We start from the raw sequence: 57,671 nt of genomic DNA, 5'->3' as shown, positions 1-57,671 counted from the left end.
CATGACAGATGGAATTCGTTCTCAGCAAGGGGCTGGAACAGGACCCGCGACGACCCATCCGACGCAGAACAGCATCAACGTGATGCTGGAGCGCAAAATCCGTCGTAGCCGGTGGGCGTTGTTCTTTGAACGGCTTTGGCCGCGTCTTTGGATGATTGCGGCTGTCGTAGCCGTGTTCATCATCGCTTCCCTGTTAGGTCTTTGGCCGCTTTTGGGGAGCACTGCTCATCTCATCGTATTGGCGCTGAGCGCGGTTGCGCTTGTTGCTGCGATAGGCTGGGCCGTCCGTACGCCATGGCCGACACGCGATGCCGCGATCCGGCGTTTGGATCTTGAATCCACGGTTCCCCACAGACCCGCCACGTCCTACGAAGATACGCTCACAGCGGGCGAAACAAATGCCACAACGCTCGCGATCTGGCAGGCGCACCGCAAGCGCTTGGCAAATGCGCTCGAAAAGTTGCGCGTTGCGCCGCCTCACCCCGATACCCCCCGGCAGGACCCTTGGGCGTTGCGCATTCTCTTGTTGTTTGGCGTCGTGGCTGCAACGGCGCTGGTGGGCAGCGAATTTTCAGACAGACTGCAAAGTGCGTTTCGCTTCCGCTCGGAAGCATCCGTGCTTCAGGCACGCGTAGACGCGTGGATCACGCCACCGGCCTACACGTCGAAGCCGCCCATTATGCTTGCCGATGGCGGAAAATCTCCGCAACAGCAAGCCGACGCGAACCGCCCCGGGCTTTTGGAAATTCCAGACAATAGTCAATTGATCGTCCGCGCCAGCGGCGTTGATCTCGGGGCGATAAGCCTGGAGATCCAGTCGGAAGATGAGCAGCCGATCCTCGTCAAGGCCGACAACGTCGAAGCGCCCGGCCGGACCATTGCCAACGTTGTGGAGCTGCGCCATGAGCTGACGCAACCCGCCCGCGTGCGCTTATTGATCGATGGCAGTGAAACTGCGGCATGGACCTTTGCAGTCATTGCCGATCAACCTCCCGAGATCGCATTGACCGAAGAGCCGAAAGCGACGCCGCGCGGCTCTATGAAGTTGGCCTATAAAATTTCCGATGACTACGGCGTGGCGTCTGCCCGGGCCAAGGTCGTGCGCGCCCCGCAGTCTGAAGAAGATCCCGCAACGGCGTGGGCTCGCCCGGAAACTTTGACCGGCCCACGTCTGCCTCTGCAGCGTCCGCCCGAACTTGATCTGCGTTTGCCGCGGGCGAATGCTAAGGAAGGCGAAGCGATCACGCATCTTGAGCTCGGATCACATCCTTGGGCCGGCCTGCGCGTGATCATGACGTTGCAGGCAACTGATGTTGCCGGGCAACTTGGCGAAGCCAAGCCCATCGAGATGGTGTTGCCGCAGCGCATTTTCCGCAACCCTTTGGCACGCGCTGTCATCGAGCAGCGTCGCAAATTGGTCGAAGATTCGCGGCATCGGGTGTCCGTAGAGCGTGCGCTCAGTGCGCTGACCTTGGAGCCCGAAGGCTTCATCGATGACGTTCAGGTCTATCTCGGATTGCGCACCGCGTATTATCGCCTGAAGCGCGACGACACACGCCCGGGACTGGACAGCGTGATTGATCAGCTCTGGGACGTCGCTCTGCGCATCGAAGATGGAGACCTGAGCGATGCGGAACGGCGCCTGCGCGAAGCGCAGGACAAGCTGTCTCAAGCGCTTCAGGATGGCAGTTCCGACGAGGAAATTCAGCAGGCAATGCAGGAGTTGCGTCAGGCACTCAACGAATATCTCCAGCAGCTTCAGAAAGATGCCCAAAACAATCCGACCCAACAGGGCACGGATCAGCAGAACCAGATGCTGACCCAGCAGGACCTCGAGCGCATGATGAAGCAGATCGAGGAAATGGCTAAGTCTGGTTCGCGCGATCAGGCTCAGCAGATGCTGAGTGAACTACGCGATTTGCTTGACCGCCTGCAGTCGGGTCAAAATTCGCAGGCTCAGGGCGAAGCCAACAAGCAAATGATGGAAATGATGAGCGAGCTGGGTGACATCGTCGGCCAGCAGCAACGGCTCATGGATGACACATTTGGCGAACAACGGCGCGAGGGCGAAAACGGGCAGCGCGGTCAACAGGGGCAAATGGGCCAAGGTGGCCGCCAACAAGGCCAGCGGCGCGGCCCTCAAGGCGAACAGGGCCAGATGGGACAAGGCCAGCCCGGTAAGCAGGGGCAACCAGGGCAGCTCGGCGACCGGCAGACCGAGCTTCGCAACCGATTAAGCCAGCTTCAGCGCGACATGCAGGAGCGTGGTATGGGCGGAACACCCAATCAATTCGACAGTGCGCGCGAAGCCATGGAGGCCGCAGAAGAATCCCTGAAGAATGGGGACTATGCCGGAGCTACTCAGGAGCAGGCGCGTGCGCTAGATCAGATGCGGCAGGGCGCGCAGGAGATGGCGCGGCAGATGATGCAGAATATGCCGCAGCGCTACGGCCAGAATGGCGATGCACCGCGTGACCCTCTGGGACGGCCGCAACGTTCGCAGGGTCCCGATCAGGGGACGTCTGTAAAAGTACCTGACGAGATCGACATGCAGCGGGCACGGCAAATTCTTGAAGAATTACGCCGCCGTTTGGGTGAAGCCCAACGCCCACCTTCTGAGCTCGATTATATCGAGCGATTGCTCCAGCGCTTCTGATCAAAGCAAGCATATTGATTCTCAGATCGCAGGCTGGTTCTGAAGCTCCTGTCAAGAGCTTCAAAACCGCCTGTGGCGATCGCGACATGCTTCACAATTCTTGAGCAGCAGTGAACGGATCGACGTTTGCCCATCCCAGCCATCACCATTAGAACCAAAAAAGGGGAGACCAGGACAATTGAGGTGCGGCGGCGCAGGGAGCGTCCGCCGATGGTGGTGCACGGGAGTGATGATTCTCATGACGTCGGTTATTGGCACGCGGCACGTGGCCGTCAGCCAATCGATGCGCAGCGATACCGCTGCGTTACAACGGGACTCGTTTTCGGGCACCGCGCCTGACCTTGGGGCATAGGTCGGCGGGGAAGGCTGATGGACATTCAGGATCTGCGCATCTTTACGCGCGTTGCGGCGATGCAGAATCTTTCTGCGGTGGGCACAGAGATGTCGCTCACGCCGGGCACAATCTCGAAGCGGCTACAGGCTCTCGAAGATGAACTCAGCGTTCGTCTTTTCGATCGCACGACACGCTCAATCCGGATCACAGAAGAAGGTGCTCTCTTTTTAGAGCATGTCGATCGCATCCTGGCGGAGCTTGAGCTGGCCCGTGCGAGCGTCGACGGCAACGTCAAAAGTCCGCGAGGAAAGCTGAAGATCAGCGCGCCCGTGCACATAGGCGGCCGCGAAGTCGGCGAAGGTATTTCGTCCTTCATGCGCCAGCACCCAGAAATAGAAATTCACGCTGAATTAACGGACCGCAACGTCAGCCTCCAGGAAGAGGGCTTCGACGTTGCGATCAAGACGGGAGTCCTTGCTGACAGCGCTTTGATCGCGAAACGTTTGGCGACCAACCCGCATGTTATCGCAGCCTCACAAGTTTACCTCGATAAGCATGGCGTGCCAAAGACACCCAACGAGCTGGAGCGCCACTGTTGTCTGGTTCACGGTGAAGACTGGGCATGGCCGTTCGCCCGGCGCAATGCACAGCGTAGTGTGCGTGTCACAGGAAGGTTGCGCACGAACGACGATCGCCTCCTGATGCGAGCTGCCCTCGATGGACATGGGCTGATCCGCGTATCGAGCGGGCGCGTTCGCTCGGCTCTCGCGGACGGTCGCCTCAGGACGGTGCTTGAGGATTACGATACGACCGGAGACAGTGCCGTTTGGGCAGTCTATCCGCGGAACCGTCACATGCTGCCGCGTTTACGTTCGTTCGTCGATTTCTTCGCGGCCTGGACGCGTGCCGCCGTCGATGAGGATCATCAGTGCAAGGACGTCCCCGTATCTGGCGACGGCGGGCGCATTCGGTCGGCAAAGGAAAACCAGCAGGCCGCTGCCCCTCAGCCGACCCGTTCCAAAACGCCAGCGCCCGCACGCAAGCGCGCCCCGCGTCCCCGGAAAAAGACTGCGAAGCGCGCGTAATATGTCATGAGTGACACCATTTAAGGGGTAGCTGCTGCGGCAGGCCGCACCGCGAACCGTACGCCGAGGCCACCGATGACCTGATGGCTGGCAAGCTCAGTTGTTAAGCGGCCCTGCGCCGGCTCTTCGCCTGAGAACCACCGCATGGCTTGCCGGTATAGATCTGCAAACAACCCGATCTTAGTGCCATCAAGCCCCGTCAGAGGCACGTCATAGCTCGCGAATGAGAACTTATACTCTAGAAAATAGCTCATCCTCGGCAGCCGGAATTCGAGTCCGACGAGTGCCTGAACCACGGGACCTGTGAACTGATATTCGTAGGTGCGACGCTTGTCTGACTGCAACTGAATTTCAGTGTGCGGCAGATTGATACCGGCGCCGAGGCCGACGTAGGGCGACAGACGCGGGTGCAAGTTCGCCAGCCGAAGCAGGCCATTCAGCGTCAACATGTTGTGGCCGTGGCTGAACTCCAGCCGCTTGAAGACGTCGTTCAATTTCGCGACTTCTGGTGCTTGGCTACCGTTCAGAAGCCCTTTGAATTTTGCATCGTTCTGGAGTTCCGCGATTGTCTTCGAGTGCGTGAAGTCCAGCATGGTGCCCGTCCGCCCTTCGCCGAACCAACGCAGCACGCGAACACCGTAGTAGATCGGGTCGATGAACGGTTCGCCGCGCCATGCGACAGGCTCGGCGCTGAAGTCGTGCTGGCCAGCTTTCTTGAGATTTACCTGACTGTCGTAGGTGTATGGCATCCCGCCATAGGCGGCGACCATGTATTCCGCTGTCGGTGCGGAGCTTTTGGACTTTGGCGTGGCAGCTTGCGGAGTATCGCTTGCGACGCGCTCAGGTTCGCCCGCATCTGATTGCCAGACACCCGCGCCGACCCATACCGCGAGAGCCAGGATCGCCAGAGCGCGTGACCCCGTCTCAAACCAGCCGCTTGCTGCGCTGGGGGCCGCAGGCCGAGACCACACCAACTCGGAAAGGCGGTAGGTATTCGGCAAAGCGTGTATCCCCCAAATCGAGCCCATCCGTCACGCCACGACGATGCCAGAGAAATGGCCGGCAGATGACGGTTGTCTTCTTCTAGTGCCCGTGGGCACAAAACCGTAACCACGCCGTTCGTCGCATTGATCTGCGTCAACTACAAAGACGCACTTGCTGCAGGCCCGGCCAGCCGGTCTAGCATGGCTCGAACAGCACGGATCTGGGCGGCATCCCGGGTCAGGTATTGACGACCGGTATAGCCCCACCAATCCCAACAGCCCTGGGGATTAAGCGCACCGGTACTGACTTCAGGAAACAGAACGATAAGCCGGTTGGACGCGGCCCAACGTGCAAGGCCGCTCTCCTTTATGAAGGCATCGCCGACAGCAGCTCTATTTTGCAGGCAGCCGTGAAAAGCGACGTGCAACCGGCATCCGGCCTCGTCGCGGCACGAGTCCGGAATGAACACGACACCGGATGGCCCCATACCATGATCATAAATATTCTCGGTAAAGGGGTCCTGATCGAATTCGAGGAACCGACCTGCAAGCTGCTCCTGCGGCGGGGCCAGCTGACCGAGAATCTGTTTGAGCATGACCCCGGCTTGGTCGTAGTCGCAATCCGTGATGTACGGAGAGCGCGACACCGAACATTCGCCGCCGGAATCGGTAGTGACGAACGCATGCCCCGCAGGCACATCACTGACATAAAGAATGTTCCCGTCAGGAACGCCAAGATTTCGATAGAAGGCCACCGCAGCCGCTACGATGGGCGGCTTCACCACAGTGTCCTCCTGGCCTGAAAAGAGGTAGAGGCGATCCGTTGTGACGTCTGCAATCGCGCCGATTTTGTTTTCGTTAGAGAAGGTGCGCGCCTTGCCGGCAAGAAGAGCCGGATCAGGGATGCCCCACATAGCGAGCGCATTGAGCATGCAGCCATTCACTGCGCGGGAAGCATTTAGAAAAACGGTTCCGCTATCGGGTACAACGCCTGCGAAGGCACTTTCAGCACAAGCATAGGGCCCGCCGGCTATAATGCCGGCCCCACTGACGATATCCGCGTGGGCGAGCTGAAACTGTCCCGCCATATAGGCGCCGGATGATATCCCGGACACGGTTGTACCATGAAGTTGCGCCGCTAAGGCAGGCAACGCTGCAGGTTTGCGACTTGGCGCATCCCAACCCATTGGCCCGGCCAGGAAGAGTAGGCCGAGAAGCATTATCCCGACCGCCATCATCCACCACCGAGCCCACAGATTTAAGAGTACGCTCATCGTTCCCCCGCCTGCTATTCCGCCTGCCCACGCATGAATTTTTTCTACGCGTCTATCGCGGGCGGGATTTATCGTGACAATAAGCCCGCTGACCAAGCAGTGCCACACCGAGCCGATCAGAGCGGCAGGCATGGCGTGGGGTAGGATTTAGGGTTTTACTGTAAGCGGACCGTGACACGATCGACACGACCCTCCGCGTCAATCACGGAAACCTTTGCGAAACCAGGACCATTAGGCTGCCACAGGACCTCGCGCCGGTGTGGCGAAGAATCCAGAGGGCGTCCATCCACAAGCCAGGTGAGCGGCAATTGGCCGCCCTCCGCTTTCAGAAGTAGAGGCTCAGCGGGCTGTTGACCTGCTCCGACTTCGAGTTCGGAGCGGTCGGGTGGAAACGCGATAACGACGGGCTGCTGCAGGAATCCCCCTGAGCTGGCTTCTGTCGCTTCGCGACCGAAACGCTTTAGGGGAGGCGGCAACTCGGCGCCCGAAACCCTGAGTACGCCGGCAGGTGCTGGAGCGAGCGGCACGCGCTGTTCTTCCAGACGTGAGAAGGCATCAAAAAGGATGGGTGCCGCGGCTGTGCGTCCGGTCAAGCCCGGCGTTGAGGTCGCATCAGGTCGTCCAACCCAGACCGCGATGACATAGCGGCCGTCATAGCCAATCGCCAACGCGTCACGGTAGCCATAAGACGTCCCCGTTTTATAGGCGATACGTCCGCCGCGCGTATTGGCCGGCGGCGGCGCATCTTTTAGGATGTCCCCCACATACCATGCCGCCACTGGCGACATGAGGCGGCGCTTTCCATCATCTGCGACGGCGCCGGTGAGGTGGCGCCGTTGTGCGTCTCCGCGCAAATGGGTGAGCGCGACGTAACGGCCACCGTTGGCCAACCCCGTATAAAGACCCGCCAGATCCTCAAGCGTCAGTCCGAGGCCGCCGAGGGCAATAGCGAGGCTTGGGTGCGCGTCATCAGGCAGAACCGGGGTGAGTCCGAACCTTTTAAGACGGCCGACGAGCCGATCAGGTCCCACAGCATCGAGCATCGCGACAGCCGGTACGTTGAGGGAGTGCCCTAGCGCTTCCCGAATCGTGACGGTGCCATGGTATGAATCGTCGAAGTTTTCTGGCCGGTAGGAACCGAACCGCGTGGGACGGTCCTCAATCAACGTCTCAGGATGCGCGAGTCCGGCCTCGAACCCGAGACCGTAAACGAGCGGCTTCAGTGTCGATCCTGGTGATCGGATAGCGCGCGTCATGTCGACCGCACCAAATCGCTCACCGTCGAAGTAACCCGCTGACCCGACCTGTGCGAGGATCTCACCCGTTGTGTGATCTACGGCAATCACGGCCGTTGAAAGTTTAGGGCCGAGCGCGCCTGCGTGCTGCGTGGCCAACGTCTGAAGAGCGGCCTGGACGTTTCGGTCAATGGTCAGATGATGAACGGTGCGATCCGGATGAGCGACCAGTTCGGCTTCAGCCAGATGCGGCGCCAGCATAGGAAACGAACGACGCAAGTGCGGCACCACATCGGCCATGGCGTATTCGGCTTCCGCACGCGAAATGACGCCAGCCGCGACGCCGCGTTGAAGCACCCGGTTTCGTGCAATGCGTGCCGCCTTCCAGTTCCGGTCAGGCCGTCGCGTCTCCGGCGATTGTGGAAGCGCCACGAGCAGCGCAGCTTGCGACAGCGACAGGCGATTTGGCTCACGTCCGAAATAGGCGAGGGAAGCCGCACGCACACCCTCGATGTTTCCGCCGAAGGGGGCCAACCTTAGATAGATGTCGAGGATTTGCCCTTTGCTGAGCTGACGCTCTAGCTGAACCGCGCGCAGGATTTGCGAGAACTTTCCCGCGGCGGTGCGTTCATGACGTCGGTCGAGAAGTCGCGCGACTTGCATGGTGAGTGTTGAAGCCCCGGACACAATCCGCTGATTTTGGATGAGCTGTAACGCAGCCCGCCCGGCGGCATACATATCGACACCGCCATGCGTCCAGAACCGACGGTCCTCGAAGGCGAACAGAAGTTTCAGATAACGCTGGTCCACCTGGGTATGTGTGATGGGGAGACGCCAGCGGTGATCTTCAGTGGTGAACGCGCGAAGCAGTCGATCTTCTCGGTCAAGCACCGTGACCGAGAGTTGATCGGCAACCTGAAGCGGCGGTGGATCGAGCCGAGCAATCGCGATCTCGAATGCCGCCACGGCGGAAAGTCCGGCAGGGATGATCGCGGCAGCTCCTGCTGCCGCGATCTTTAGGAAGGGTCGAGCCCGGCTCATAGGCGTATCCTCAGGCTCACTCAGTTCTTGCCGGTCACGGTCAAGGTGCCTGCTTCCGTCCGCGCATGCCGTTCAGGGACGTACATGTCCTCCACGGTTGCGGCCGGGTGCACGAACTCTCCCGGCGTCACAGCGCGGACGATATAGGCAACTGTAGCTGTCATCCCAGCAGCTTTCACATCGCTGCGGCTCTGTCCGAAGAGGTTAAAGGCGGCGACGACGCGGTCATCCCGGAACTCGGTGTGTTCTGGCGAGACGTCGCTTTTCAACCAGCTCAGGCTCGAAAGATCACCCGACGCGACAAGCCGGGGGTTCTCGACCTCGAAACCTGCTGGCAGGCGATCGACAACAAGAACTCGTCCGCCGGCATTGTCGGCCGTCATCTTCACCACCGTGACTAGACGCTCATTCTGAGCGATGGATGCTTTACCACCGTTGGCGCTGGCAAGATCGACTGCGGTTCCGTCAAGTTTGAAGTAGCTGCGTTCGATGGAGAACCCGTTGCTGACGGCCGGTTCCGCGTTGAGCGAAGCGCCGACGACTGAGATCACGGCATCAAGATCAGCGTCGCTCTCGTTTGTGACCTTGAAAGATCCCGTGTTGAGTTCTTCCGCCGTCAGCTTGCGTGCAAGAGGACCGCTGTGAGCAGTGCCCCCGATCGTCAGCGAAGCCGAAGCGGACTCGTCGCCGAGGGCTTTCACCGCAAGAAGCAACCAAGCCTGTTCTTGTGTCGAGGTATACCGCCTGTTGGTGTAGCCCGACGCGACGACGTCGATCAGGTGTGGGATACGCTCATTCTCCATACCTGTTTCCGCAGACAGCGCGACGAGTGCTGCCCCATCCCGCAACCGCGAGCCATAGTCATCGCGCAGTGAAATCACCTGCGCCTCCGACCCGGTTAGGTCTGCATACGCCGCTTTAAAGGCAATGCCGCTGCGTTCCTTGTCCCCCATCATCGCGAGGGCTGCGCCGAGCTGCGCTTTGGCGAGCGGTGTTGAGAACCGGTCGAGGCGCGTATCGACGTAGTAGCGCAGTTCACCGATGGGTGCGCGGGCGTTCCGGGCCAGCACGTAGAGTGCATAGGCACGATCTTCACCGCCTGATTCAAAGTCTTGCGCATAGGCGATGAAGTTTTGGAGACGATCGAGGGCCTGTGTGAAGCCAGGTTCGCGGACTTTGTGTCCGGCCTCCTTGGCGCGCGTCAGGAAGTCTGTGACGAAGCTCGTCAGCCACATGTTCGTGTTGCCCGGTCCCCATGCGCCGAACGCGCCTGAAGCGTCCTGCATTTCAAACACGCGATCGATAGCCTTCTGCACTCGGTCGGAAAGATCTGCTTCGATCTTCACGCCGCTGCGCTGGGCCACTGCACTGGCATAGACCAGCGGCAATGCGCGGCTCACCGTTTGCTCGGCGCACCCATAGGGATACCGGTCAAGCTGTGCCAAAAGGCCGGGGACGTCGAACCGGGCCGCGGGGCCAACCGAGAGGTTGATCTCGCTACGATCGGGAATGAGATCGTGTAGCAAGTCGGCCGATAGAGAAAGGCTTCCGCCGTTGGCCTTGATGCTGGCGATCGTAGTCCGTTTGATATCACCTGCAGGGGCCTTAACGTCGAACGTCAGAGTTCTGGCCACGTCGATACCGTCGGGCCCTGTGATGTTCACATGGTAGGTCTGGAGTCCCACGGACTTTGGCTCAAGCGACAACCTTTCGCTTCGCCGTTCCTCGGTCTTCAACGCCACATCGCGTTGAATAAGAGAAACCTGGGCACCGGCCGTCACCTCATGCGCAACGTTTACGACATAGGTGGCCTCCGGTCCCTCGACGTTGTGGACGTCCAGAGCGAGCTGGGCCTTGTCGCCGAGTGTCAAGAAACGCGGGCCTGCCACGGTCAGGGCCACTGGATCACGTACAATTACATCCATCGTCGCCGAACCGACACTGCTGTCACTCCACGCGACGGCCATGAGACGAACGCTGCCGTTGAACTCAGGAAGGTCGAATTCTACTTCCGCTGAACCATCGCTGGAGACTTCCACAATGCCGGAGAACTTTGCGACAGTGGCTTCAACCGGGGGACTGCCCTGCATCTGCATGCCGGCATCCGCATCGCCGCCCGAACGCAGCGTGCCACGCTCTGCCCGCATGCCGTCGATCAACCGCCCATAGTAGTCCCGGATGTCGTGGCCAAGCTGCGTTTGTGCATAGAACCACGTTTGCGGCTTAGGCGCTTTGTAGTTCGTGAGATTGAGGATGCCGACGTCGACAGCCGCCAAAGTCAGGCGCGCGGTCTCTCCCGCGGAAAATCCTGACACCTTAATGGGGACACGCAGTGTCGCGCCGGATTCAATCTTGTCCGGAGCGTTGAGCGCGATATTGAGCGTGCGCTTGGTCTGATCCAGAGCAAGCCACTGCAACCCAAGAGACCGCTGTGGCATGCGCTTGAGAGCTTCGTCCATCGGCCGGTAAAGAATGGCCGTGACGTAGGCGCCGGGCCCCCAGTTGTCGCCAACCGGTATGCTGACATCGCCGCCGCCTGTGGGCACATCAACTTCCTGCATCGCATAAAGACGGTTGCCGAGGACTGCGACCAAGGCCTTGCCGCCCTGCTTTGCCGCGATCCTGAGCTTTGCTGTATCGCCGGGTTGATAGGTTTCCTTGTCCAGTGCGATGTCGAGCTGTTCAGGACTGTCAGGCCGGTCGCTTCCGGAATACCAGCCGGCCGTGAAGGCGACGGAACTTACGACCTCGGCCGAACCGGCGGATTGAACTTCGAGGACATAGCGGCCGTACTTGACCGGCATCTCAAGCCGGCTCGGCTTTTCGGCAGCCACTTCAAGTTTTCCGTCCGCGACTTTGCGCGTCAATGTCACGGGTTCGAACGTCCAATAACCGCCGCGGCTATACCATTGCCAGTTCGTTTCCAGCTTATTGAGTTGCCATACGAGCCCCGAAGCAGCTTCAGGCTTGCCGTCGGTTCCAAGCATGAGCACGTCAAATTGCGCCGTTTCGCTTTCTCCGAGCCGGTCTCCGTTAAACAACGGCTTGATGCCGATGCGCTCCAATCCGAGATCGACCGGCAACGTAACCTGCCGTTCGATCGTGCGTCCGCCGGGTTCGGCAAGCCGCACGAGGACCTTGGCTTCCAGAGGTTTTGCCGTCTTCACGACCTTCGGCAGGGAAATGCTGAGGTCGGCTTCGCCCTTCTGCGAGGTCGTGGCAATTTCGTTCAGGGACTCGCGTACCGGCGTAATCTCTTCATCAGACTGGCCAAAGCGATATCCGGAATAGCCCGGCACGCCTGAGCTGGAGGTTCTGACAATGACATCGCCTTCCATTTTGAGACCCGCAGCAGGCGGCCCATAGAGGTACCGTCCGGTGACTGCAATCGTTGCCGGATCGTTGACGCCGATCGAAGCGGACTTTGGACTGAGCGTCATGTCCAGTCGTTCAGGGACGAAATCTTCGACCAGGAACGCGGCCTGCGCGATCGGGGCGGCCTTCGGGTCGACATGGACTTGCGCACGCCAAGTACCCGTCATCGCGCCGTGCGACAACGGAAGCAATGCAGCGCGACCGCCGGAACCTTCATCGACGAGCGTGAGCCTCTGATGTTCGACACCGTCCGGCCGCGTCACGATCAGCGTGACAGGAAGGTTGGAAGATTTGCCCTCGTCGTCTCGCACAAGCGCAGCGACGTGTACGTCTTCACCGGGGCGGTAGACACCACGTTCCGTATAGACGAATGCGTCGATGGGGCCGGATGGCTCCCGACCCTTGACGCCGCGATCGGAAAGATCAAATGCCGCCGTCGTCATATCGAGGAAGGCATAGTCGGACAGTCCATTCTGCGCGACCAGGATAGCCGGCTGCAGGCCGCCTTCTCCGCGTGCAAGCGCGCCGTCGAACTTCACATAGCCATTCGCATCGGTCTTGGCGGTGGCGAGCACCTCGTTGTTGCGCGCGATCAACCGGACTTCGACTTCTCTGACCGCGTGTGCCTCGCTCAGTGAGCGAACAAAGGCATGCACTCCATCGCGGCCTGAAAACGCCGTCAGTCCGAGGTCGGACACGATGAACCACTGCGTGGCGATAGTATTCTGATAGTCCGAGGTTGGCGTTGCCGCCTGTGCCGTCATGACATAGGCACCGGGCTTAAGCGTGCCGATGGCTTCATTGACCGGGAAGGCCGTTGTAACTTCCTTGTTGAGGTCGCGCTTGACGGTCAGATTCCCGGTGTAAACGCTTTCGCCCGATTGCGACTTGATCGTTTCGAGATCCCAGCTCGAAAGCTGCCTTTGCAGGTCGCCGTTGATCACAGCGCCAGCCAGAGCACGGTCGCCGAATCGGAAAACCTCCACCTGAACGGTGTCGGTGTTGACGGAGACAACGGGGATACCCTGCTGACCGCGCGCCGGGAGAACATAGGCACGTCCCGTGAAGCGCACAGTCGGTTTGCGATCCGGCAGATACGCTGCGATTTCGATCGTCTTTTCGAGCGTCTCTCCAATCTCTGAGGGAAGCCCCGCACGCAGCTGCACTTCGTAGCGCTGACCGTGTGCAAGCCCATCGATGCACAATTGGCTGCCTTCCGGCGTCACGGCCTGTGCGTCCTTGCCGTTGACAGAAATAAAGTCTGCGAACTCGACCGGACCACGCGCTAGGCTTTCGGAAAACTGCAGGCAGAGACGAGGCGAATTCGTTTCCGTCTGTGTCGAGTAGTCCGTCATGCGGAAGCCGTGCGCGCTGTGCAGCTTGTCATAGGTTGCGCGCACCTTTGGGTTGTCCGCAAGCGCGAGACTGACCTTCAAGGCCTCCAGTGCCGGCCGCCAGAATTCGCGGCGTTGCAAAGTGTCAGCAAGTACGCTCAGCGCTTCCGCCTTCTGCGCATTTCCGCTGGCATGTTGATAGGCGCGATATGCGGCGCCGGAGGCGTTGACCGGAATATCGTAGCGCTCCGAACCATTGAGCTGATTGGGATTGATGGCGATTAATGAACGCGCGAGTCCAAGCCAAGCTGCGCTGTTGCTTCGCGCGCTGCCGGCCGCTGCGGCAAACGAGCGAGATGCTGCGCGTGGATCCTTTCCGAGGTCCTGTCCGCCCTTCGCCAACAGTGTTTTGATATTCGCGTTTCTGTCCGCCCAGTTTTCTACGAGATAGGACTCGTAGCGCTTCGCATCCTCCTCCAACTGCTGATGAGCGAACTTCGCCTCCTGAGCGGCAGCTGGAAGAAAGGTGATTAGGAATGCGGCCGTAACCGTCGCTAGCAGCAACGCGGCCTCGACAAAACGCCTCGGCGAAAATGAGTGCATGGGGGGCAACCTCGAAATAAAGCCAGGGAGCACAATCACAATTTGCGATCCTGCACGACTAGATCACCAAGCCGTGCGAAGTTGAAGCCCATCAGACCCGCATGGCCGAAGCTTGACAGTAAACTGACTTATCCGGTGTTGCCGGGATTTGCGTGAATTTTCCAACCGGTGCCATTGTGATGCGCGACGTGGATCGATCGCAAGAACACGCGAGGAATATTGGCAAGATACCCCGACTACGCTGGCGTAAAAATGCGGCGCTGCCCTTCCGTGAGAAGGGAGGGCTTGTTTCTGGAAAATAGAGAGGCCGCCGGGCGGACGTGGGCTGGACGCAGATGCGCCAAAGACCTTGATCCGGCCTATTTAAACGCCAGGGTCCAACGGGACGTGCGCATCTGCGCAAGAAAGATCACGCCATGAATCGGCGCTCGGCGCCACGTGCGTGGTTCCATCCCTTCTCCGGCGGCCTCGCCACCGCAGCGTTGCGCTGCAGCGGCAATCCACTGTCTCACTAAGGTTAGTGGCGCGTAGCGGAGTTCAGCAGAACTTCCTTGACGCTTTGGCCGGGTACAGCAATGGCCTTAAGTGCGTCTGTCATCGCGGCGATACCAACGTTCGGCGTCGCGTCAAACTTTGCGGGTTGGCCGGCACGCCATAGGCTATTGAAGGCCTGCTGGCTCCACTTCGTCGAAACGGCGCAGTTCTCCGCGAAGCGTTCGAAGGCATCGGTTTTTGAAGGCTCGCGCCGCATGCAATCGCCGACCCATGTCGTAGCATCGTCGAGGATGAGCTGTTCGTGGGCATCATACAGTCGGGCATCATGCACGACGCGGGTACTTTCAGCGGTAAACGGAGCGCAAAGTTTAACAGTGCTGTCGCCGCCGAATTCGTTGCTGTCGATGGCCGTGATGACAGCGCGAACGTTAATGCGAAGTGCCGCGATCTCGTCGGCCAATGAGGCCAATACGCGTGCAGCCGGGCTCTCGAGGGAACGCGCAACGAGGCAGATAGAGCTGCAGTCGGCGCCACTCAGTCGGCGCGACTCTAGGCTGCGCAATACAAAGGCTCTTAGGACTGCGCACTTCTGATCTTTCTTGACGACCTGGCAACCCGATGGAGACTTGGCGCGCATAGAAGCTTTTCCTTTATTCAGTGCGATGTCCGGTCTGCCGGTTGATAGGGTTCGGCAGGCCCCGAAGTTCTGAAGCCCATTAATCGCTGAAGACGGTTAAGCAACCGTTGCGGATTGCATCGAATGAGGCACGCTTCGCGCATATCAAGCGTATTCAAAGCACTTCTCCCCCCGGAGCGGGCCGAAGTCGGCTGACGAGCGTGACAAGTCGGGCTTCATCATCGTCTTGAGTCTCAGTGTTTGCGTCCTCCACGACCTCTACATCCGTTACAATTTGTTGCGCGGATGAAGGCAGCGGAGGTGGGACGAGCGAAACAACCGTCTCTTCAGAGATTTCAGTTTCGACCGAATCGTGCGGAACGCGCTCGGCGGACATAATCGGCAAACGCGCTTCGGTTACGGGGATGCTGAACGTCGCCGTTTCACGCGTCATCGTAACGGTCGTCTCGCGCGCCTCCGACGGCATGACCTCACGGACTTTCTCCACGAGCGAAGTGGCGGCTTGTTTGATGGTGTCGTTGGACGCGGACGCCGGTGGTTTGAAAGGAAGAACATCGGCAGCGTTTCGCTTTTCCATGGCCTCGTCGTCAGCAGTGGTGCGGATGGTCTCGGTCTCTACCCTGACATCCTGTTTGTTCGAATGAGTTTCGGGTTGTTCGTCGAGGGTATTTTCCAGGTCCGCATAGAACGCGTCATTGTTGTTGAGTTCAAAGGCGGCGGTTGCGGCATAGCGGCCGAAGGCAGAACGCAAAGTGGCTTCGCGCTCTGCATCGGCGTTGATGCGCGCGCCGCTACGTGCGGCCCCGTTCGCAATCTTTGCCGCGTGGCCGTTCCCGTTTGCCGCCAGACCTGAACCGTTCGCGTATTCGGTGGCACTGCCATTTAGTTCGGCAGAGGCGACTGGAATACGGTGGCCGTTGAAATGGCCATTGGCCTTGCGCGTCTTACGTCGACCGGAAATAGCATACGCCTTCGCGCGTTCAGCGCCGCTATCGCGCAGATCCGGCGCCGGTATATCGAGATGCGGCCAGCGGTCCTTCCTGTCTTGCGGCTCACGTGTTCGGCCGTTTTCAGCTTTTTGCTCAGAGGTGCCCATCGCTAATTCCGGACCGCGCTGTACTGCGGCTTCGTCTTCCAATCTCTGTCTGCGACGCTTCTCCTCTTCCACGCGCCGCGCAGCGCCCATGACCGCCTGAAGGATCATGTCCGACCAGGCACCGTCCCGGAAACGATAGACGCGAAATGCATGACAACCGGCAAATTTGCTGCCTTGCCGCCAAAGCTTGCGCTGGATCGCACGGGTCGACAAAAACGGATTGTAGACGCGCGAGAAAATGCGCTGCTGCTCGAAACCGGAAAACAGGTTTGCCAGCAAGTGAGCTTCATGCTGGAGGTCCTGCGCATCGCTCGCACCGAAGCCGAACCCATTTGCGCCGTTGCGCTCATGTGGTTTGTAAGGTGCGTCAAGCGGCACGGCGACATAGTACGCGCCATACATATCAAACACGACATGCCGGAAGACCTCGAAGTTCTGCCGGATTTCTGGGTCGCGATGGATCTCATTGAAGCGCGACAAGATCTTGATCATGGGACCGCGCTCGGCCTCACGCATGATCGGTACCAGATTATTGAGCCGGTTCATCGGACGCCCCATGGAGACGAGCAAGAGGCAGAGGTCGACGAACGCAGCGATTGCGAGCGGAATGTAATCACGCGGCGAAAGGCCTGCCGAAATGCGAGCGCCAGGTGGGGCTTGCCCGTTGGTGCTCGCTTCCGAAACGGATTGCACCGCTTTCTTCTGCAACTCCCGTAGCTCTTCAGCGGAGGGCGGCAGGTCAAGAACGAGTGCGCCTTGAAGCGTTGCGGTCAGACGGCGAAACGCTTCGATGGTGGCCTCCGAACCTTCAACGGCCGCAATGCGCGGCTTGGTAAGTTGCGGCAACTGATCGATGGCACGAACCACACCACGCAATGCTGTCTGTAGCTGTGGATCGGGGCAAGTGAAGGTGCCTCCACTCGACGTTGGAAATATCGTCTTTCCGGCTCGGTCATCGAGATCAGCACGGATTTGGCGCAGCTGAGGATCGCCCCGGAACGCGTTGAAACCCGTCACGGTCATATCGAGCCTCCGGTTGAGGCCGTTTAGAAAATCATTGCGCGTTCCTGTCTCGGCATCGATCGTTGAGGGATCGCCTTTCACCACCTTCGCGAGATCGCCATCCAATGACGATAGCTCCGCTTTGACCGTCGCAATGCGGCCTTTGACGAATTCAGATGCAAAGAGGAAACGCTGCGCATCATCATCGCGCAGCTTACGGCGGGGGCCGTCGCCGGGGCGGCTATTGGGACACGTCGTGCCCTTCTCCCTCTCCTCGATCGCCTTCGCAGAGGAAAGTTCGGTCAATTGCACGAGCGTCGCGTTGAGTTGTTCCAGGCGCGTTGAGCCAGCGTGCAACGAGTTTTGAACTTGCGCGACCGCAGCTTCTGCCGATCGCGTCGACTCCTGACGACTTTCCAAAACTTTCCAGTAGAAGCCAAAGCCGAAGCCGATCGAGATAAGGCTCAAGAACAGGTAGCCGGCAATGTAGACGATCTTGGTTGAGGTATTGATTGGGCTGAAAATCTGGTCAAGCAGCCAGATGATCATCGTCATCAGCATAGCGACCGAAAAGCCAATGATAATGCGGTGCCCGATTGGCAGCGAACCGAGGTTCGACTCAATGAGTTCGAGCATGCCGACATACGTCGCCACCCACGACAACGCGCCGAGCCCGATAACCAGAATTACTTTCTTCCAATCACGTGGCGTATCGTCTGGGTCGACCCAGTCGCCGTCACTCGTACTGAAGCGGCCATGCTGCGGACGAGCCAAATCCTGCTGCCGCCGCGCGTCATCTGAAAACGCCATCGGATAGACCTGTCAAACTCTGTCGCGATAGGCACGTTCTCGTTTTTCGGAAACAGCGCCGGATTCCCGCCGCAGCCGTTCCGCGATGCCTTGTACGCGGCGTGTTGCCTCGAAATATCGTGTGCGCCCGGCCTTCCTGGCGTGCGTGATCGGTTACAAGGAGTACGGAGGGTTTTAGGCTTGAGCGCGGCGCGAATGTGACGTCAAAATGCAACTGTCAATAACGTGAACGCCAAGTGCCGAGTGCGGCTTGCACGTTAGTTCAGATTGAACACGCGCTGACGTTCGGCTTCGCTCATCGGTTGCGGAGCGTGGCTTGACAGTTTCGGCTCTGTGACCGGCCTTCTGTCGAGCGTCCGATTTGATGCCGGGAGCAAATGCGATTGTGGATGTTGGCGCGCGTGTGCTTCCAGGTCACCAAGTAATGTCGCGACCAATGGAGCAGCGATCTGGGAGGAATGAAGCGACCGTGCCCACGGCTCGGAGGCAGTCCCAGTTCCAACGAGTACGACGTAGGAGTACGCAGCGCCATTGTCGAACTGCAATCCGCCCGTTACCCAGCCATCAACCGTCGCGTTGGGGTCTTCCGAGACCTGCGTGCCGGTCTTCGCAAAATGCAAACGCAGGCCGTTGCGGCGGGAAGCGCACCATGCATTAAGGCTCTTGAGCGTTCCATGGGACGTCCTATTGGATTCATAGCAAAGCGGTGCTTCGAGGAGCGATTTGAGAAGGGGTCGGGCGTCACGCGCGATCACGTCGCGGGGGACGATAATGCCTTTAGGGCGGCTCGTTTCCGACTGGTCCTCTGCGATGTTGGTGTAGTCGTAATCTCTAATGAGAGACGGGGGCCGAACTCCAGCACGGTCTCGGCCTAAGAGCGAAGCCAGGACGACGCCGGACATCTGATGCACGCGCCGTGGCGACCCCGCAATCTGCCCTAGGACAACTGCGGTTGATGGAGGAGTCCCCGCCCCGCTCACATCAGTAGGCGGCATGTTGAAACCGAACGCGTCGATGAGTTTTTTAACCCGCGCCTGCCCAATCTGCGCCGTGCGGATCATAAGCGGCTCGTTGAGAGAACAGGCAAATACGACGCGCGCCTGCCGGCCACGTCTCAGATTTCCATGATGACTGCAGGTTTCTAGGCCACGAGCCGGAGCGTTCGTATCGAGGTACAACGAATCCGCCCCATCCTTGCCTTCGTTTGCGATTGCAATTGCGGCCAGAACCTTGCCGGTGGAGGCCAGCATGCGGCCTTCGCGGCTGGCGACGTAAGACCCGTTTTCCGTATCGCGCGCAAACGGTGATCCGAAATAGGCTGCTGTTTCCCCACTCTCGTAGTACCGCACGATATTCCCGGCAGCATCCGCGGCGACAACGGTAACGTCAGGGATCTTGAGATCGGGTCCGGTCTTTTGCGGGTCCAACGTGTAACCGGGGTTGAGCCGGTTGCCCCACTTGTGGTTTAGCCGCATGAGCGTCTGTTCGATTTTGCCGTGAAACGCCAGATTTTCAGCTGCATCAAACGTGGTCGTCACCCCTCGTACGTGGTTACGCCAGTCGAAGCCATAGATCTGTTTCATCTCTTCGCGAATACCGAACCGCGCTGATGGCATCAGCGTATTGGCGCGAATAACGGGGTTTGCCCGCGCCCGCGCGGCACGGTCGGGCGCGTTGAGTTCTAGTGCCGCCTCCAGCTTAGGTTTGACCTGCGGATCGGGCGGCCCACCCGCGAGGCCAACGAGATCGAAAACGACGCGCGCCTGCTCGGCCGGGTCGTCTATCAAGGCTTCTGCGCAGGTGCGGGCGCGGACTTCCGCGATATAGCGCCAGCGATCAAGCCGCACGGCGTTCAGTCGTTCGCTGCCTTCCAGCAGGATGATCGGCTTGTTGACTGCCGAAGCCAAAATGAACTGTTCAGCAACCGAAAGATCTTTCGCTTCCTTCCCGAAAACGATCTGGCTTGCAACCTCGACACCGTGGAGGGACTGGCCACCGGTGCGCTGGGCCAGCCAAAGATGATTGGCAGCCCATTGTTTCAGCGCGGTTTCATCGCCATCCCGCGTCAGTTCGAAGTAGATGACGGGCGCCAGCCACCATTCCGCGAGCTTTCGCCGGATCTTCTCACCGGTGCTTTCCTTCAGATGCGGTGGGGTTTTGTAGATCACGCGGGCCAGCTGCATCGGCAACGTCGAACCGCCTACGCCGAGGCTAAGGCGCTTGAGCGCGATGGAGCGTCGGATCGTCGAATAGGGGATCTTGAGCACACCCAGAAGGTCGATGCCGAAAGGATTGAGCGGCGTACCGATGTAGCGATCCTCGTGATAGGTGAGGCACTTCCAGTAGTTCTCTGGTACATCGCGGACCGGTATAGATTTGTGATCCGGATTGGCGACGTAGTGCCCGACCTCGATGGCTTGGCCCGTCCAGTTCACGTCTTGTCGGCTGTCGAGGCGGGGATCAAACGTGCCAACAAAATTGCCTTCCGCATCGTAGATCGCAGTCGCGAGCCAACGTTCGGCATCGTAGCGCAGCCTTTCGGACAGATACGCTTGGCCCGCATAGCCGCGGATCGGCGCGATGATGTAAACAAGGGTGAGCGCGAAAAAGAGATACGCAAACGCGGCCCATGCCACATAACGCAACGGACCAATCCGTGGATTGAAGAAGATCCAGTCCGTTGCGAAACGCACCATCCTCACCGGCAGCGCTACCGCCAGCTCGAGAAGCAGCATCAGCAATTTCGCGATAGTGATCATTGAAAAATGGCTCGCCAACGGGCGCGTGGCGAAATGAAAACGCCGCACGTCTCATTGCGCGTTTAGGCGCTCTTTGTGGCGACCGCACGACGTCTGAGCGTTTGAGAGAATGAGGTTGAGGCCTTACTCGGGCGCGCTGAAACGCGAAACGCAATCACCGGGAGGGAATGCCGTACTCGGAAAAAGGAATAAACTGAACCATGTCGCCGGGCTGAACGTGTGGCACGTCCTCTGCAACTTCGATGATGCCGTCGGCCGCCCGCAATCCCGAGATGAGCCCAGATCCGTCGCGCTTGAATTTACCTGCGCGAAGGCCAGTGTCGGATGGCACCATCATGCCCCGCCAGAATTCGCGGCGTCCGATTTTGCGTTTGGCAACCTCGAAGTCAGCGGGAAGACGTATACGGTGAGGCTCGAACCATTGAGCACCGCTCAGCTTCCGCAACAAAGGAAACACGTACATCAGGAAGCACACGAAAACGGCGACGGGATTGCCCGGGAGCCCGACGACAACCGTGTTTCCAATCTGGCCGAACATCATGGGACGGCCAGGCTTGACGTCGAGCTGCCAGAAATGTCGTGTGCCCAAACGCTCAAGTACGCGGGATATATGATCTTCCTCCCCGCGGCTGGCGCCACCGGTCGTGAGGATGACGTCGAAACGTTCGGCTGCTGCTTTCAGCCGCTGTTCGACCTCTTCGGGCTTGTCCGGCCAGATACCAAGGTATTCGGTCTCTGTACCCGCGAGACGCGTGAGTTCAGACAACATCGGCGAATTGGCATCATAAACTTCGCCATGGTCGAGCGCACGGCTCCCGACAGCAATAACCTCGTCACCCGTGGAAACAATCCCGAGGCGAAGGCGCTTAAAGCAGAGAGGGGCCGCAATGCCGGCTGAGGCGAGTGCGGCCAAATCTTGCGGTCTCAAAATGTGGCCGGCCTCGAACAGCGTCTCGCTGGTCTTTACATCTTCGCCAGCGCGGCGAACATTCGCTCCTGCTTTGAGACCGCCGGGGATTCGAACCCGTATGACATCAGCTTCGGTGCGTAAGACATCTTCCTGCATCGCAATTGTGTCGACGCCGCCGGGAAGCACAGCACCGGTCAAAATGCGCACCGCGGTACCGGATTTCACTGTGTCCTCAAACGGACGCCCTGCGGCGGCTCGACCTACCACGGGCAGATCGACGCCTTTCTCCGCGTCGTAATCGGAAAACGCGAAAGCATAGCCATCAACGGCTGCATTCGTGTGCGCGGGTATTTCGAAACTCGCGACGGCATTCCTCGCAAGCACGCGTCCGCCAGCAGTCGTGAGATTAACTTCCTCGGTGTCTACGACGGGCACAATGCGCTCTTTGAGAAGCGCAATGGCTTTGTCGTGCTTCATTCGAGGTTCAAGGGGGCGGAAGCAGTCGTCGATAGGCCGTTGTGACATGAGGGGTGTCACGCTCGCGTGTGTTTCAAGAAGGTTGAAGAAGGTTGGCGCAGCTACGTTCCAGATTGCCACGACTTGAATTCAAGCGCAGCGCCAACACGATGAACCAGATGGTCATACCATACAGTCATCGTACACGCCCCCACGTCGTGGGCAAGATCTAACGCACCGCTATGGCGTCAGATCAGACCTTCATTCGCATGACATATCGACAGGCGATAAGATTGCCACTTGCGTCCGAGGCTAACCCCGTTACAAAGTGTTTAACAGGACGAACAGTCCGATCCCGATCGCTGGTCCAGCTAAGGTGACAAGCACCACAACAAAAAAAGATTTGGCAGCCATCATAACAAACCCCGCTTACAAAACGCGCTAGCCAAAGCTTGCAGCGGACAGTCCGACCCCTCATCTGCCCTACGCATTACTTTGCACACCGCATAATCATGTTATCGCGGAAGCTTTATCTTGACACGAACTTTCTTGCCCATGCGACACATCGAGCTGTGCAACTGCACAACTTGGGGAAAAAAGCGTCACGGCTTAAAGTGTCACCGAAAACAGCAGATCCTAATCTACTTGCAAATCATGGGCTTGGTCTAGTGCTGCGGCGCAACAACTGACGCGCCATGGACTATCTTTGAGGCTGTGGGAAAACGAGGCAACTCAGCCGAAATTTTCACCAGCTTGGCAATTTTGTTGCAAATTTACATCGTTGCCTTCGCGCTTGCGAAAGCCCGAAACACAGATTTTTCTCCGTGATGAGCATTAGCAAGAACATGCGGGAGGCTGCATCGCCCCCCATCATGATGCGATCTGTGAAGGGTTTACTTCACGTCGAATAGACGCAGCTGCCCCTCGTCCAACCCCTTCGTTTCCCGCGACAGCTGTTCGATGCGGTCGAAGGGGACCTGTTCGGCGGTGATAAGCGATCGTTGAGCCTTCATCGGGCGTACAAGCCCTTCCTGAACGAGGTGGAATTCGCCCACCGTTTGACCAGGAAGAACGGCAGCGGGATCAAGCCCACTTTCGCTCTGGAAAGCGGCTTTGAGTTTGCGAAGGGCCGTATCTTCGCGAACGCGACCGATGAACCAACTCGTGATCTGATCGCGGCTCTTGTAGTCAAGGTCGCCCGGTGACTGAGTTGCGAGCATCAAGCCGAGACCGGCCGAACGGGCGCGTTTCAAAAGGCTCTGCAGTGGCTCGGCGGTCGCCGGCTTTGCGTTGGCAGGGATATACAGGTCGGCTTCGTCGAACATCACGACAGCCTGCAGTTCGTCGTTCGGGTTGCGCTGGCAAAAACGTAGCGCTTCCGACAAAAACTGCGAAACCCAGAACAGGATGTTCTCGTTGTCGCCCAGGAAGCCAGTATAGATGATCGACAGGCGCGTGCGGTTAGGCCGCGCGAACGCACCCAGACCAAGGAAGGACTCCATACTCATCGGCTCGCCGCCTCCGTCAAACAGCGAGGAGTTGCGATGGCGGAGGCTATCGAGCTGAGCTACGAGATCGCGGCGGATCTTGCCGGACGGATCCATACGCTGCGTCAGATCCGTTAATTCTGGATCTTCTTCTTCGAGCAGCGAAATGAGATCGCTTAGCGTCACTTCTTTAGCGGACCGGCTGCCGAGAATTTTAAGTGCAACCGAAAGCGTCCCGGACTGCTTCTGGTGAGTTGCCGAGTTCTTCAGGTGCAGCATCTCGCCAAGCGCCGCGGACGATAGGTTCGCGAGCAACTGTTGCTCATGTTCGGGAAGTTCGCTGATCCCGTTGGGGAGAAGCGTGATCGAGATCGGCCGGCCAGACGCACGCCCCGGTGTGTAAACCGCGACGTCAATCGCATCCGCAAGCTTTTCACGGTCCGATTGTCGTTCTGTGCATTCATCAACCAAAGAGCGCCAGACATCTGGGTTCGCATAAGAACAAAGGTCACCCTTCCGGTCGATCAATACAGCGGGGATGCCGCGTAGCAGAAGCTGCTCGATCAGCGTGAGTGCGAGAGTCGTTTTACCGGAGCCCGAACCGCCGAGCACCGCCGAGTGGCGCTTCATCACATTGAGATTAAGTGTAATCGGCCTGCCTTGTGCCGTAAGTTCGCGGCCTGAATAGATACTTCCTGTCTCAAAGCCGTTTTCGTCGAGAATCTGCGACATCGGCAGATCGTCATCATTGGCCGGGACTGGCGGCGCGTCGAGGCTCTCGGCCGGCCCCCAAGGTGCTTCGCTGCCACCGGCGAGCGCAAGAGCCTCAGGCTCGGTAACACTCTCATAGCCATCGATCAGTGCGGGCTCATTTGACGTCACCGCGCGCAGGTTAGGCTTGGTGCGTGCCTTCACGCCGCCAGTCGTAGCTGGCAACGGGCGACCGAGAAGGTCGAGACGCAAAAGCTGAATGACTGCGATCAGATTTGACAGGAGCTTCGCGTTTTCAAACCATTTCGTGAAGCCAGGATCTGCGCGATGGTGCGCATAAAACTCGCGGACCATGATCATGCGCTCCCATTCGGGGATGGGAACCAGAATCGATCGGCCGCCCGCATCCCGGAATTTGCGGAACGCCTGGGCAGTTTGGTTCTTCTTGTTCGGAGGGAAGTCCGAGGCGCGCAGCATGAAGCATGTCTTGGCGTGCATCGCGCCAAGCACCTTGTCGAGCTGTCGCTTCAGGCCGCCACCTTGCGTCGGCCGGTTGCACAAGAAGACTCGAGTTTCAGATTCCAATCCTGACGCATGCCGCAGCGAAAGATCAATGGCCGGGAGATCGTCAGCCACTTCGACACGCTCGACATTAAGCGTGATTGCGCCACCCCACTCTTCGCGTGCCAACTGAAGCGCCGCGACCATCGCATCCATCATCTCGCCATCGTCGGACGGAATCTCGGCTTCGGATTGGCTTTGGAAGCGCTCCCAGATCTCGCGATAGTCGATCTTCGAAAATGGGTGAGGTGCGCGCTCGGCCGGTCCGGAGCCAAAGCCGAGAGCTTCCGCAAGGGTGGAGATGAAGCTTGTGGTTTCACGCTCCTCCACTTCTTCCGCGGAGTCCCCGTCATTTGTCTGAGCGCTCAACCGATTCTGTGCATGCTCTAACAAACGTCGCGTCGAAAGCCCGGCGAACTCCTCGAAGAAAGAGGGGCCAAAAAATGCGCTCGCATCTGGAAACGAAAGGCCACCCCCCTGGGTTTCGGCTTGATGCTCGAGCCGCTTGGCGATGATGAGTCGCGCTTCTTCCGCCGAGCGGCTTTCATAAAGCGCGACAGGGCCAGACTTCTCGATACGATCCCTAAAGGATTGCGCCAACGGCTCACGCACGCGGTCATAGAAATCATCGAGACATGAAATGATGATGATGGCGCTGCCGACCCGGTTCGTGATCTGCATGAGATCGCCGATCGCCTTTTGGAAGCGCACTTCCGGATCCGGGAAGTTGATCAAATCTTCGACCTGATCGATGCAGAAGACGAGCGCCGCATCGTCGACGATCTTCATAAGCTGACCGAGCGCCGCGATAATCTCGAAGGCGCGCCCCTCTCCCTCGTTCGGGTCAAGGGCCGCGACCGCTTCGTGAGCAAGGGGCGTCAATTGCCGGCCGTACAGATATTGGCGAACGCGCTGATCGATGCGCGGGTCACGTCGCTGCAAATAAAGCAATGCGCGAACGATATTGACGTCCGGCTCTTCCGCACTGAACTCCGGTGAAGCAACGATTTCGTCAGAAAGTTTCAGGACGAGCCGTGCAAGGTCCGCGCTGTCCAGATCTTTTTCGCGCAGCGCTGTGAGGTCGGTTTGGGCCAACGACGTACATGTCGCCAGCAAGCGATCCGTCAGGCGTGTCAGTCCGCTATCGCTACTTTCATCCGGGTTATAGGACTTTTCCAGTGAATGAATCAGCCGGCGCAGAAAGTAGTCGGCGTAGTTGCTCACGTCCGGCGTCATCTGAGCGTAGCCGAAGTACGCCTTCTGTTGCCGGTGTGCGCTCGTACGTAGCGCGCGGATCAGGTGCGTTTTACCGGCGCCAGATTGTCCGTGAAACAAAAGGATACGCGCCTGCGCGGTGCCGTCCTTCGTGACAGCCTCGATGACGTCGGCGAACTTTTTGCGCGCTTTCGCGTGCACCTGTTCGACATCGACTGGGTCAGCCCGCCAGATATCGTCTTCCCAGGTGATCGAATGCTCGAAAGCCTCGGCCATCCGGTCCGGTGCGATAGCTTCTTGCGCCCGCTGCTGCATCAAACAATGATTCCTTGAATGGCCAATTTGCGTCGCTGTCACGAGTCCACGTCTTCGACGCGGACAAGATGCCAGACCGTATTTTTGTAGGTTACGGCAGAGGCATTGAGCTCGTCGGCATTGCGCTTGTCTTTAAGGTCCGCGCTGGCGAGAGCAAGGTGCCCCGCCCGATGGGCTTCCCCAAGCATGCATTTAAACTCGATTTCAGATAGCCCCCACTCGGGATGTTGTGCGGCTATTGCGTTCCAAACCCGCATGATGAGGGCCTTACGGTTCCCCGACCAGCCTTCTGCACATCCCTGCGCTGCGGTCTGAACGTGGCGCGCAAAGCTTGCCGGATCAGGGCGCCTGTTTGCGGGCATCGCCGCGCCAGGCAATCCGGCATCATTTGCCGCCTGTCGCAATACCGGCGCGGGCACGTCGGTGTCTACGCGTTCGCTCAGGGCAGACTGCGCGAGACGGCGTAAAATCGCGCCGCGCAGTGATTCTAAGTCGGTTTGGCGCGCGTCAACGGCCTCTGCCGCCAGCGCCGCGACGAGCTTGGCATCAGAGCCGAAGTCGCGGGGACGTATCGAAAGTTGACCGGCGAGCATGCGCCCCGCTTGCGCCGAAAAACCAGAGCCTGCGCCGAGCCCTGTCTTGATCTTGTTTCCGAAAGCGCGTTCCAGCGCCACGACCGCCAACTGAGCACGCAGTTTGCTTACGGTTTGAGAGCCATTGAGCGGCAAACCGAAAGCCTTCTGGATAATCAAGGCACGAAGGCCATCTGGTCGCTGCAACTCCTTGATGCGCTTGGGACCGAGGTCATTGAGCCCAAGCGCTTTGGCGACCAGCCGCCCGTCGCGAACGTCCTGCCACGAGCCCGATGTCGATCCTTTGCGCCCGAGGAAGGTGTCTGCGGCTTCGCGACCGATCGAGCTTACCGTCATTCGCCCGCGCGACTGCACGGCAAGACCTTGCGCGAGGAGTTCAGCATTTGCGTCTGTAACGAGTTGCCGCCATTCGCCAGGAGAAAGCTTGTGTGTGAAGATTGGCCCGAGGTCGCGCATAATTTCCGCGCGGGTTGCGCCACCGCTGCAGGCAATCCGCACGAGCATGAGTGCGCGCTTGAACGGCACCGCCGGTGCGTTCTTGTCGCTATTGCGAAATGTGCTGCTGGCAGCTGTCATTCGCGTGGATCCCCGTCGACTCCTCAAGCTTTTTTCGCGACTGCTTCGAGGGCAGTTCAGGCGCAATCGGATCGGGCCGGACGCGCGAATCACCGGACGATTCGCCTGCATTGTCGTCGATTGACGCGGCTGTTCCAACCCCCCTGGGTTGCATGCCCTGTTTATTGTTGAGCTGTGCATCTTTCCTGTAGGGCCAGATGGCTGGGGTACGGCACCGAAATAGGTTGATCCTATTTTATGCTCGGTACCCAGGAAGTTAACGCGAGTTATCACGGGTTCAGTGCTTAGCTTCGTCGGCCTTTTGCCCGCTCTTCGCCCAATTCGCGACAACTTGTTACGGGTAAATACGCTGCCGAGAGGGGATTTGATCGCACGTGTATTGAGCTGCTCGCCAAGGTGGAGCCGGTAACGGTGCGGGTAACGACAGTAAACGTTGCATAGAACCTGAATTAGATTCCCTTCTATTTGAAATTATTAGCGTTAACGCGGCGTTAACAGCTAGCTGCAATGGTTGGCGGGTGTCACCGCGCGTACCAATGCGGGAGTTAGATAGATGGTTCGAGTAGCAGTACTAATTCTTGTGAGCGTGCTGACCGCTAGCTGCGGCATCGGCCCTAGCGCCGTGTCTACGAGTTTCGCCGATACCGGCGACACTTCCTCCCTCACACCCATGTCGCCGTCCTTAGGCCTTGGCGGCAAATCAGCGACGGGCCGTCCCGCGCCGGGCACGCAGGTCGCCGCACACGATGACCGCATGCCGCCTGGTTCCTATGAAACGGCACCGAAAGGCGCTCTTGCTGACCGGGATTATTCCCACACGAGCCTGGATCCAGCAAAAGCGCTGGCGCTTATCAATCAGTATCGCGCTGACAAAGGCCTAAAGCCGCTGAAGCTCAACGCACAATTAACAGCAGCTGCTAAGGCTCATGCGCGCGATCTCGCGAAGTGGGACCGCATTTCGCATTTTGGTTCCGACGGTTCGAACCCCTGGGATCGCGTTAAGCGGGCAGGGTACAAGGCGAGCTTGGCGGCCGAGAATGTCGGCACGGGCCAGTCGACGTTTGACGAAGTTCTACGCGGCTGGAAGGAAAGCGCAGGCCACAATAAGAATCTTCTGCTGGCCGATGCGCGCCACGCAGGCGTGGCCCTCGTTCAAGATCCGCGCACGGAATTCAAGTCCTTCTGGACGTTGGTCATCGGCGCGTCCATGTGATTTCGGTCGGATAGGGCGCGCATCTGGCGCCCTGTGGGTCGGTCTGCCCAACACAAAAGCCAAACTCCACCTTTGAGAAAACGGCAACTTTACCAAGTTGCGGATTGGGGATTGGCTTTGTTTCCCAAGTCGTAGCCGCGTCGTGTGCGCTCGGCGTCCGGCCAATTCCGCTAACGCGTCCCCAGACGCCAGATGGCAATATCCAATCCAAGCCGTTTGCGGACGATCATGTATTGCAACACAGACAGAAGGACGAGCGAGGTAGACGTTCCGATGGCCGCGCCTATCAATCCATAGCGTGGCACCAGGATCAGATTGAGCCCGACACTGAACGCTGCGGTCACCACCATCGCAGCCGCACAACGCGTCTGCTCCCCCAGCATATTGAGAAGAAACTCCGCTGGTCCCAGGGCCGAGCGGAAGAGAAAGCCGACGACGAGGATAAGCATCACAGGAAAACCGCTCGTGAACTGCGGCCCGAACAGCCACAAGAGCGGGTGTCCAAGCGCCAGGATGACGCCAGCAGCGGCAAGTGAAGGCCAGAAGGTCCAATGCACGGCATCGCGGGCGCAAGCAACAAGCGCGGATCGATCACCGCGTGCATTAAGGGCTGAAAACTGGTTCGCGACCGCGCTGCCCACCGCGTAGTGAACGAACATGATCAAGCTCATGGTCTTGGCGGCGGCAAAATAAATTCCAACCTCCGTCGGGCTCAGATACGTCGAGACGATAAGTACGTCAGCGTTCTGAAGCATCAACTCGCAGGCTGCGATCACAAAAAGAGGCGCGGAGGTCTTTAGCCAGCGCCGGAAGTCATACGCTCTGGGAGGAGAATGGTCGGCCGGGATCTCAGCGGCAACGCGCCGCCCGATCAGCACGGTTTGAAGGATTGCGGAAAACCAGGTCGCGAGAATGGCAGCACCTGCCGCGGTCGCGGCAGACATCTCAAGCCCGATATCATGCGCTACGACCATTGCGATGAGCAGCATCAGCGGGCGGATGATGTAGGGCGGGACCAACGCTGAACTCATCCAGCCGCGGCCACGGCCAAGCCCATCCTGAAGATCGCCGAGCGCGTAAAGAGGCACGCAGATCAGGGCCAGATAGCCAGGAAGCAAATAGTAGCTGGCGACGAAATCCTGTAAGAGCCAGAGCCCGGCGATACCCACGAGGGCCACGGTACTTCCGACCGTGAGTACGAAAAGACTGCAGCCGTGCGTGAGGCCGCGTAGTCGCGCCAAATCACCGGTCTCGCGATATTCAGGCACCATTCGTATGACGACCATATTGAGTCCGAGCGGCGATAGTCCGCCAAGCACGAGAACCCACGTCCACACGAACACGTAGATGCCGTACTCGTACCCGCCCATCCAGCGGGCGAGCAGGATCTGTGTGATATAAAGCAGGCCCGCGCTGATGACACGGATCGCAAAAGCGGTCACAGCGTTGCGTTGAGAACGCGCACGCTCATCCGTACCAGAGGCAACGCTCGCAACGAATGATTTACCACGCGCCACGATAGCGGCGACCGGATGCCTGTGCGAGATCGTATTGGCCGTGCCAACAAGCTTGCCGTCAGGGGCGAGTGCCGCTGACTGTGTGTCACGTGAGGTCATACAAGGTGTCTCGAATTAGGACGCGAGCAGGGCCGTTGTTTGGATATCCTGCCCCGTACGTTCCCTCGCCCGACGCCGGACAAGGTTGGCGACTCCAGCCCATGCCAAAGCCCGAACGGCATTTCCTTGCCGATGGTGGAGGCTGGAGAAAAAGTCTGCGACTTCAGCGGCATAGATGCCGTGCTGGGCTTCAAGAGTGGCCGCCATGCATTCATGTTCGCATGCGGACTCGTCGGCAGCTTCGCCTGATTTCCAGTTGGTCTCCATCCTGTGCTTCTTTCTGTTTGCTGTTCTGAGCAACGAAAAAGCAAGTTCGGAGCCAAAGGATCGCGGCGTACCGTGAATTGAGCGTAGTACGCGCGATGACATATTTTGATGTGATGATTCAAAGAAGTGCCCGCCGCCTAACGAATGCGCGTTCACCTGTTTAGCGTGCTAAGATTACGATTGGATTGCTTTGCTGCGCAGACAGCGTTGGACGGCGCATGCAGTGAGCTTTACAACTTGACATGTAGAGCCGGGCGTACCCTCGTGAGGAGGCGCCGTATGGAGGGCGAAAGCGTGGCCAGTGTCTTGAACAGAGTAAGAGCAGGGCACGTCATTTGCGCGGTGGTTGCAGCCGTGCAGATCAGTATTGCGGCAAGTCCCGCTCTAGCGGCGGATGCAAAGGCGATAACACAGATCGTTACGGTTCAATCGGTCGACGTGCCGCCGTCCGCAAAGAAAGATGACCCTGCTCCATCCACAAAAGTCAGCCCCGATGCTGACAGCGGCTTAGCCGGCCCCAACGGTGGCAGTGAGGCAGGCCGCTCCGACCAGCCATGGGAGTTCCCGGCGCCCGGTTGTCCCTATGAGGAAGGCCCGTTGGATCTTATTGTCTGAAGAGCAAATCCCGTCTCTGTCTCGGCAACCAGTAAGTTCTTCTCAATTGGCGACGGATGCAGCTTTTGCGGGGGGAGGAACGGAGGCCTGCACGGGTTTAGCCCTCTGTGCCGCCCTGGCCTGCTTGACTTTGACCTTCGCAGCCCGAAGCTTCCTCGCCTGCGCACGGTTGCCACACGTCCAGGCCGTCACGGTGTGACGCACGCTGTGCACCCCCTCCGCGTCTGCGGCGATAGGCATATTGTCGATGCTTGTGGTGTTGAAAAGTTCTTTCCAGCCGTAGTGGCGAAAGCCGTGCTCCAGGAGACTGGCCGCGCGGATCGTGCGGTCCTTTCCAGAAGGCTCACCTAGAACAACGGCCATTAATTTGCGCCCGTCACGCGTCGCACTCGCCACGACATTGAAGCCGGAGTCGCAGATGAAGCCGGTCTTCAAGCCATCCGCGCCTTCAAAGGTGTTGAGCAGCCCGTTGTGCGACCCGAGCCGTTGCTTGCCGAGCTGAAAGGCCGACATCGACCAATAAGCCGAATATTCCGGGAACTCTGTGACAATGGCGCGCGAGAGCTTAGCTAAGTCCCGCGCCGTGGTGACCTGCGCATCATCAGGCAGTCCATTCGGATTGTTGAAATGCGTCCGCGTCATGCCGAGCCGCTTGGCCGTGGTGTTCATGCGATTGATGAATTGATCGTACGTAGGCCCGAGCTCTTCAGCGAGCATCACCGCAACGTCATTGGCGGATTTGACGATGAGAGATTTAAGCGCAGTGTCGATCGTTAGTTCAGCGCCAACGGGAAGACCAACCTTGCTGGGAGGCTCCTGATAAGCGCGCTCGGTACAGGTGATCTTAGTGTCGAGCTTGATTTTACCAGCCTTGAGATCCTCGAAGACGAGATAGGCCGTCATAATCTTCGTCAGTGATGCCGGATGCCACTGGTTATCCATGCTCTCGGAATAGAGAATTTTGCCGGTGCTGGCTTCAAACAGCAGAGCAGGGCCGGCCGCCGCCGTCTCGTTCATCAGCGCTGCACTGACGAACGGCACCAATGCCGCGATGAGATAGCGCATAATCGAAATCCCAGAGCTTGCCAGACGTCGCAAGAGTGTTCCCATAAAATCGGAAGTAACACAGGTTCCAAAGGCCGGGCAATGCGTGCGCGGCGAACACTTTTACCCTTGTGGACATGAAGCCGCACTTCAAAACGGACGCAAACCTTCCGTGCGGCCCCAAAACTCAGGCTTTTTCTGACGCTGTTGGCCGAGCTGAGGCGATTAACGACAAGAGATTATCGCTCAACAGCCGCGCCGTCCGGTGAAAGCCCCGAAGTTGTGCTTCAACGTCAGTCGAGAGGCGGGCGGCCTTCTCAGGTCCGAGAGCCTCATTAAGACTAGCTTTATATTCCGGAATTTGTTCCCAGTCGCTGACGGTGCTGCCGGTTATTTCCATGTGGTACTGAAAGCCGTAAGCCCATTTGCCCCATCGGATCGCTTGCGTCGGGCATGCTGCATTGGCGGCAAGGACTTCGCACCCCGCCGGCAACTTCGAGACCTCTGCGCTGTGCCATTGGAAGGTTTCAAGCTCAGGCGGAACGCCAGCCAGAGCAGGATCGGCACGCCCCGCCTCGGTAAGGGCGACTGTGGCAAGACCGACTTCGGATGCTTTCATCAACGAGACCTCACCGCCAAGTGCATCGGCGAGAAGCTGATGACCAAGACAGATGCCGAGGTAAGGGCGCCCCATATCACGGACCCAACGGCGGATTGCAGCCTTCTCAGGAACGAGCCAGGGATGGGCGTCTTCCTGCCAGACATCCATCGGGCCGCCCATGACGGTCAAGATATCGAAGTCTTCAAGCGCCGGGATCGTTTCTCCTTCGCCGAGTTCAACGACATGCTCCTCGTGTCCGGCTTGACGCCAGAAGTCACCGAGGACTCCCGTGTGCTCCACAGCGAGATGTTGAAACACCAAGATACGCATTTTCCCTCACTTACTCGTCTCCATCGCCGCAACATTGGCTCCAACCAAATGGCGGAAACTACCAAACGATCGCGGGTCTCGAGATCATCAGCCACAGGATTGTCAGCACCGCACCGAAGGCTGGAAACCCGAAAATGAACCATAGCCGAAACAGCGCGTGATAACGCGATGGCAATTCTTCACTACGCAAGGCCGCAGCACAGGCGAGGTCGCGCATCTCGATCTGCATCCAGACGACAGGCAGCCAGAAAGCACCCGTCACCACATACAGGAGCAAGGATACGACAATCCATCCTTCCAAGAGTGAGTACCCCGCCTGCCACGCGAGCGCAGCGCCGCTGATAGGCTGTGCAACGACAGCCGTTGCTGTGAACACAAAATCCGCGATGACGACGATACGCGCGACCGCAGCAATGGTCGCGGTGTTGCCGGTGCGATGTGCGGCGAGCATGAAGAACGCGATCCCCGCGCCCGTTCCGAGAAGTACGGCAGCACCGATGATGTGCAGGAACTTCAGGAGAAAGTAATCCATCAACGCTCCTCTAGGATCGCGAGCGCGACCCAGTGCAGCACGAAGATCGGCACGACTTTCACGAACGGCCCGAGCGGATCGCTCCATAAGTCCGGCAGTAGGACCGTTCCTGCTACGAGATAGACCGCAGCCAGTCCCATTGCCGCATAGAGCCCGCGTCGCGCCGTTGGACGATAGACAATGGCAAGTCCTACGCAGATATCGGCGAGAGCTCCCGCAATTGCACCGACCTCGGCGAGCGCTCCTGCACCGGCTCGGTACATCGTTTCCACGGAAGCAGCGAAACCCGTAGTCAGCGTTATGAGGCCTGTTGCAACCCAAAACATTGCCAACGCAACGAGTACAGCAACGCGTGGAAGATAGAGCCGTGCGAACCAGCGTTCCTGCACCGTCGACGGATACTTCGCGAGAGCGGCGGGGAGGGACGCTGGCTTGATGCCCGTCAGGTCACTCCACGCTTGCGCTTCACCCGCGACGCCGCGCGCCAACTCGCGCCGAGCGGTTGTGCGCAGGGGAGGCCGCCACCCAAGCCAACCGGCAAGATCGCCCAGCCAATAAAGCGGTGTCATCGTCCAGTCGGGTAACGCGATGGTTCGCGCCGGTGGCCATCCGAGCCATTTCCGATATAAGCCCACGACGTCTTCAAGCGATTGCCGCTCCGGACCAACAAGATCCAGTTCCACGCGAGACGGCGCAGAGGGATCGAGAAAGAATGATACGGTAGCGGCCACGTCTTCCAGTTGAACGGATTGTAGCGCGCCGGTTTGCGGCATCAGAGGTAGCAACGGCAAAGATGCGAGACCGCGCATCAGCGCGCTGGCGCCATACACTTGCCGCCCCAATACGACGGAGGGCCGCAAGACCACCCAGTCAAGGTCGCGATCCATCAACGCTCGGTCGCCGGTCATTTTACTTTCCGAGAAGGCCGACACTTGCTGGCGGTCGGCGCCGATCGCTGAAATCTGGATGACCTTGCGGAGTCCAAGTCTTTCGCACGCAGCGAACATCGCAATCGCACCGGTGACGTGAACATCGTGCGTGCTGTCGCGGATACTGTCTTGTAGGACGCCCGCGCAGTTGACGATGGCATCGATACCAGCCAGCGGCTCCAGCCAATCCTCCGGCGTGATCGCTTTTGCGACGTTCAACTCGCGATGCTGTTGGGCACTGGCCGGAACAATCTTGGTTCCCGGCCGGACAAGCGCGGTGACCTCGTGTCCGTCCGCTGCCAAGCGGGCACAAATTCCAGAACCGATCAGGCCCGCTGCACCGGTAACGAGAACCCTCATATGCCCCCCTGAGATATCGCGGCCCGTCGATAGAAGTCTAAGCGGCGATCTAAAACGTCAAACCTAATCGCTCGCTGTTCTATCCGGAAGAAATGCAACGCGATCACGAACAGGATTGCGGAGACGCATCGGTTGGCGGCCAACGCTCGGCGCAACGTGCCAATAAGCTGCATGAATTCCGTTATGATGAAAATGTGTGGGAGCAAAGCAACACTATACAGCATTCCGCCAATGCACGATTGCGGCGTCATAGGGGCACTGCATATCATGTCGAAAATTACATAAAAAATAAGGGTAGTGCGTACCATGCGTAAGTACGGCGTAACTGTCGCAACGCTCGCGGCTAATGTTTGTGTCCTGTCCCCGGCAGTTGCCCAAGAGCAATACGAACTCCCCGCGATCATAATCAGCAAGCCGACGGCCCCAGCGGCGGCGAGTTCTTCTGGCTCTTCTACCGCCGCTTCCGCCCAGCCCGACCAAGGTTCGTTCCCAGCCGCTCCCGCTCCCGCCACGGCAAGCAGCACAGAGCAAATCGGCCAAACGGGCTTTCGCCGCACGCAATCTGATCGAGTCGTCGAGCAGGTGACTACGGTCCAGGAAGTCACGGCTGAGGAAATCAAACGCTCCAATGCGCAGACTCTGGATCAGGCCATCGGCTTGGTCCCGGGCCTCTACGTCCGCAACGGTGGCGATGGTGTCCCCCGCATCGATGTGCGCGGTCTCCGCACGCGAAATGTTTTGTTGCTGATTGACGGCGTGCCGCTGAACTCAACCTTCGACGGTCAGTTCGACCCAAGGTCCATTCCCGTAGAAAACATCGCGCGCATCAAGATAACGCGCGGCGGCAGTTCAGTCTTATACGGTCCCGGCGGCAACGCGGCCGTTATCGACATCATCACAAAGAGCGCCGCGCCAGGCCTGCATGCCACGACCGACATCGGAGCGGGCTTCGGTCACGAGAAACATGCCCGCGCGACGTCGAGCTATGGGTCAGACTCCTTCCAGGCATTTATCTCAGCATCGGCCTATGACCAGAAGGCTTTTCATCTTTCTGACGACTTCGATTTCACGAGCCTGCAAACAACCGATCGCCGGGTGAACAGCGACCGCGAAGATCGCGCCCTTTACGGTAACTTTGTCTGGAAGCCATCGGATAACGTCCAATGGGGTGTCAGCCTCAACTACCGCGGCGGCGAATATGGCAAACCGCCAAACACGCAACTGCAGGGCAGTACGGGGCTGGGCCGTTTTGCGAATAGGACACGGTTCGAACGCGTCGACGACTACGATAATTTCAGCGCACAAACGTCTGGGCTCGTCAACCTCGGCAACGGGCTGACCATTCGCCCGACGGCCTACATCAACCAGCTCCGCGAACTCACCAACAACTACGACGATGCCGGGTTTAATACCCAGGCAAAGGCCAGAGCCTTCAGCGAAGACGCGACGACCACCATTGCAGGTGGCGGGGTTCAGACAGCGTATCGTTTTGGGGAAAACCTCCTCACTCTCGCGTTGGAGGCGCGCAATGAGTCTTGGCGTTCGACGGGCTTCTCCGTTGAATCTTCCGGCGGCGGAGGAGGAGGAGGAGGAGGTGGTGGCGGTGGTGGAGCCGGCGTCACCGTTAATCCCCTCGACGAAGATCACGACCTGCAGGTCTATTCAGCAGCCCTCGAGCAAGAGCTTGCGGTAACCGACAGGCTGTCCTTTGTCGTTGGCGGTGGTTACGCAGCGCAACAGCGCTCGGGTGAAACCGACGGCGACTACACGTATCTGCTTGGTACGCGCTACGCGTTGACCGAAACAACGGCTCTGCGTGGATCGATCGCCCGCAAGATCAGGTTTCCAACGCTGCGCGACCTCTATGACGTGGATCGCGGCAATGAGGATCTGCAAACCGAAATCACACAGAACTACGAAGCTGCGATTGAACAGCAAATTCCGTTCGCGAATGCGTTCCTGAGCTTCGGTGTGTTCCAGACAGATGCCGAGAACTTCATTGAGAACAACAACAATCGCTTTGAGAACATTGCCGAGCTTCGTTTCAGAGGCATTGAAGCGACTGCTCACTATGCAGGTATTCCGGGGCTCGAACTCGTCTCAGGCTACACGTACCTTGACTCAGAAAATCTTTCGCCCGGCGCCACGACAAAGGAACTTCAGAATCGACCTGAGCACAAATTGACGTTCTCGGCTCTCTATCGTTTCGATACGGGGCTCAGCCTTTCGGCGGACTACCTCTATATTGCCGGCAGCAAGGCTCTCACGCGCGATAGCATCGTTCCCGCGGACGTTCTCGAACTTGACAACTATCACGTCATCAATCTCGGCGTGGCTCAGGAAATCGCGGATGGCCGGTTCGAAATCTACGGCAAGGTGGAAAACCTTCTCGATGAGAACTACGAGCACTCCTTCGGCTACCCGGAACTGGGCCGTACATTCTATGTCGGCTTGAGAACGAAGCTCTAAGCAGCCCCTTAAAATGAAAAAGCCCTCTGCAGGAAGTTCAGCAGAGGGCTTTTTCTTTTGACCACAACGAGTGGGATCTAGCTGCCCCGTTGGTTATGACTGACGCGCGCCCATGCGAGCCACATCAAGACGGCGACCAAAGCTCCGGCAAATCCGAACATCAAGTGGGTCGAAATCGGATAGAGCACGCCGTGCCGCAAAGACCCGAAGTGCATACCGAGCCATTCCGCCCCCGCAAAGCGCATGAGCGGCTTTGTAGCAAACGCAAGGGCCACGAAAACTGGAAGAGCTAAGACCAGCCGATCCCGCAAAGCCGGAATTGCCATCACGACGAGGTCGACGAAAACACCCGGAGCAAGGTCTAAAATCGGCCCTGACCATCCGTCGTGACCGGATGATCCAAAGGCGAAAGCGGTGGTGGCAGCCGAGAAGGCGACAATCGTTGCAGACCATCTGTATGTGCAGATCAGCCGGCCAAACACCAACAGCCCCATCGCTTCGATGCCGTGCCGTCCAGGCAGGTTCAGAGGAAACCGAAAGGTTTCATGTAACACGACAATGAGCGCGCCGAGCAGCAGCAAGAACATCAGACGCGGCAACGTCAGCGGCCCGGAGGCCTCAATACTGTTTGATAATCTCTTTGGGGACGATTTTCCAATCGTGGTCGCCATGAGCTCCCTCCATTATTTTCTCGATTAGCAATACGGCCTTATCGTCCAGCAGGACCGGACGCGGCCAAGGATCAACGAGCACGCGCGCATCGGCCGCTAAGATTTCGTCGTCAGGCGTTCGGATGATGTCGATGCCGGTTGAACCGAGCAGATAGGCGACGGTAGCCACGCCCGTCAGTTCGCGAACTCCGGCGACCCAGACGAAGCGTCCATCATGCCCGCCTTTGCGCAGCCCAACGCAAGCGAGCGCCCCGATCACGCCGCCTTCATCACCCGTAACGCCTTCAAGGTGGATGTCTGTTCGCCGCGCGAGCTCACGGGCCATGTCTTGATTTAAGACGGTGTTTTTTGCGCTCTTTCCGTATGTCACCACATCGTCGGGAATTTCGTCGAAGGGCGCGATGCAGAATGCAGCGTCTGACCCTGGCGCCGATTCAGCGCGCAAAAACGAACGGCAAAGCTCTGCAAGCTCAGATAGGGGACGACCGCCCCACGTAAGGTCGAGACATAGCGCGCTGTTGTGTGAGGTGTAGCGAATATCAGGATGCACGAAGAGCTGATGGCGTGAGATGCCGCGGACTTGTGCAAGCCCTTCACCCGCGAGCCGTAGCCCGAGTTGGCGCGCTCGATAACCGGTCCCCCGGCTCTCGAGATTATCCGTGTCATCGATCCCCAACAAGACGCGCATGAGCCACCCCGATCCGATACGCATTCAGGGTAATTCTTATGCATGAGTTTCAGAAAGTCGATATTTTTCGTCTAGCAGGGAGGTGTACGAAGAGTTTGCCGCTCCCGTTTGTGTCAAATTTCGAGTTTCCACCACACGATAGGCGATGACCTCAGTCCGGGTTGAGCGAGGCTGATTTTTTCGCGCAAAGCCAACCCCGTCCACGAGTGGGGAGAACCGAGAAGGAAACGTGGTAGGGAAGCAATTTGCGTGGCGCTAGGTTATAGCGTCGCATGTTTTACGAAGGCGAGGCTCGCCCGATGGGTCGGAGCGCAGAGGCAATTTCTGTCGCCAAAAAAGGCGAGCAGATCATCGCTAAAAGATACGAAATTGCGGGCGCATTCGAACGCTACCCGCCGCGTGAGCGGCTCAATGAGCTGGACTGCCCTTAGCCCTGCATTGAAATAACCGAGCTACAAACGACAGACGCCCCCTCCACGCTTCGGAAGGGGGCGTCCGCAAGTTCTATATATTAGGCTGCCTTGGATTGAGCTGCCTTGAGCGCCTCAAGAATATTTTCCGGAGATGATGCGCCGTAGGGATCAGTCTCACAGTTGTCCGAGAAGCCCTCTTCTTCGAACCACTGCTCGATGACGCCATTGTTCACGACGGCTGCATAGCGCCAAGAGCGCATCCCGAAGCCGAGGTTATTCTTGGCAACGAGCATGCCCATCTTGCGCGTAAACTCACCCGAGCCGTCTGGGATGAGCTTAACGTTGTTGACGCCTTGCGCCTTGCCCCAAGCATTCATAACGAACGCATCGTTGACGGAGATGCAATAGATCTCATCGATGCCCAGCGACTTGAACTCCTCATACATCTTTTCAAAGTTCGGAAGCTGGTACGTGGAGCATGTCGGAGTGAAAGCACCCGGCAGAGAAAACAGAATCACGCGCTTGCCACCGAAATAGTCGGCCGTCGTCTTCTGTTCCCAGCGGAACGGGTTGGGTCCACCAACGGATTCGTCGCGGACGCGGGTTTGGAACGTAACGTCTGGAACTTTTTTCACGATCATCGGATGGTCCTTTTTTAATCTTGGCTACAGTCGTCCTTGGGCCAATCGACCATGGCTACTGCAGTAATTTTGCGAGCACACTTCACCCGTAAGTAGCTTTCGACGCGCACCATTTTGGACGTGGTGGGTCGCAGTGCAGTCAATGTAACGAGGGTTTACGAAGGTCGACGACCCGATGTCGTCCTTTGCGTATCGACAGTCAAAGCCGTCGGCGCCGAACGGTGATACGTCGGATCGTATTGCTAAGGCTCCCCGCCACAATAGTATGACGCAAGCCATTGTAATGAATGGCGAAAGAAACGCCAATGATCGCGATTGCGGCGTTATGATGCACGTGCGGGACACTGCGCCGAAGTTCTGCTGCCGGATTGCGCGAGATTTGCCCTAGAAAGCGATGTGACATTAGAAGGGGGCGTCTTGCTAAACATTCAGCAAGACTATGAGAGACCGTCGCGAGGGAAAGTCATGGTGCCCCTGGCCCGACTCGAACGGGCACGTCCTTGCGGACAACAGATTTTGAGTCTGTCGCGTCTACCAATTCCGCCACAGAGGCACACCGGCTATCGGGCCGGGAAGGCGCGCATAATACTCAGCGCGACCGGTCCGTCAACGAAACGATCGCGCTATGTGCAACTTCTTATCATGCCGCTTTCGCGACGCCCATCACAAGCTTGACGATATCGGCCATGATGTCGTTGAGCTGAAAGTCCTTCGGGGTATAGACAGCCGCAACGCCCATAGCCTTCAGTGCCTTTGCGTCTTCCGGAGGGATGATGCCGCCTACGACAACGGGAATGTCGTCCAGACCTTCTGCGCGCATACGATCCATGACTTCTTTGACAAGCGGCACATGCGATCCGGACAGGATCGACAAACCCACGACGTGAACACTCTCGTCGAGCGCCGCCCGAACGATCTGCGCCGGGGTAAGCCGGATGCCTTCGTAGACAACTTCCATGCCGCAGTCGCGCGCGCGAACCGCAATCTGTTCAGCGCCGTTAGAGTGGCCATCGAGACCGGGCTTCCCGACAAGGAACTTGAGCCGGCGGTCGAGCTTTTCCGATGCCATTTCAACTTGCGAGCGCACGTCTTCCAGACCCGAGCGTTCTCCCTGAGGCCCGGCTTGGGCAACGCCCGTTGGAGCACGGTATTCGCCGAAGATGGTGCGCAATAAACCACCCCACTCGCCCGTCGTGACACCCGCTTTAGCACAGGCGATGGAAGGTTCCATGACGTTGCGGCCTTCGCGTGCGGCAGCTTCAAGTTCAGCAAGTGCGGCTTTGACCGCTTTGCCGTCCCGGTTAGCACGCCAAGCCTTAAGACGCTCGACCTGCTGTGCTTCCACGGCAGGATCAATAACCTGAATGGCGCCTTCTCCGGCCGACAGTGGCGACGGTTCGGTTTCCGTCCAGCGATTGACGCCGACGACGATCTGTTCGCCCGTTTCGATGCCGCGCAGACGCTCAGTATTACTCTCAACCAGACGGCGCTTCATGTAGTCAATTGCGTCGACCGCGCCGCCCATCTTTTCGATCGTTTCCAGTTCGGCGCGGGCTTCGTCTTTCAGCTCGGCAACCTTGCGCGCGATCTCAGTCGATCCATCGAAGATGTCGCCGTATTCCAGCAGATCGGTCTCGTAAGCCAGGATCTGCTGCATTCTCAGCGACCACTGTTGATCCCAAGGGCGTGGCAGACCAAGCGCCTCGTTCCAGGCAGGGAGCTGAACGGCGCGTGCCCGTGCGTTTTTGGAGAGCGTCACGGCGAGCATTTCAATCAGGATGCGATAAACATTGTTTTCCGGCTGGGGCTCGGTAAGTCCGAGCGAATTGACCTGCACGCCGTAGCGGAAGCGCCGGAACTTCTCATCTTTGACGCCATAACGCTTCTCTGTGATTTCGTACCACAGTTCCGTGAACGCCCGCATCTTGCTGATCTCGGTGACGAAGCGCAGCCCAGCGTTCACAAAGAACGACACACGGCCAACAACGGTAGCGAAATCGTCTGCCGGAACCTCACCGGACGCTTTCACAGTATCGAGCACGGCGATGGCGGTGGCCAGTGCATACGCGAGTTCCTGGACCGGCGTCGCTCCCGCTTCTTGCAGATGGTAGGAACAGACGTTCGTGGGGTTCCACTTCGGAACCTGCGCGTAAGAGAAGACGATGGTGTCCTTGATCAGGCGCAGGGAAGGCTCCGGCGGGAATACATACGTGCCACGCGAGAGATATTCCTTGATGATGTCGTTCTGGATCGTGCCTGTCAGCGATGTGCGGGGCGCACCCTGCTCATCGGCGACCGCGACATAAAGTGACAGGAGCCAAGCGGCCGTCGCGTTGATCGTCATCGACGTATTCATCTGATCGAGCGGAATACCGTCGAGCAGAGATCGCATGTCACCGATGTGGCTGACGGGAACACCAACCTTGCCGACTTCGCCGCGGGCGAGTTCGTGGTCGCTGTCGTAGCCAGTCTGTGTCGGCAGGTCGAACGCGATCGAGAGGCCGGTCTGCCCCTTCGAAAGATTTTTACGATACAGCTCGTTAGACTTCGCGGCCGTCGAATGGCCGGCATACGTTCTGAAAATCCACGGCCGGTCGCGCGGAACCTTGCCCGTCGCAGCGTCACCGGACTGCTTGCCTGTGGTGTCCTTAAGCTTCTCGCCCATCCCATCGACTCTTCTAAGTTGATTGCATTTTCTATTGCCCGCTACACGATAATCGCTTTGTGCTGCAATGCGGAAGATGTCATTTCGCACATCGAGCATTGCGGGTTAATGGTGTTCAATATGCCAGATTTCAGCGACTAAAAAAACTGTGGGCTGAAGCTCTTTGCTCAATTAGGAAGGCTAAATCGTTGCTGAAAACGGAGGCACCCGGCTCTTGCCAGCCACGCTGAATTATGCGCCCATATGTTGCAACGCACATTAACAACAAGTGCAGCGGATGACAGCACAAGGAGAAAAGATCGACATGTCAGCTCAAGGCGCCGCAGAAAACAATAACAAGGGAACCAATACTGGGGCACCTGCGATCTTAGCGGCCAAGAAAGACCTTTATGAAGTTGGCGAGATCCCGCCGCTCGGTCATGTGCCGAAGGAGATGTATGCCTGGTGCATCCGCCGCGACCGCGAGGGTACGCCGGACGTTGCGATGCAGGTCGAAGTAGTTCCGACATGGGAACTTGATAGCCATGATGTGCTCATTCTCGTCATGGCCGCCGGCGTGAATTACAATGGTGTCTGGGCTTCGCTCGGCACGCCGGTCTCGATGTTCGATGTCCACAAGAACCCTTACCACATCGCCGGTTCCGATGCCTCGGGCATCGTGTGGGCCGTCGGCTCGAAGGTTACCCGCTGGAAAGTCGGCGACGAAGTCGTCATTCATTGCAACCAGGATGACGGTGACGACGAGGAGTGCAATGGCGGCGATCCGATGTTTTCGCCTTCCCAGCGCATTTGGGGTTACGAAACGCCGGATGGCTCGTTTGCTCAGTTCGCCCGCGTCCAGGATCGGCAGCTTTTGCCGCGTCCCAAGCATCTGACTTGGGAAGAAAGTGCCTGCTACACGCTGGTTCTCGCCACTGCCTATCGCATGCTCTTCGGCCACCGTCCGCATATCACGCGGCCAGGCGATAACGTTCTGATCTGGGGGGCCTCCGGCGGCCTGGGTTCGATGGCGGTTCAGCTCTGCGCGACCGCGGGGGCTAATGCCATTGGCATCGTCTCTGAGGACGACAAGCGTGATTTCGTTATGCAACACGGCGCCAAAGGTGTCATCAACCGCAAGAACTTCAACTGTTGGGGCCAGCTGCCAAAGGTCAACAGCCCCGAATATACTGAATGGTTCAAGGAAGTTCGCAACTTCGGTAAGGCCATCTGGGATATCACCGGCAAGGGCAATAACGTCGACACCGTCTTCGAGCACCCCGGCGAAGCGACCTTCCCGGTCTCCGTCTTCGTCGTAAAGCGCGGCGGCATGGTCGTCATCTGTGCCGGTACGACGGGCTATAACCTGACTATGGATGCCCGCTATTTGTGGATGCATCAAAAGCGCGTGCAGGGTTCGCACTTCGCAAACCTGAAACAGGCGTCGCAGGCGAACCGATTGGTGATTGAGCGTCGCGTCGACCCCAGCATGTCTGAGGTCTTCCCGTGGCTTCAGATTCCGAAGGCGCACATGCGCATGTACCGGAATGAGCATAAGCCAGGCAACATGGCGGTTCTCGTGTCGGCGCCGACAACGGGGCTGCGCACGCTCGAAGACGTCATCGAAGCCGGAAAATCGCGTTTCGGTTGACGAGTTGAAAGTAGCGGCCGGCTCTGGCCGCTACGCCACCGTGAAGGGCTGAGGATTTTAGCCCTTTGCGGTATAATTCATTAAACTATTTTAAGACGTGATCGTTTCGCCGTTCGCCGAGAGCTTCCTTAGCTCGATCAGCCCGCGGTTTAGCTCTGCGCCGAGAATAATGATGACTGCGGTGACCTGGAAAAAGATCATCGCCACCATCAATTGCGAGAGCCCGGCATAAAACCGGCTGTAGTCGCTGAACTCCAAATAATACGAGTACATCGCGCCGGCGCCGATCCAAAGCAGCGTCGATAACAAGATGCCGGGTAGGACATCGGCAAGACTGCGCTCTCCGGCAACAAGCCACAAATGCAGCGCCAACAATTGCGTCGCGATGACGATAGCCGCAAGCCCATAGCGAAAACCCACCGCCAACCAGGTCGAGTCGAGCAGCGATTTCACCCAAGACGGCTCGAACCGCGCAGCAACGGCAGGGCCTACGATAACGGCCCAGGTCAGAACAAGCATCGAAAGCGCCAGGATCAGCACGAAAAGCATGCTGCGCAGCAAGCACAGTGGATAGGTGAGAGTCTCGCGTACACGGTAGGCGCCGTTCAGAGCTGCACGTAGCGTTTCAATTGCGCTGGTGGCGAAGAACAGCGCGATACCGCCACCGACGGTGAGCAAGTCGATCCGGGTTGAGCTCATGATTGAAACCACCTGCGGAGCTAGGGCCTGGGCAACGTCTCGTGGCAGAACCTGAAAGAGTTGCGTGACGGCCTTGCCCGCGAGTTCCGGGCTGCCGATCAAACCGGCAAGCCCGGTTAAGAAGATGCAAAATGGAAACAGAGATACGACGAACGAAAACGCCACCGCGCCAGCCATCGAGAAGCCGGAGTGCTCGTAGAGCTCGTAGATTGCTTTGAGGAATGGCTGGTGCTGCTGCATCTCGTTTCTAACGTCTATCTCGTCATCAATTCGAACCGTCGAAGCTACCGAATTTCTCGCGGCAAACCATTCGGTGATGGTCGAAAAATGACCATCACGCAGCCGCCGGGCCTATACTGACGCAAATAAAGTAATGCAAAGGCCTGCGCCGTAGCATTGCCGTAATAGACGCTTAACTCTGTCAGTGTTTAAACTCAATGACGGAAGGCATTGGTGCCAAAGACTGATTATAGGTTGTGGTACATCTGCCGGACGAGTTTGACGCGTTTGTTCATCGTTCATGGAATGCCCGGTCGAAACGCCGCGTCGCCAGATCGTTCGATTGGGTAGGCCTTGGAGTTGAGTAACGATGTCTTCAGATCTTGCCCAAGCGCGCGGAGCGTTGGTGCGTGACCTTGCAAACCTTGAAGAGTTGTTGTCGGCCGATTCCGACTGGCAGGCTCTAAGGGATTTTGAAAAGCGTACCGGCCGCAACATGACGGCGAAACTGGATGGCGCCGCGGAAGCGGGTTTGCCGGAAGGTGTATGCAACGCACTCAAGGGCAACTCCTTATTCCTGGCACGTGCGCGCATTCTCGAAGCCTTAGATCTATTGCAGGCGGACACCGCCCGGGCTGATCGTTCTGCCGCCGACGAGCCTTTCCAGCCCAGCTTTGATCTTCCTGTGATCGAACCGGATGACCTCACGCGGATCCGCGGCATCACACCGAGCATTGCCACGCACCTGAGGGCTTTAGGGGCCACGGCCTATGAGAAGATCGCGGCCTGGAGCGCGGACGATGTCGCCACCGTCGCGGAGGCCCTCAATCTGGGCAACACGATCTCCCGCCAGAATTGGATCGAGCAGGCGGCGCTTCTGGCGATAAGGAATGGCCGTGCAATCGCCAAACCGCTTTCAAAAGCGCACCTCCATACAACCGCAGCCCCTCAGCCGGTTGATAGAATTGACGACGCTTTAGCGCGCTTGGTTTGCCAAGCGAAAGCGCTGCCGCTGCCCAATATTCCCTCTCCGGTCGAACTAACCAGCGCGGAGGAGGCAGAGACATTTCAACCAGACGCGCCCGTGCCGAGCGCACCTCCAGCGTTTCTGCCCATCGTTGACGAAACGGGCGATGACCTGCGCCACATTGCGTTCATTGACGATAAAGTGGCGACCAACCTGAATTCATTGGGAATACTCAAATTCTCGGACATTGCCCACTTCACGGTGGATCAGGTTGCGATGGTCAGCGTGCGCTTTGGCCTCGGCAATCGCATCTCGCGTGAACAGTGGATCGAACAGGCGGCCGTTTTGGCGACAGGCTGTGCTACAGCCTATGCCCGACGGGTGAAAGCGGGAGAAACCGCGTCCCTGCACCCTGCTCCGCCGCCTGTTCAGTTCCCGGCCAATGGCTCCGCTCAATCAACACCAGCGAATCCGGTGGTTTCCGAGGTAACGCCCCCACCCCTCCCTCAGCCACCGCCGCTCGCGTCTGCATCCACGGCGCATCTTCAACCGGCCGAAATCGAGCACATCCAGCCGCCGCCATTGCCTGAGTATTTCGCGGAATTGGCAGATCAATATCCGCGTCAAGACTATGAGGCATACGAGGAGGACACTGACGAGGGTGTCAGCATCATTTCGCGTGCGCAACCGGCCCCGCGTGTACGCAGAATGCCAACAGAACGACCCGCCAAACGATGGGCGCACGCCGATGGTCCGCTCCTGCGCAATCCATCAGATTGGGAACCGATAGAAGAGGCCGCGGTTGAGATCGTGCCGCGTTCGCCGCCGTTTCCAGGTGTAGGGCCCGTCCAGCATGCCGCTAGCCGATTGCAGTCAGCGGTAGACACGCCAGCGCCGGCACTATCCCGGCTTCTGCGGGTTTTGCAACGCCGCTGATCTGGCATGCCTTAAGACCACGGCACTCCTTGATCGTCTCCAGCTGCCACATGGGACAGTTCGACGCCCCCTGTATGCCAACCCGTATGGCAAAAGACGTTTGCCACGGAACGTGGGCTGCTTATGCTGCTATGCAGCGAAGCACGGCTTTATGCGTGTTCTCGCGCGGGCTCGCCACTCCTGAATGAGGAGCGGCGCGGAGCCAATTGCCAAATTTTAAAAATTCAAGAAGGGGATGATCGCCTATGACCACTGCAGAGCTCTCGCCTGTGTCCGACCTTTTGGCGGCCGACCCGGACACCCTGTTTGGGCGCGCGCGTGATGCAGTCGGCAAGGCCGAACACATCCTGACCCTCGCCAAAACAGGCGTCCGGGCTCGCGTTGAAGAGGTTGGCGGCGTCGACGCCGCCCAGCACGTCGCTCATGGCCTGGCGTGGCTCGCAACCACCGTCGAAGGGCTGCGCCAGATGACAGCCTGGGCGGAGCGGCTGAACGGCGAAGGCCGCTACGGCGAGATGGAGAAGCTGCTGCTGGTCGCGGCGCTGAGCGAATACTGCGCGCAAATCGCCGGCGGTATTCCCATGAGCCAGGTGGAGATCATCCGGCCGGAAGCCTTGGGCGTCGCGCGCGACGAAATCCGTGCCTTTGAAGATGCGGTTGCGGACCTCGTTGCTGTCGGCTCCAGCGAGCAGGTGAAATCCCGCCTCGCCACTTTGATCGCGGATCAGCAGGGCGCGACGACGTTCGGCGATTCCGGGCTCGATGAACTTCTTGTTGAGATGCACGAGCAGATGCGCCGCTTCTCGGAAGCCGAAGTCGTCCCACATGCGCACGAATGGCACCTCAACAACGAGTACATTCCGCTGGATCTCATCACGAAGCTGTCAGAATTGGGTGTCTTCGGCCTGACCATCCCTGAAGAGCTGGGCGGCTTGGGCCTCGGCAAGGAGGCCATGTGCGTGGTCTCTGAAGAACTGTCTCGTGGCTACATCGGCGTCGGCTCGCTCGGCACGCGCTCTGAGATTGCTGGTGAACTTATCCTGCACAATGGGACGGACGCTCAGAAGCAGGAATATCTGCCCAAGATCGCTTCCGGCGAAATCCTTCCGACCGCCGTGTTCACCGAGCCCAACACCGGCTCTGATCTCGCGTCCTTGAGAACGCGTGCAGTGAAAAACGGCGACACATACAAGGTCACCGGACAGAAGACGTGGATCACGCATCCGGTACGCGCAGACCTTATGACCCTTCTCGTCCGCACAAATCCCGATGAGAAAGGCTACAGGGGCCTCTCGATGCTTCTTGTGGAGAAGCCACGCGGATCGGACGACAATCCATTCCCTGCGGACGGCATGACCGGCGGTGAGATTGAGGTTCTCGGTTATCGCGGCATGAAGGAGTACGACATCTCCTTCGACGATTTCGCGGTACCGGAGAGCCAACTCCTGGGCGGCGTCGAAGGTCAGGGCTTCAAACAGCTCATGAACACTTTCGAAGGCGCACGCATTCAGACCGCAGCACGCGCAGTCGGCGTCGCTCAGTCGGCGATGGATCTCGGCCTTCGCTATGCGCTGGAACGCAATCAGTTCGGCAAGCCGATCTACTCATTCCCGCGCGTGGCCAATAAGATCGTCATGATGGCCGTTGAGGTCATGGTCGCGCGTCAGCTCACCTACTTCGCCGCGCGTGAGAAGGACCAGGGACACCGCTGCGATCTCGAGGCCGGCATGGCCAAGCTGCTCGGTGCACGTGTTGCGTGGGCTGCAGCCGATAACGCGCTGCAAATCCACGGGGGCAACGGTTTCGCGCTCGAGTATCCGATTTCTCGCGTCCTGTGTGATGCCCGCATCCTGAACATTTTCGAAGGCGCTGCCGAAATTCAGGCACAGGTCATTGCGCGCCGCCTCCTGGAAGGGGCAAACTAACAAAACTTCAAACGCACAGATCCGGTGCTGCAGTCTTGTGCGGCACCGATCGTCCGTTGAGACATGCGCACCGATCATCGGAGTGAGCGATGCACGATCATGAGCGGCCTCGCGTTGTTTCCCTGATCGCAAGCACGACCGAAATCGTACACGCGCTGGGCATGGGGCATTTGCATGTCGCGCGATCGCACGAGTGCGATTGGCCGCCCACCGTTCAAAACCTTCCCGCGGTGACACGGCCAAAATTTAAGGTCGAGGGCTCAAGCCGCCAAATCGATAACGCCGTTCGCAACCTCGTCGAGCAGGGTCTTGCCGTCTACGAGGTGGATGCCGACGCACTGCAAACTTTGGACCCCGATGTGATCCTCACCCAGGATCAGTGCGAAGTGTGTGCGGTGTCGTTGGCCGATGTTGAGCGCGCTGTATGTACCTGGATTGGCAGTAAACCCCAGATCTTGTCGCTCCGCCCGCATACGATGGCGGACATCTACGCGGACATTCGCAAAGTCGCGGCAGCACTCGGATGCGCAGACGTTGGCGCGACGTTGGTGGCCAGCATGATGCAACGCATCGCCGAGGTCTCATCCGTCGTCGCGAGACGCCAGCGTCCAACGCTCGCGTATATCGAATGGATTGATCCGCCGATGTCGGGTGGCCACTGGATGCCCGAACTGATCGAAGCAGCCGGAGGGATCAATCTCTTTGGCGAGCACGGTGCGAACTCGCCATGGATCGCGTGGTCCGATGCGGCCGATGCCGATCCCGACATAATTCTCGTTTCGCCCTGCGGTTACGACGTTCCAACGACCCTGCGTGAAATGGCTGTCCTTGAAGACAACGAGGTTTGGAAAGGATTGCGTGCCGTTCGCGAGGGGCGTGTTTTCGTGGCCGATGGCAATGCGTACTTCAACCGTCCCGGCCCCCGTCTTGTCGAAAGCACGGAGATAGTGGCCGAGATCCTTCATTCCGACATTTGCGCCTACGGACATCGGGATCGGTCGTTCGTGCGTCACAACGCAGAAGTCGCCTCAGCTCATGGCGTAAAGCAATAATGACGCAACGATCGATACTGATAACCGGCTGCTCTTCCGGCATTGGCTTGGCGAGCGCGCTGGTGCTCAAAGCGCGCGGTTGGCGCGTGCTCGCCACCGCGCGACAACGAGCCGATCTCGACCGCCTGAAACAGGACCACGGCTTGGAACCCATTCCCTTGGAACTTGGGGACGAGGGATCTGTTCAGACCTGCGCTAGACAGGCCATGGATATGACCGGGGGCGATCTGTATGCGCTTTTCAATAACGCCGCTTTTGGACAAGTAGGCGCCGTTGAAGATTTACCCGCCGCGCTGCTGCGTGAGCAGTTCGAGGTGAACCTGTTTGGAACTCACGAACTGACGCGCACCATCCTTCCTCACATGCGTGCACGTGGCCGTGGACGCATTGTGCAGTGTTCGTCGGTGCTAGGACTCGTCGCAGCGCCGTATCGCGGCGCCTACTGCGCATCAAAATTCGCATTGGAAGGGCTCACCGACGCGTTGCGTCTTGAGCTCAAAGATTCAGGTATTCATGTCTCGCTTATAGAGCCGGGCCCGATACGGACGCGCTTCGTCGAAACCGCACTGCGCCGTTTTAAGGCCTCGATCGATATCGATCGGTCTCCCTACGCGGAGGATTACAGGCGTCGCCTAGAAGAAATGGAGGCTGGCGGGAAGCAGACCTTCAAGCTTGAGCCCGAGGCCGTTGCGGCGAAGCTCGTGCATGCGGTCGAGGCGTCACGTCCCAAGGCGAGATACTTTGTGACCACGCCGACATACATCGCAAACGTCTTGCGTCGCGCCTTGCCGACCATTTTGCTGGATCGCGTCCTGCGCAACAACTGACGAAACAATGTTATTCGCGGTGATAGGGGTGTCCGGCGACAATGCTCGCGGCGCGATAAAGCTGTTCTGTAAGTACGATGCGTGCCAGTCCGTGCGGAAGCGTCAATGTCGACAGAGATAAGCGTCGATGTGCGGCAGCTTTGGCTTCGTCACCGTGGCCATCAGCCCCGCCAATCAGGAATGCAATCGATTTAACGCCCCCGTCGCGATCTTCCCGAATCGATTGTGCAAGCTGCAGGCTCGATATCGCTTTCCCGCGTTCATCGAGCAGTACGATCACATCGGCCGCTCCCGCGGCTTTCAGAAGGCGTTGCGCTTCGTCAGAAGTTCGCTTGGCAACATCGCCGCCCCGCGCCTCGGGAAGCTCTGTAACTGTCAACGGACCTATGCCGCAACCGCGGCCAAGACCGTCGAGGAGCGTGGCATAGCGCGCCATGAGTTGACGTTCGGGCCCGTCCTTGAGGCGGCCGATGGCAACAATCGACAGGCGCATGAGAAGCCTTGGGTCGGAGAATGCGATGACGCGCAGCCAACATGTCGGCAGCTTTTAAATCAGTCTAGCAAAAGTGGTTCGGCGGATAACAGAACCCACACCGCCATCCCGCGGATGGCGGCTAGCAATGCGTGAGAACGCGCCAGGGACCTGAAGCGATCAGTGGGAGATCGCTTCGCCCGGACGTTCGACAGACCACATTTTCTCGAGGTTGTAGAAATCACGAACCTCAGGACGGAAAACGTGGACGATGATATCACCCGTGTCGATCAGGACCCAGTCACAGGTCTCTAACCCCTCGACACGCACACGGCCTTCGCCGGCTGATTTCATCTTTTCCTGGAGCATGTCGGCGATGGCACCAGCGTGTCGGTCGGTACCGCCGGACGCGATCACCATGTAGTCCCCGATGGACGTCTTGCCAGCGAGATCGATGGTGACGATGTCCTCTGCCTTTGCTTCGTCCAGCCAGTGGACGATCTGCTTCAGCAGTGAAGCCGAGGTGTGCCGTTCGGGCGGAACCTCGGAAGGAAGCTTGCCATTGTTGGCCGCTTCATGCGCAGTTCGCATCTTGTAGTGGTCGTCCTCTCGTCATCGAACCAATTGGGTTCGTTCCAAGCAATGGATCCGGCATCGCCGGCATTTGTCCATCGCTCAATTGCGTCGAAGTAGAACAAGTGCCGTTGCACTCATCAAGAATAGACTTGACCTGCGATACGGATCAACACCTATGCGCGATTTATATTGCTGCTATTTTTACAGTTTCAATGTCTGGTCGAGGCTTTTCTGCAACAATTGCGAGTCTACGAGACCGTAATTCGGTCGAAGACAGGGGGCTGAGCCGCGTGGTTAAGAAAGTCCAGGCCGGAGGCTGGCACAGCGGCAGTTCCGAAGCATGGGCCTCATCGATACGGTATTTTTCGAGAATGCGTGCCGCTGGGGAGGCTAATGCGCGAAGGCGCCATCCCGGTCGATCGACCACTGCAAACGGCATGGCCGTCGCAACGTCGCGCCATCTCTGCCAACGGTGAAACGTGGCGAGATTATCCGCCCCCATGATCCAAACGAAGCGCGCGCTCGCGTAGCGTAGTTTGAGAAACGCCAGCGTCGCTGCTGTGTAGGGCGTAGCTAATTGATCCTCGAAGCTCGTGAGCACCATCCGCGGATCGGATGTCATGGCACGGATTGCTGACATTCGTGCGTTAAGCGGCGCAAGATCATCGTGCGTCTTGAGCGGATTGCCTGGCGTCACAAGCCACCAGAGCCAATCGAGCTGGAGCCGCTTCAATGCTGTTCGCGCAACAATGAGATGACCTTCATGCGGAGGATTGAACGATCCGCCCATGACGCCGATGCGCTGGCCTGGTACGACCAGAGGTGTTCGGACCCCGATCGATCCAAAGCTGTGCGGCTGAGATTTATGCGCCACGTTACTTCGGTCTCGTTTGGCCGCTGCCGCGCACAACGTACTTGAACGTCGTGAGCTGCTCGACGCCGACCGGCCCGCGCGCATGCATGCGCCCGGTGGCGATACCGATCTCCGCGCCCATGCCGAACTCGCCGCCATCCGCGAACTGCGTCGAGGCGTTGTGCATAACGATCGCGGAATCAACGCGTTTCAAGAAACGTTCCGCCGTTCCGTGACACTCTGTGATGATGCTATCTGTGTGTTGCGAGCTATAGCGAGCAATGTGTGCAATCGCGCCATCCACCCCATCAACGGTTTTGACTGCGATGATGGAATCGAGAAACTCCTGCCCCCAATCCTCGTCCGTCGCCGCCACGACGCGTTCGTCCGCCGCTTGCGCGGCAGCATCACCGCGAACCTCGCACCCGGCGTCCAACAGTGCTTTCACGAGAGGCGATAAGTAATCGTCATCGGCGTTCCGATCGACAAGAAGTGTTTCGGTGGCGCCGCACACGCCCGTACGCCGCAGCTTGGCATTGAGGATGATCTCAACGGCCATGTCGATGTCTGCTCCGCGATCGACGTAGGTGTGGCAGATCCCTTCCAAATGCGCGAAAACCGGAACACGCGCCTCTTCTTGGACGCGCGCGACGAGGCTCTTACCGCCGCGCGGAACGATCAGGTCAAGCGTTCCGCCAAGCCCTTTCAACATATGTCCAACGGCTTCACGATCCGTGGTCGGCACGAGCTGGATAGCATCGGCCGGCAAGCCTGCACTACGCAGACCATGCGTAAGACAGGTGAGGATCGCTACGCTTGAATGATGGCTATCTGACCCGCCGCGTAAAATGGCGGCATTGCCGGATTTCAGACTCAGCGCACCGGCGTCGGCGGTAACGTTTGGGCGGCTTTCGTAGATAATGCCGATAACGCCGATTGGCGTGCGCACGCGCGAGATATCCAGCCCATTCGGGCGCTGCCATTCTGCGATTGTTTTTCCGACAGGATCTTCAAGCGCGGCAATGGTCTCAAGACCAGATGCGATGGCTTCTATACGGTCAGGATCGAGCATAAGCCGATCAAGATAGGCACCGCTCTTGCCGGCTTCTTCAGCGGCTTCAAGGTCGCGGCGGTTGGCTTCGATGATCCCGCTTGTATGGTGACGCAGCTCCTGAGCGGCAACGCGCAACGCTTGGTCCTTCTGCCCCGGCTCGGCAACGGCAAGCTCGGCCGCCGCGCGCCGCGCAGCTTGACCGATCTCCAACATCGCGGCTTCGATCTTGTTGTCGTTGATTAGGGCATGAACGGCTGCCGTCATCGCATTGTTTCCGTTGTTGTCGCATCCAGCGAGATGAGGCTGAGCGGGAAGCTTATTAAGTTCTCTTGGCCGTATAAAGTTTCTGAGCCGACATTCCCAATATTTTGGTCAAGACTTTTTGAAGCCGTGGACGGGGCTGTCGGGTGAGTGCGGCAGCAAAAGCCTAACATGGGCAGGCCCGCTGCGCTCACAATGGGTTGGAGCCGGATGGTTTTGTTGCGGAGCGATGTAACGACATGTCGTCGCGATGCAAAAGTTCGTCACGACCGAGATAGCCTAAGATCGCCGTGATTTCACTTGTCTTCTTGCCAATGATGCGCTCGGCATCCCCGCGGGCGTAAGCGATGAGGCCCCGGCCCAGTTCGTGGCCATCCTCAGAGCGGATAATGACGCAGTCGCCGCGGTCAAAATCTCCGACGACCCTTACAACACCAGCTGGCAGTAGGCTCTTGCCCTTCATCAACGCGCGTTCCGCACCCGCGTCGATCACGACTTCGCCTCTGGCTTCGAGTTGCCCGGATATCCAACGCTTCTTTGCCGTCACCGGGTCGGAAGGAGCCAGGAACCACGTGCACGGACCTCCCTCGCTCAGTTGCCGCAATGGATGATCCTCTTTGCCAGAGGCGATGACCAGGTGACAGCCGGCTGCGCGTGCGATCTTCGCGGCCTCAATTTTGGTCTTCATCCCACCCTTGGAAAGTTCGGTCCCGGCGTCGCCTGCCATGGCTTCAATCTCGCGTGTGATCTCCGTGACGATGTCGAGCCGACGCGCTTCGGAACTCGAGCCGGGTGGCGCAGTGTACAATCCGTCGACATCCGACAACAGAACCAGGCAATCTGCTGAGACCATCGAGGCGACACGCGCGGAAAGACGATCGTTGTCACCGTATCGAATCTCGTTGGTGGCGACAGTGTCATTCTCGTTGACGACCGGCACAGCGCCGAGCTGCAATAACGTCTGCAGCGTATTGCGCGCATTGAGATAGCGTCGTCGTTCTTCCGTATCTCCGAGCGTCAATAAGATCTGCGCCGCGGTCAGACCGTGACTGTTGGCGAGCTCCTGGTAGGCATGCGCGAGTGAGATCTGCCCAACGGCCGCCGCCGCTTGGCTCTCTTCAAGCTCCAGAGAGCCTTTAGGCAGTTTCAATGCGTGCCGTCCCAACGCAATGGCGCCGGAGGAGACAAGGACAACATCGCGCCCTTCGCCTCTGAGCGCGGCAATGTCCTCGATCAGAGAAGCGAGCCACTCGGCCTTGAGCCGGCCGGTCTGCTGATTGGTCAACAACGCCGAGCCGATCTTGACCACGATGCGTCGGGCGTCACGCCATTCTTGGCGTGCTTTTACGGCAGGGAGTTCAGCTTCGCTGGGCAGGGACATCGTCTATTTCTTATCGTTGGTGCAGGCACCGCCCATAGCAGAGTTTCATCATTTTGGGCAGAGCGCTGAAGGAAACACGTGAGCAGAGGGACGCAACCCGCCTGCGATCTATGGAACATAATGCCATGTCTAGTGGTTATGGAGCAAAGGTTAGATGTGCGTCTGAGGAGAAAAATTATGCCAACACCTTCTGGGCATACCATTGCAATAAAGTCTTCGCGTGTTGTTGGGACTAATGTCTACAATACAGGTGGAGAAAAGATTGGGATTATTGAGGATATTGTCCTGGATAAACTATCCCCACGCATCATGTTCGCCGTGATTAGCTTCGGCGGATTTCTTGGTATCGGTGAGAAATATCACGCTGTTCCGTGGGCGCTGCTGGATTTCCAGGAAGACAAGGGGGGCTATGTCGTGCCGCTAACGCGCGAGGTTTTGGAAAAAGCGCCGGTCTACGACATGGAAGACTTGATCGCGGATGACGGTATGCAAGCCCGTAAAGAGGCTTACGATTATTACCGCGTGAAAACCGATTGGCACTAACGCCGTTCGTTGAGAGCATGAGCCAAAAATAAGAAAGAGAAAGCAAATGCGCAGCGTTATCCTTTATCTGCTCGGGGTCCCGATCTCGATAATCATTCTGCTGAACCTCTTCGGCTGGCTCGGATAGAGCCAGCCGCTCTCTATCGGATTGCTAAATCTATGGGCGCCACGGCTCTGCCGGCACGTTGGAATTTTCATCTCGAGATCGTTCGATCACGCGAGCGAGCGCGAACAGTGCTTCTTTAACACCGCTCCCAGACACGGCAGAAAGCAAGAGTGGTGGCTTTCCGCAAGCCGCCTCCAAGGCGTGCGATCGTTCCTTCAGCTCATCGTCCCCAATCGCATCGATTTTCGTCAGTGCGATGATTTCTTCTTTTTCATCTAGGTCCGCACCGTACGCTTCGAGTTCGCCGCGCACCGTTTCGTATGCGGTCGCGACATCTTCCTGCGTCGCATCGATGAGATGCAATATGACGCTCGTGCGTTCGACATGGCCGAGAAAACGCGTTCCCAATCCGGCACCTTCACTTGCGCCTTCAATCAGCCCTGGAATATCAGCAAGCACAAAATCGAAGTCACCTGCGCGCACGACGCCGAGGTTAGGATGAAGCGTTGTAAACGGGTAGGCACCGATCTTGGGCTTGGCTGCGGAGACAGCTGCTAGAAACGTTGACTTTCCTGCATTGGGAAGGCCCACGAGCCCCGCATCCGCAATAAGCTTCATGCGCAGCCAGATTGTCATTTCCTGTCCCGGCTGGCCTGGATTGGCGTGGCGGGGAGCTTGGTTGGTCGGGCTCTTGAAGTGAGCATTACCGAAACCGCCATTGCCGCCTCGCGCGATCAGCGCGCGCTGGCCTGGCGTTTGAAGGTCAGCGATAAGCGTCTCTTGGTCCTCGCTGAGAACCTCGGTACCGGGCGGAACCTTGATGACGCAGTCATCTCCCGCAGGACCGGAACGGTTCCGGCCCATACCGGGTGTACCGTTGCGAGCCTTGAAGTGCTGCTGATACCGATAGTCGATAAGCGTGTTGAGGTTTTCGACGCACTCAACCCACACATCGCCTCCGCGTCCGCCGTCGCCGCCATCCGGGCCGCCGTATTCGATAAATTTTTCACGGCGAAACGAGATGCTCCCGTCGCCGCCCTTACCGGATTGAATATAGATTTTTGCCTGATCGAGGAATTTCATGGTCGAGTCTTTGAAAATTAGAGCTTCGGGGAATCGCGAAGAAGGGGAGGCGTCCAGCGCCGCCGTCAGCTAATGCGATCCATCCTGACGAGTTAGGCACCGTGTAGTACGGCCGTGTCATCATTGGCCAATTCTGGCAACGACCGACGTTCACGCGGCGCGCGATGGTCCTTGGAAACGCAGCCACGCCGTCTGTGGCCGCTTGAGTTCATAGCGCAAAGCGTCGACTTCTGCATTCCGCGCCTCGCACCAGCACCTGTTGCGGCCGATCGGCGTGAAGCCCAGTTTGGCGATCACCCGTTCAGATGCTGGATTGTCTATATAGTGTCCACACGTAACATGCGAAAAGCGTTCGCGGCGAAAGCAATAAGCAATCAAAGCCGCAGCTGCTTCCGTCGCATAGCCCTGGCCCCAGTAGGATTTGCCGAGCCAGTACCCAATTTCAGCGCTCTGTCCGTCTTCGTCCGGTAGGTATCCGGTTACTCCGATG

The 57,671-nt window shown here is 58.5% G+C and carries 39 protein-coding genes and 1 tRNA gene (1 of these 40 cut by a window edge); 11 read left to right on the top strand and 29 right to left on the bottom strand.

Annotation, left to right across the window (positions count from 1 at the left end):
* Position 1 precedes the first annotated feature (1 nt).
* Positions 2-2,656, top strand: coding sequence for a TIGR02302 family protein (locus tag K5845_RS02325; RefSeq protein ID WP_287958296.1), 2,655 nt, complete (start codon positions 2-4; stop codon positions 2,654-2,656).
* A 369-nt stretch (positions 2,657-3,025) separates the two neighbouring features.
* A complete protein-coding gene (locus K5845_RS02320) occupies positions 3,026-4,075 on the top strand; it encodes a LysR family transcriptional regulator (RefSeq protein WP_052743743.1) in 1,050 nt (349 codons plus the stop codon).
* Between the two features lie 20 nt (positions 4,076-4,095).
* On the opposite strand, the gene K5845_RS02315 is transcribed toward K5845_RS02320, so the two are convergent.
* The 10 genes from K5845_RS02315 to K5845_RS02270 form a co-directional block, all read right to left on the bottom strand.
* The gene (locus K5845_RS02315; protein ID WP_287958293.1) at positions 4,096-5,076 is read right to left on the bottom strand and encodes a hypothetical protein; all 981 of its coding nucleotides are present in this window, start codon (positions 5,074-5,076) and stop codon (positions 4,096-4,098) included.
* 140 nt (positions 5,077-5,216) lie between these two features.
* A complete protein-coding gene (locus K5845_RS02310) occupies positions 5,217-6,332 on the bottom strand; it encodes an extracellular catalytic domain type 2 short-chain-length polyhydroxyalkanoate depolymerase (RefSeq protein WP_287958292.1) in 1,116 nt (371 codons plus the stop codon).
* 155 nt (positions 6,333-6,487) lie between these two features.
* On the bottom strand, positions 6,488-8,608 hold the full coding sequence (gene pbpC / locus K5845_RS02305) for a penicillin-binding protein 1C (protein WP_287958290.1): 2,121 nt from the start codon (positions 8,606-8,608) through the stop codon (positions 6,488-6,490).
* 20 nt (positions 8,609-8,628) lie between these two features.
* On the bottom strand, positions 8,629-13,920 hold the full coding sequence (locus K5845_RS02300; RefSeq protein WP_287958288.1) for an alpha-2-macroglobulin family protein: 5,292 nt from the start codon (positions 13,918-13,920) through the stop codon (positions 8,629-8,631).
* Positions 13,921-14,437: 517 nt separating this feature from the next.
* Positions 14,438-15,052, bottom strand: coding sequence for a hypothetical protein (locus K5845_RS02295; protein ID WP_046477395.1), 615 nt, complete (start codon positions 15,050-15,052; stop codon positions 14,438-14,440).
* Between the two features lie 154 nt (positions 15,053-15,206).
* The gene (locus K5845_RS02290) at positions 15,207-17,960 is read right to left on the bottom strand and encodes a DMT family transporter (RefSeq protein WP_287958287.1); all 2,754 of its coding nucleotides are present in this window, start codon (positions 17,958-17,960) and stop codon (positions 15,207-15,209) included.
* A 257-nt stretch (positions 17,961-18,217) separates the two neighbouring features.
* A complete protein-coding gene (locus tag K5845_RS02285) occupies positions 18,218-20,719 on the bottom strand; it encodes a transglycosylase domain-containing protein (RefSeq protein ID WP_090226772.1) in 2,502 nt (833 codons plus the stop codon).
* Between the two features lie 154 nt (positions 20,720-20,873).
* Positions 20,874-22,226 (bottom strand): molybdopterin molybdotransferase MoeA, encoded by a 1,353-nt coding sequence (locus K5845_RS02280; protein WP_287958285.1) that lies wholly within the window; start codon positions 22,224-22,226, stop codon positions 20,874-20,876.
* Positions 22,227-22,978: 752 nt separating this feature from the next.
* Positions 22,979-26,374, bottom strand: a complete 3,396-nt coding sequence (locus K5845_RS02275; protein ID WP_287958283.1) for a helicase HerA-like domain-containing protein — start codon at positions 26,372-26,374, stop codon at positions 22,979-22,981.
* A gap of 38 nt (positions 26,375-26,412) precedes the next feature.
* Positions 26,413-27,543, bottom strand: coding sequence for a hypothetical protein (locus K5845_RS02270; RefSeq protein ID WP_287958282.1), 1,131 nt, complete (start codon positions 27,541-27,543; stop codon positions 26,413-26,415).
* Between the two features lie 553 nt (positions 27,544-28,096).
* On the opposite strand from K5845_RS02270, the gene K5845_RS02265 reads away from it, so the two are divergent.
* Positions 28,097-28,756, top strand: a complete 660-nt coding sequence (locus tag K5845_RS02265; protein WP_287958280.1) for a CAP domain-containing protein — start codon at positions 28,097-28,099, stop codon at positions 28,754-28,756.
* A 170-nt stretch (positions 28,757-28,926) separates the two neighbouring features.
* Here the strand turns inward: K5845_RS02265 and K5845_RS02260 are convergent, their stop codons facing one another.
* Positions 28,927-30,372 (bottom strand): lipopolysaccharide biosynthesis protein, encoded by a 1,446-nt coding sequence (locus K5845_RS02260; protein ID WP_287958279.1) that lies wholly within the window; start codon positions 30,370-30,372, stop codon positions 28,927-28,929.
* A 15-nt stretch (positions 30,373-30,387) separates the two neighbouring features.
* Positions 30,388-30,639, bottom strand: coding sequence for a hypothetical protein (locus tag K5845_RS02255; RefSeq protein ID WP_287958277.1), 252 nt, complete (start codon positions 30,637-30,639; stop codon positions 30,388-30,390).
* A 279-nt stretch (positions 30,640-30,918) separates the two neighbouring features.
* Between K5845_RS02255 and K5845_RS02250 the strand changes: the two genes are divergently transcribed.
* Positions 30,919-31,254 carry a hypothetical protein gene (locus K5845_RS02250; RefSeq protein ID WP_090226763.1) on the top strand — a complete coding sequence of 112 codons (336 nt, stop codon included), beginning with the start codon at positions 30,919-30,921 and terminating at the stop codon, positions 31,252-31,254.
* 42 nt (positions 31,255-31,296) lie between these two features.
* On the opposite strand, the gene K5845_RS02245 is transcribed toward K5845_RS02250, so the two are convergent.
* The 4 genes from K5845_RS02245 to K5845_RS02230 all read right to left on the bottom strand — a co-directional run bounded on the left by K5845_RS02245 (position 31,297) and on the right by K5845_RS02230 (position 35,050).
* Positions 31,297-32,319: a D-alanyl-D-alanine carboxypeptidase family protein gene (locus tag K5845_RS02245; protein WP_046480060.1), complete on the bottom strand. Its 1,023-nt coding sequence runs from the start codon at positions 32,317-32,319 to the stop codon at positions 31,297-31,299.
* Positions 32,320-32,485: 166 nt separating this feature from the next.
* The gene (locus K5845_RS02240; RefSeq protein ID WP_287958276.1) at positions 32,486-33,229 is read right to left on the bottom strand and encodes a type 1 glutamine amidotransferase; all 744 of its coding nucleotides are present in this window, start codon (positions 33,227-33,229) and stop codon (positions 32,486-32,488) included.
* Between the two features lie 58 nt (positions 33,230-33,287).
* Positions 33,288-33,761 carry a DUF2269 family protein gene (locus tag K5845_RS02235; RefSeq protein ID WP_287958275.1) on the bottom strand — a complete coding sequence of 158 codons (474 nt, stop codon included), beginning with the start codon at positions 33,759-33,761 and terminating at the stop codon, positions 33,288-33,290.
* Positions 33,761-35,050: an SDR family oxidoreductase gene (locus K5845_RS02230; RefSeq protein WP_090226758.1), complete on the bottom strand. Its 1,290-nt coding sequence runs from the start codon at positions 35,048-35,050 to the stop codon at positions 33,761-33,763. Before K5845_RS02230 ends, K5845_RS02235 begins: the two co-directional genes overlap by 1 nt.
* 306 nt (positions 35,051-35,356) lie before the next feature.
* On the opposite strand from K5845_RS02230, the gene K5845_RS02225 reads away from it, so the two are divergent.
* Entirely contained in the window at positions 35,357-37,519 is a 2,163-nt protein-coding gene (locus K5845_RS02225; RefSeq protein WP_287958273.1) for a TonB-dependent receptor plug domain-containing protein, read from the top strand.
* Between the two features lie 77 nt (positions 37,520-37,596).
* Here K5845_RS02225 and K5845_RS02220 read toward each other — a convergent pair whose 3' ends face one another.
* The 5 genes from K5845_RS02220 to K5845_RS02200 all read right to left on the bottom strand — a co-directional run bounded on the left by K5845_RS02220 (position 37,597) and on the right by K5845_RS02200 (position 42,597).
* Complete coding sequence (locus K5845_RS02220) at positions 37,597-38,190, bottom strand: hypothetical protein (protein WP_287958272.1); 594 nt, start codon at positions 38,188-38,190, stop codon at positions 37,597-37,599.
* Positions 38,138-38,902, bottom strand: coding sequence for a hypothetical protein (locus K5845_RS02215; RefSeq protein ID WP_287958270.1), 765 nt, complete (start codon positions 38,900-38,902; stop codon positions 38,138-38,140). The genes K5845_RS02220 and K5845_RS02215 overlap by 53 nt, the downstream gene beginning before the upstream one ends.
* A 487-nt stretch (positions 38,903-39,389) precedes the next feature.
* Entirely contained in the window at positions 39,390-39,932 is a 543-nt protein-coding gene (locus tag K5845_RS02210; protein ID WP_046477410.1) for a peroxiredoxin, read from the bottom strand.
* 466 nt (positions 39,933-40,398) lie between these two features.
* A tRNA-Leu gene (locus K5845_RS02205) sits at positions 40,399-40,485 on the bottom strand.
* Positions 40,486-40,572: 87 nt separating this feature from the next.
* Positions 40,573-42,597 (bottom strand): ethylmalonyl-CoA mutase, encoded by a 2,025-nt coding sequence (locus tag K5845_RS02200; protein ID WP_046477411.1) that lies wholly within the window; start codon positions 42,595-42,597, stop codon positions 40,573-40,575.
* A 304-nt stretch (positions 42,598-42,901) separates the two neighbouring features.
* On the opposite strand from K5845_RS02200, the gene ccrA reads away from it, so the two are divergent.
* Positions 42,902-44,227 carry a crotonyl-CoA carboxylase/reductase gene (gene ccrA, locus K5845_RS02195; RefSeq protein ID WP_287958269.1) on the top strand — a complete coding sequence of 442 codons (1,326 nt, stop codon included), beginning with the start codon at positions 42,902-42,904 and terminating at the stop codon, positions 44,225-44,227.
* 90 nt (positions 44,228-44,317) lie between these two features.
* Here the strand turns inward: ccrA and K5845_RS02190 are convergent, their stop codons facing one another.
* Positions 44,318-45,166: a YihY/virulence factor BrkB family protein gene (locus tag K5845_RS02190; protein ID WP_046477412.1), complete on the bottom strand. Its 849-nt coding sequence runs from the start codon at positions 45,164-45,166 to the stop codon at positions 44,318-44,320.
* Positions 45,167-45,515: 349 nt separating this feature from the next.
* Between K5845_RS02190 and K5845_RS02185 the strand changes: the two genes are divergently transcribed.
* From K5845_RS02185 to K5845_RS02170, 4 genes are all read left to right on the top strand, one after another.
* The gene (locus K5845_RS02185) at positions 45,516-47,048 is read left to right on the top strand and encodes a helix-hairpin-helix domain-containing protein (RefSeq protein ID WP_287958267.1); all 1,533 of its coding nucleotides are present in this window, start codon (positions 45,516-45,518) and stop codon (positions 47,046-47,048) included.
* Positions 47,049-47,293: 245 nt separating this feature from the next.
* Positions 47,294-48,973 (top strand): acyl-CoA dehydrogenase family protein, encoded by a 1,680-nt coding sequence (locus tag K5845_RS02180; protein WP_046477413.1) that lies wholly within the window; start codon positions 47,294-47,296, stop codon positions 48,971-48,973.
* Positions 48,974-49,062: 89 nt separating this feature from the next.
* Positions 49,063-50,025, top strand: a complete 963-nt coding sequence (locus tag K5845_RS02175) for a cobalamin-binding protein (RefSeq protein ID WP_046477414.1) — start codon at positions 49,063-49,065, stop codon at positions 50,023-50,025.
* Positions 50,022-50,852 (top strand): SDR family NAD(P)-dependent oxidoreductase, encoded by an 831-nt coding sequence (locus K5845_RS02170; RefSeq protein WP_244465058.1) that lies wholly within the window; start codon positions 50,022-50,024, stop codon positions 50,850-50,852. Before K5845_RS02175 ends, K5845_RS02170 begins: the two co-directional genes overlap by 4 nt.
* 10 nt (positions 50,853-50,862) lie before the next feature.
* Here the strand turns inward: K5845_RS02170 and rlmH are convergent, their stop codons facing one another.
* The 5 genes from rlmH to proB form a co-directional block, all read right to left on the bottom strand.
* Entirely contained in the window at positions 50,863-51,345 is a 483-nt protein-coding gene (rlmH, locus tag K5845_RS02165; RefSeq protein ID WP_046477416.1) for a 23S rRNA (pseudouridine(1915)-N(3))-methyltransferase RlmH, read from the bottom strand.
* Positions 51,346-51,504: 159 nt separating this feature from the next.
* Entirely contained in the window at positions 51,505-51,915 is a 411-nt protein-coding gene (gene rsfS, locus K5845_RS02160; RefSeq protein ID WP_287958265.1) for a ribosome silencing factor, read from the bottom strand.
* Positions 51,916-52,084: 169 nt separating this feature from the next.
* Positions 52,085-52,774, bottom strand: a complete 690-nt coding sequence (locus tag K5845_RS02155; RefSeq protein WP_244465025.1) for a nicotinate-nucleotide adenylyltransferase — start codon at positions 52,772-52,774, stop codon at positions 52,085-52,087.
* Between the two features lies 1 nt (position 52,775).
* Positions 52,776-54,071: a glutamate-5-semialdehyde dehydrogenase gene (locus K5845_RS02150; RefSeq protein ID WP_046477421.1), complete on the bottom strand. Its 1,296-nt coding sequence runs from the start codon at positions 54,069-54,071 to the stop codon at positions 52,776-52,778.
* 187 nt (positions 54,072-54,258) lie between these two features.
* Positions 54,259-55,449 (bottom strand): glutamate 5-kinase, encoded by a 1,191-nt coding sequence (proB, locus tag K5845_RS02145; protein WP_046477422.1) that lies wholly within the window; start codon positions 55,447-55,449, stop codon positions 54,259-54,261.
* A 177-nt stretch (positions 55,450-55,626) separates the two neighbouring features.
* On the opposite strand from proB, the gene K5845_RS02140 reads away from it, so the two are divergent.
* Entirely contained in the window at positions 55,627-55,992 is a 366-nt protein-coding gene (locus K5845_RS02140) for a PRC-barrel domain-containing protein (protein WP_287958262.1), read from the top strand.
* Positions 55,993-56,149: 157 nt separating this feature from the next.
* On the opposite strand, the gene obgE is transcribed toward K5845_RS02140, so the two are convergent.
* Positions 56,150-57,181 (bottom strand): GTPase ObgE, encoded by a 1,032-nt coding sequence (obgE, locus tag K5845_RS02135; protein ID WP_287958260.1) that lies wholly within the window; start codon positions 57,179-57,181, stop codon positions 56,150-56,152.
* A 150-nt stretch (positions 57,182-57,331) separates the two neighbouring features.
* A protein-coding gene (locus K5845_RS02130) for a GNAT family N-acetyltransferase (protein WP_244465026.1) crosses the window boundary here: on the bottom strand, positions 57,332-57,671 show its 3' portion. The gene runs 248 nt beyond the window's last position; the window shows 340 of its 588 coding nt (coding positions 249-588); its start codon lies beyond the right edge, outside the window; it ends in the stop codon at positions 57,332-57,334.

Origin of the sequence: Filomicrobium sp., assembly GCF_025698805.1 — a bacterium.
GTDB lineage: Bacteria > Pseudomonadota > Alphaproteobacteria > Rhizobiales > Hyphomicrobiaceae > Filomicrobium > Filomicrobium insigne.
Note: the sequence above shows the minus strand (reverse complement) of the source record. Positions and strands in the feature narration are given on the sequence as shown.

Coding starts and splice junctions, on each gene's coding strand:
- K5845_RS02140 (WP_287958262.1), top strand. CDS start 55,627: ATGCCAACACCTTCTGGGCATACCATTGCAATAAAGTCTTCGCGTGTT.
- K5845_RS02150 (WP_046477421.1), bottom strand. CDS start 54,071: ATGACGGCAGCCGTTCATGCCCTAATCAACGACAACAAGATCGAAGCC.
- K5845_RS02275 (WP_287958283.1), bottom strand. CDS start 26,374: ATGCAGCAGCGGGCGCAAGAAGCTATCGCACCGGACCGGATGGCCGAG.
- K5845_RS02320 (WP_052743743.1), top strand. CDS start 3,026: ATGGACATTCAGGATCTGCGCATCTTTACGCGCGTTGCGGCGATGCAG.
- K5845_RS02290 (WP_287958287.1), bottom strand. CDS start 17,960: ATGGCGTTTTCAGATGACGCGCGGCGGCAGCAGGATTTGGCTCGTCCG.
- pbpC (WP_287958290.1), bottom strand. CDS start 8,608: ATGAGCCGGGCTCGACCCTTCCTAAAGATCGCGGCAGCAGGAGCTGCC.
- rsfS (WP_287958265.1), bottom strand. CDS start 51,915: ATGCGAACTGCGCATGAAGCGGCCAACAATGGCAAGCTTCCTTCCGAG.
- K5845_RS02225 (WP_287958273.1), top strand. CDS start 35,357: ATGCGTAAGTACGGCGTAACTGTCGCAACGCTCGCGGCTAATGTTTGT.
- K5845_RS02245 (WP_046480060.1), bottom strand. CDS start 32,319: ATGCGCTATCTCATCGCGGCATTGGTGCCGTTCGTCAGTGCAGCGCTG.
- K5845_RS02210 (WP_046477410.1), bottom strand. CDS start 39,932: ATGATCGTGAAAAAAGTTCCAGACGTTACGTTCCAAACCCGCGTCCGC.
- K5845_RS02285 (WP_090226772.1), bottom strand. CDS start 20,719: ATGATCACTATCGCGAAATTGCTGATGCTGCTTCTCGAGCTGGCGGTA.
- K5845_RS02190 (WP_046477412.1), bottom strand. CDS start 45,166: ATGCAGCAGCACCAGCCATTCCTCAAAGCAATCTACGAGCTCTACGAG.
- K5845_RS02310 (WP_287958292.1), bottom strand. CDS start 6,332: ATGAGCGTACTCTTAAATCTGTGGGCTCGGTGGTGGATGATGGCGGTC.
- K5845_RS02300 (WP_287958288.1), bottom strand. CDS start 13,920: ATGCACTCATTTTCGCCGAGGCGTTTTGTCGAGGCCGCGTTGCTGCTA.
- K5845_RS02180 (WP_046477413.1), top strand. CDS start 47,294: ATGACCACTGCAGAGCTCTCGCCTGTGTCCGACCTTTTGGCGGCCGAC.
- K5845_RS02325 (WP_287958296.1), top strand. CDS start 2: ATGACAGATGGAATTCGTTCTCAGCAAGGGGCTGGAACAGGACCCGCG.
- K5845_RS02270 (WP_287958282.1), bottom strand. CDS start 27,543: ATGACAGCTGCCAGCAGCACATTTCGCAATAGCGACAAGAACGCACCG.
- K5845_RS02255 (WP_287958277.1), bottom strand. CDS start 30,639: ATGGAGACCAACTGGAAATCAGGCGAAGCTGCCGACGAGTCCGCATGC.
- rlmH (WP_046477416.1), bottom strand. CDS start 51,345: ATGCGCCTGTCGATTGTTGCCATCGGCCGCCTCAAGGACGGGCCCGAA.
- K5845_RS02235 (WP_287958275.1), bottom strand. CDS start 33,761: ATGGATTACTTTCTCCTGAAGTTCCTGCACATCATCGGTGCTGCCGTA.
- K5845_RS02215 (WP_287958270.1), bottom strand. CDS start 38,902: ATGCGTATCGGATCGGGGTGGCTCATGCGCGTCTTGTTGGGGATCGAT.
- K5845_RS02295 (WP_046477395.1), bottom strand. CDS start 15,052: ATGCGCGCCAAGTCTCCATCGGGTTGCCAGGTCGTCAAGAAAGATCAG.
- K5845_RS02250 (WP_090226763.1), top strand. CDS start 30,919: ATGGAGGGCGAAAGCGTGGCCAGTGTCTTGAACAGAGTAAGAGCAGGG.
- K5845_RS02230 (WP_090226758.1), bottom strand. CDS start 35,050: ATGAGGGTTCTCGTTACCGGTGCAGCGGGCCTGATCGGTTCTGGAATT.
- K5845_RS02265 (WP_287958280.1), top strand. CDS start 28,097: ATGGTTCGAGTAGCAGTACTAATTCTTGTGAGCGTGCTGACCGCTAGC.
- proB (WP_046477422.1), bottom strand. CDS start 55,449: ATGTCCCTGCCCAGCGAAGCTGAACTCCCTGCCGTAAAAGCACGCCAA.
- obgE (WP_287958260.1), bottom strand. CDS start 57,181: ATGAAATTCCTCGATCAGGCAAAAATCTATATTCAATCCGGTAAGGGC.
- K5845_RS02185 (WP_287958267.1), top strand. CDS start 45,516: ATGTCTTCAGATCTTGCCCAAGCGCGCGGAGCGTTGGTGCGTGACCTT.
- K5845_RS02240 (WP_287958276.1), bottom strand. CDS start 33,229: ATGCGTATCTTGGTGTTTCAACATCTCGCTGTGGAGCACACGGGAGTC.
- K5845_RS02200 (WP_046477411.1), bottom strand. CDS start 42,597: ATGGGCGAGAAGCTTAAGGACACCACAGGCAAGCAGTCCGGTGACGCT.
- K5845_RS02260 (WP_287958279.1), bottom strand. CDS start 30,372: ATGACCTCACGTGACACACAGTCAGCGGCACTCGCCCCTGACGGCAAG.
- K5845_RS02220 (WP_287958272.1), bottom strand. CDS start 38,190: ATGGCGACCACGATTGGAAAATCGTCCCCAAAGAGATTATCAAACAGT.
- ccrA (WP_287958269.1), top strand. CDS start 42,902: ATGTCAGCTCAAGGCGCCGCAGAAAACAATAACAAGGGAACCAATACT.
- K5845_RS02175 (WP_046477414.1), top strand. CDS start 49,063: ATGCACGATCATGAGCGGCCTCGCGTTGTTTCCCTGATCGCAAGCACG.